The organism is Pseudomonas sp. TCU-HL1 (assembly GCF_001708505.1).
Lineage (GTDB): Bacteria > Pseudomonadota > Gammaproteobacteria > Pseudomonadales > Pseudomonadaceae > Metapseudomonas.
Window position 1 is genome coordinate 4,638,673 of sequence record NZ_CP015992.1, and the last position, 57,671, is coordinate 4,696,343.

The window sequence follows — 57,671 nt, forward strand, 5'->3', positions numbered from 1 at the left end:
ACCGGGTGCGCCTGCTGCTCAGCGAGATCGACGAGTTCTACAGCAATTACCGCGTGAGCCGCGACCTGATCGAACTGCGCAACCTGGCGCAGGTGGCCGAACTGATAATCCGCTCGGCCATGCAACGCCATGAAAGCCGCGGCCTGCATTACACCCTGGACTACCCGGACCTGCTCCCCGAGGCCAGTGACACTATTCTGGCACCGCCCACCTTCGGCGACTGAACCCCAGCCTCACCCGCAACCGGCGGTGCTGCTCCTGGTCCAGAGCGTCCGCCGGCACACACACACCCCTCACCCAGCGCCCACCCAACAAGCGGAAGCGCAGGATCACCGCCACCGGTAGCCCCAGGCTGTCCGGGCGCAACTGCACCGGGCACCAGCCATCCGCCGCGCACCACAGTTGCCAGCCGTCACCATCTAGCCGCAAGCCAGTAAACGCCTTGGGAGAAGTCAGCAGGATCTGCCTGGGCAGACACCAGGCAGCGTGGGCCGCACAGGCCAGAAGGCCGGACAACTGTGCCCAGCGAGGCAGCGCAGCGACCAGGATGGCCAGAACGGCCAGGGAAGACAGGATCAGGTAGAGGGCCAGCAGGCGCCGCGAGGGGCGCCAGTGGCATTCGAAGACGTTACTTGGGCTGGACACGATCCAAGATCATGCGAACCATGCGGCGCAGGTCCGCATCTTCAGGCTCGCCGCGCTGCATGAACCAGCCAAACATGTCCTGGTCCTCGCATTCCAGCAGCTTGCGGTAGCGGGCCTGGTCTTCAGCGTCGAGGCTCGGATAGACCTCCCTCACGAAGGGGACGAGGAGCACGTCCAGTTCGAGCATGCCGCGACGGCTGTGCCAGAAGAGTCGGTTCAGTTCAATTGAGTCGGCCATCACAGCGCCTCCAGGAATGAGGCGCGCATTATAACCACAGCCGCCACCCCGGGCACCCGCTGACAAGCCACCGGCGGGACTCTATGATGGCGCCCCAGACTTTTTTCCAGCGATGCGCAATGGCCGACTCAGCATTCTTCTGTCCGCTCTCCCACGAAGGCCTGCTCGCCGTCCGCGGCGTGGATGCCGCGAAATTCCTACAGGGCCAGCTAACCTGCAACCTCAATTACCTGGACCAGGCCACCAGCAGCCTGGGCGCCCGCTGCACGCCCAAAGGCCGGATGACGTCGAGCTTCCGGATACTCGCCGAGGGCGAAGGCTTCCTCATGTCCATGGCCAGCGACCTGGTCGAGAGCCAACTGGCCGACCTGAAGAAGTACGCGGTCTTCTCCAAATCCAGCCTGGCCGACGAAAGTGCCGATTGGGTCCGGTTCGGCCTCAGCCAGGGTGATGGCGCCCTCCTCGCCCTGGGCCTGGACCTGCCGCAAACCGCCGACAGCGTTGCCCGCGAAGGCAACCTGATCGCCCTGCGGCTTCCCGATGGCCGCGCCGAACTCTGGGCCCCCCGCGCTGAAGCCGCCACTCTGGAAGCCCGCCTGGCTGCCCAGTTGCCATTGGCTCCGCTGGACGCCTGGTTGCTTGCTCAGGTGCGTGCGGGTATCGGACAGGTCGTGGGCACCACCCGTGAGCTGTTCATTCCACAGATGATCAACCTCCAGGCCCTCGGCGGCGTCAGCTTCAAGAAGGGTTGCTACACCGGACAGGAAATCGTCGCCCGCATGCAATACCTGGGCAAGCTCAAGCGCCGCCTCTACCGCCTGGCCCTTGCCGAAGGTGAAGCCCCCCAGCCGGGCCTCGAACTCTTCTCCCCGGTTCATCAGAGCTCCGTAGGCGAAGTGGTGCTGGCAGCCCCGACGGCCAGGGGCTGCGAGTTGCTCGCCGTGCTTCAGGAAGATGCCGTGAATGATGGCCGTATCCACCTCGGCGCTGCCGATGGTCCGGCGCTGAACCTGCTCGATCTGCCCTATACCCTGGACGCCGACCGCGAAATCCAACGCTAGGTTTTGTACGAAAAGCAGCCGAGCGAAGGTCAGGCAAGGCGAAATCGGCCGAAGAAGCGCAGTTTACGTGTTGTAAATGAGCATTCTGAGACCGATTTCAACGCAGCATCACCGAGCGCAGGTACTTTTCCTACAGAACCTACCCCTGCCGGCCACTGACGAGAACTCCAATGAGCAAGCTTGCCGACAAAGTCCTACAAGACCTCCTCAAAGCCATCGAAAACGATGAGCTGGTGCTGCCGACCCTACCGGAAGTCGCGCTGAAAGTGCGTGAAACGGCCGAAAACCCGAATGCCGGCATCCAGGACCTGACCAGGGTGATCGGCAACGATGCCGCACTGACAGCACGCATCATCAAGGTGGTGAACAGCCCGCTGCTGCGCACCAACAAGGAAATCACCGACTTGCAGATGGCCATCAGCCGTCTCGGCATGAACTACACCAGCAACCTGGCCACCGGCCTGGCCATGGAACAGATGTTCCAGGCCACCACCGACGTGGTTGACCGCAAGATGCGCGAGGTCTGGAACAAAAGCACCGAAATTGCCGGTATCTGCCACGTTCTTTGCCGCCACTACACCCGCCTGATGCCCGATCAGGCCACCCTGGCAGGCCTGGTGCATCAGATCGGCGTGCTGCCCATCCTCACCTATGCGGAGGAGCACAGCGAGCTGCTGGCCGATTCCATCAGCCTCAATCATGTCATCGAGCGCATCCACCCGGTGATCGGCGACCGCATCCTGCGCGCCTGGGAGTTCCCCGAGCCGATTGCCGCCATGCCCAGCCAGTATCTGGATTTCAAGCGCAACTCGGCCCGCGTCGACTACATCGACATCGTCCAGGTCGCCACCCTGCAGAGTTACCTCGGCAGCGAGCACCCCTACACCCAGCTGGACTGGAGCCAGGTGCCCGCCTTCGCCAAGCTTGGCCTCGACCCGAACGTCGACATGCAGGCCGATGAAGACCTCTCCGCCGCCATGGATGCGGCCATGGGCATGCTCCAGTAATACCCGCGCGCACTCGCCCATCCGGCGCTAGACTCAGCCTTCCCCTGACGTCGCTGGATGGACCCGGATGCGCGTACTGCTTCTCGCCTTCTACCTGCTGTACCACAGCCTGGCCGCCGCGGAAGAAGTGCGCCTGACCAATGGCGAATGGGCGCCCTACCTGGGCGCGAAGCTGCCCCACCAGGGCGTGGCCTCACGCATCGTCGAAGAAGCCTTCGCCCTGGAAGGCATCCAGGTGCGCTGGGAGTTCTACCCCTGGGCCCGCTCGATGCACCTGGCCGAGCGCGGTGAGCGCACCGGAACGGCCGTGTGGCTACGCAGCCCGGAACGGGAGCTACGCTTCTACATCAGTGAGCCGGTGGTGGAGAGCACCTACTACTTCTTTCACCGCAAGGGCCATCCCGTCGACTGGAATCAGGTCACCGACCTCAAGGGCGTGCGCCTCGGCGGGGCCCTGGGCTACGATTACGGAGCGGACTTCCAGCAGGCCGAGCGCGACGGGACGATCCAGGTCACGCGCCTGAGTGGCGAAGAGCAGGCGCTGCGCATGGTTCTGGCGGGCCGGCTGGATGCCTTCCCCATGGACAAGGTGGTTGCCTTCGCCCTGCTCAACGACAGGTTCAGCTCCGCCGAGCGCGCCCGGATCAGCTTCCACCCACACCCCGTTCGCAGCGATAGCCTGCACCTGATGCTTTCCCGCGAAGTGCCCGGCAACGCCGAGCTCATCGCGCGTTTCAACCGGGGCCTCGCGCAGTTGCAGGACAGCGGCAAGGTCGCCCAGTACCTGCTGGACGTGCAGCAGCCACTGAGCCTGGCGCCGTAGAGTGGATCACACCTTGCCTATCCACCGGCGATGCTGAGCCGGGCTCCAATGGTGGAAATGAAGAGCCATTTCCACCCTACAACAGCCGTTGCCACAGCAATCACTAGGCCGGCGGAAAACTCACCCGCACCTTCAACCCGCGCGCTTCGCCATCGTGCAGGCTGATCTCGGCCTGGTGAGCACGACAGATCTCGCCAACGATCGCCAACCCCAGTCCCGCTCCACCGCCCTGCACGTTGCGCCGGTAGAAACGCTGGAACACCTTCTCGCGCTCTTCGGGCGGGATGCCGCTGCCATCGTCCTCGACCTCCAGCACCGCCGGGGCCGTCACCCGCAGCACGACATTGCCGCCTTTCGGCGTGTGTGCCAGGGCGTTGTCCACCAGATTGCAGAGCAGCTCGTTGAGCAGCGTCGGCTCCCCCATCACCCAAGCCTGGTCCTCTGCTTCCAGTGCCAGAGCCACACCCCGGGCGTGTGCCAGGGGTGCCAGCGCCATGCCCAGCTCGCGCGCCAGCTGGCCCAGCTCAATGCGTTCGGCACCACCCTCGGCAATGGCGCGCGCGCCGCTTTCGATGCGCGCAAGGGACAGTAATTGATTGGCCAGGTGCGTCAGTCGATCGGTGTTCTGCGCGGCCTCTTCCAGGGTCGAACGCCAGATCGCCGGGTCCTGCTCACGCAACCCCAATTCCACCCGCGCCTTGAGGGCGGCCAGGGGCGTACGCAGTTCATGGGAGGCATCGGCAATGAAGTCCGCCTGGCGCTGGAACAGTCCGCGCAGGCGCTCGGTGAACTGGTTGAGGGCATCCACCAGGGGGCGCAGTTCACGTTGCACCGCCACTTCCGGTAGCGGTCGCAAGTCATCGACCTGACGTTCTTCCACCGCCAGGCGCAGCTTGTTCAGCGGGCGCAGCGCAGCACTGACCGCCAGCCACACCAGCACCAACGCGGCCACGACCAACAGCACCAGGCGCCACAGGCTGTCCACCAGCAGGCCCCGAGCCAGGCGCTCGCGGGCACTCTCCGTCTCGGCCACGCGAATCTCGGCAATGCCATTCAGGCGCGGCTCGCTCACCGGCTGCATCAGGCTCACTACCCGCACGCCGACGCCCTGGTACTCGCCATCGTAGAAACGCGCCAGCGCCGGGTAGTCATCGGTGCGCCGCGTGCCCGGCGGCGGCGGGGGCAGATGATCGTAGCCCGACGCCAGTTTCCCGTCCGGGTCGATCACCTGATAGAAAATCCGTCCGGCGCTGTCGTAGGCGAAAATGTCCAGTGCCACATAGGGCACGTCCGCCTTCAGGCGTCCATCCGTCTCATAGAGGCCATCGGCAATGGCTCGTGCCGACGCCAGCAACGTGCGGTCGTAAGCGGTGTCCGCGGCCTCGCGCGCATTCCAGTAGGCGCTCAGGCTGGCGATCAGCAGCAACGCCCCCAGCATCAGCGCCAGTCGGCGCAGCAGCCGCCCCCGCAGGCTGCCGGCTTCACGCATCCTGGCTCTCCAGCAGGTAGCCCAGGCCGCGGAAGGTGACGATGCGTACCGCACTGCCTTCCAGTTTCTTGCGCAGGCGGTGGATATAGATCTCGATGGCATCGGGGCTGGCTTCCTCGTCCAGGCCGAACACCTGGGAAGCCAACTGCTCCTTGCTCATCACTCGGCCTGGACGGGCGATCAGCGCCTCCAGCACCGATTGCTCGCGGGACGTCAGACTGAGGATGTCCTCGTCGAGACTGAAACGCCGGGTGCCGAGGTCGTACACCAGCACCCCGCATCGCTGCTGCTGCTCGCCACCGAGCACACTGCGGCGCAGCAACGCCTTCACCCGCGCCTCCAGTTCGCTCAGCTCGAAGGGCTTGGCCAGGTAATCGTCCGCGCCCAGGTTGAGGCCATGAACCCGATCCTTCACCTCGCCACGGGCGGTCAGCATCAGCACCGGCAAGGTCTTGCCGCGCCCGCGCAGACGCGCCAGCACTTCGAAGCCATCCATGCGCGGCAACCCCACGTCCAGCACCGCCAGGGCGTAGTCCTCGCTGGCCAGGGCAAGGTCAGCGGCCACGCCGTCATGCAGCACGTCCACGGTCCAACCCGCGCCCTTGAGCACCTGGGCAACGCTTTCAGCGAGTTGGGGATGGTCTTCGACCAGCAGGATTCGCACGAGAAAGTCTCCGAAATGGCAGCGATCACTCGGAAGTTTAACGGCCGATTGAACGCTGTGAACGCCGCGCCAACTTTCTTTCACGCTGAAAGGCTGGCGAAAGTTTCGCTGCATAGCATCGCGACAGGGTGGCAAGTACCACCCCTAAAAAGCCGGCCCGTGGTTGTGCCGGCTGACAAGAACAACAATGGAGACCACTCGATGCTCACTGCCGCACGGCAGGCGCTTGCGCCTGTTTGCACCCTCAGCCTCGCCATCGCCAGCTGCACCCTGGCCAGCCACGCCCATGCCGAGTTCATCAAGGACAGTTCGGCCACCCTCGAAGCCCGCAACATCTACCTGAACCGCGACTTCCGCGAAGGCTCCGGCCAGTCCAAGCGCGAGGAATGGGCGCAGGGCTTCATCCTCAACCTCGAATCCGGCTACACCGAAGGCACCATTGGTTTCGGCCTCGACGCCCTCGGCATGCTCGGTATCAAGCTCGACTCCAGCCCCGGCCGCAGTGGCACCGACCTGCTGCCGGTACAGGACGACGGAGGTACTCCGGACGAGTACAGCAAGCTCGGCCTGACCGCGAAGATACGCGCGTCGGAGAGTGAGTTGCGCCTCGGCACCCACATTCCCGAACTCCCGGTGGTGAAGGCCAGCGACAGCCGCATCCTGCCCCAGGTGTTCGAGGGCGGCCTGCTCACCTCGAAAGAAATCAGCAACCTGACCTTCACCGGCGGGCGCTTGTCGGAGGTCAAGGACCGCGCGTCCACCAACTCCGAAGACCTGGCCATCAACAACAAGAACAAGCGCTTCGCAGCCGCCGCCAGCGGCGACCACTTCGACCTCGCCGGTGCCGACTACGCCTTCAACGAGCATTACACCGGACGCTATTACTTCGCCGAACTGGATGAGGTGTACCGCCAGCACTTCTTCGGTCTGCTGGCCAGTCACCCGCTTGGCGCCGGTACGCTGAGCGCCGACCTGCGCTACGCAGTCAGCGATGACACCGGCCGCGCCGAAGCCGGCAAGGTCGACAACCGCGCCTTGAACGGCATGTTCAGCTACGGCCAGGGCAGCCACAAGGTCGGCCTGGGCTACCAGCGCATGAGCGGCGACACCGGCTACGCCTACATCGATGGCAGCGACCCCTTCCTGATCAACTTCGTGCAGATCAACGACTTCGCCAACGCCGACCAGCGCTCCTGGCAGGCTCGCTACGACCTGGACTTCGCCGCCATGGGCGTTCCGGGCCTGAGCTTCATGACCCGCTACATCACCAGCGACAACGCCCAGGTCACCAACAGCGCGGAAGAAGGCCGTGAATGGGAACGCGACGTCGAATTCAAGTACGTGGTGCCCAGCGGCAGCCTGAAGAACCTCACCTTCCGTGCCCGCCACGCCGGATTCCGCTCCAACTTCGCCCGCGATGCGGATGAACTGCGCCTGATCGTCAGTTATGCACTGCCGATCTGGTGATGCCTGAACCACAATAAAACTCCACAGGAGAACCCCGATGAAAACTGCCCTCTCCCGCATCGCCCTGATCACCTCCGGCCTGCTGCTGTCGACCCAGTTGCTGGCCGAGCCCAAGCGCCCCGAGTGCATCGCCCCGGCCAAGCCCGGCGGTGGCTTCGACCTGACCTGCAAGCTGGCCCAGAGCGGCCTGAAGGACGGCGGCCTGCTCAAGGCGCCGATGCGCGTCACCTACATGCCCGGTGGCGTCGGCGCCGTGGCCTACAACGCCGTGGTAGCCCAGCGGCCGAAGGATGCCGGCACCATCACCGCTTTCTCTTCGGGCTCCCTGCTGAACCTCGCCCAGGGCAAGTTCGGCCGTTATGACGAAAACGCTGTGCGCTGGCTGGCCGGTATCGGTACCGACTACGGCGCCATCTCCGTGCGCGCCGACTCCCCGTACAAGACCCTGGGCGAGCTGGTCGACGCGGTGAAGAAAGACCCGGCCTCCATCGTCTTCGGTGCGGGCGCCACCATTGGCGGCCAGGATTGGATGCAGACCGCACTGATCTCCCGCGCCGCCGGCATTGACCCGCAGAAGCTGCGCTACGTGGCCTTCGAGGGTGGTGGCGAAACCCTTACCGCCATGCTCGGCGGCCATGTGCAGGTCACCAGCAGCGGCCTGGGCGAGATCACGCCGCAGCTCGCCGCCGGCAAGATCCGCATCCTCGCCGTGCTCTCCGATCAGCGCCTGCCAGGCAAGCTGGCGGAGATCCCCACCGCCAAGGAACAGGGTTTCGACATCGTCTGGCCGGTGATTCGCGGCTTCTACATGGGCCCGGAAGTCAGCGACGAGGACTTCAACTGGTGGAAGCAGCAGTTCGACACCCTGCTGGCCAGCGAAGACTTCGCCAAGCTGCGTGAACAGCGCGACCTCTTCCCCCTCAGCCTTACCGGCGATCAGTTGAAGACCTACGTCTTCGACCAGGTGAAGCAGTACAAGCAGCTGGCCGGCGAGTTCGGCCTGGCGCAGTAACAGCCTCACCTCATCCCCCTCTCTCGGTGAGAGAGGGGCGACCCTACCGATTCCTAGGTAAACCGCCATGTACGTACGAATCTTCGCTGCGGTCTGGCTGCTCGCCTGCGCCCTGCTCGCAGTGGTCGCCTGGGGCTTCCAGGCACCCTTCAGCTACGACCCGGTCGGCCCGCGCGCCTATCCCCTGCTGCTGCTGTTCCTGATGGCCACGGCAGCCCTCTGGCTGATCTACAAGCCAGGTGACGCCGACGATCTGCCGATTTCCTGGTCCCTGGCGCGCAAGGTCATCCTCTGCGTGCTTGCCCTGTTCGCCTACGCCCTGCTCTTCGAGCCCCTGGGCTTCATCGTCAGCACCTCCCTGGTGGGCTTCGGCCTCGGTCTGCTGTTCAAGGGCCGGCCGCTGCCGAGCCTGGTCAGCGGCGTGCTGATGGGCGCCCTGCTCTACGGCCTGTTCGACTACCTGCTGGACGTCCCGCTGCCCCTGGGCCTGCTGGCCTCCCTGGAGAACTGAGATGGAAACCCTGAACTTCCTGGCCCAGGGCTTCGATGTCGCCCTGCGCCCGATCAACCTCCTGGTGGCGCTGTTCGGCGCCTTCGTCGGCACCGTCGTCGGCCTGCTGCCGGGCCTGGGCCCGATCAACGGTGTGGCCATCCTGCTGCCGCTGGCCTTCGCCCTCGGCCTGCCGCCGGAAACGGCGCTGATTCTGCTGGCCGCCGTGTACCTGGGCTGCGAGTATGGCGGGCGTATCTCCGCCATCCTGCTCAATGTGCCGGGCGACGCCGCGGCCATCATGACCACCCTCGACGGCTATCCGATGGCCCGCCAGGGCAAGGCGGGCATCGCCCTGTCGCTGTCCGCAATGAGCTCCTTCATCGGCAGCACCATCGCCACCATCGGCGTCGTGCTCTTCGCGCCGACCCTGGCCAACTGGGCGGTGGCCTTCGGGCCGGCCGAGTACTTCGTACTGATGGTCTTCGCCATCGCCTGCCTGGGCGGCATGGTCGGTGACAAGCCGGTCAAGACCCTGCTCTCCGCCCTGATCGGCCTGGGCCTGGCCACGGTCGGCGTGGACGCCACCACCGGCGTCTATCGCTTCACCTTCGACAGCGTCGGCCTGTCCGACGGCATCCAGTTCGTCATTGTGGTGATCGGCCTGTTCAGCGTCAGCGAAGTGCTGCTGATGCTCGAGCACACCACCACCGGCCAGCAGGCGGTCAAGGCCAGCGGACGCATGCTGTTCAACTTCAAGGAGTTCACCTTCACCTGGTGGAGCACCGTGCGCAGCTCCCTGACCGGCTTCGTCATCGGCGTACTGCCCGGTGCCGGCGCCACCATCGCCAGCGCTATCACCTACATGAGCGAGAAGCGCATGGCAGGTAGCTCCGGCCGCTTCGGCGATGGCGACCTGCGCGGCGTGGCCGCACCGGAAGCTGCCAACAACGCCTCGGCCTGCGGCTCGTTGATCCCGATGCTGACCCTCGGCGTTCCGGGCTCCGGCACTACCGCCGTGATGATCGGCGCGCTGACCCTGTACAACATCACCCCCGGCCCGCTGCTGTTCGAGCAGCAACCCGACGTGGTCTGGGGCCTGATCGCCTCGCTGTTCATCGGCAACGTCATCCTGCTGGTGATGAACATCCCGCTGGTGGGCCTGTTCGCGCGCATGCTCAGCGTGCCGACCTGGATCCTGGTACCGGCGATCACCATCGTCAGCGTCGTCGGCGTGTATGCCGTTCACAGCACCACCTTCGACCTGGTGCTGATGGCCGCTCTCGGGGTGTTCGGCTACCTGCTGCGCAAGATGGACTTCCCGCTGTCGTCGCTGATCCTCGGCTTCGTCCTTGGCGAGCTGATGGAATCCAACCTGCGCCGCGCCCTGTCTATCACCGATGGCGATCTTGGCATCCTCTGGAGCAGCCCGATCACCATCGCACTCTGGGTGCTCACCGTCGTGATGCTGGCCCTGCCTAGCATCCGCTGGATGCGCGCGCGTCGCGCCAGGGCGAAGCTGGCCCATGCCTAAGTGGTTGCTCACGCCGCTGGTGGGCGCCGTCGGTGGCTGGCTGGCCAGCCTGGTGGGCGGGCCCCTGCCCTGGATGGTGGGCTCGCTGCTGGCGGTGATTGCCGTGCGCTGCATGGGCAACCTGCCGCTGGCAGAGGTACCGGGCGCTCGCAAATGCGGGCAGTGGGTCGTGGGTGTCGGCATCGGCCTGCACTTCACCCCGGCCGTGATCGAGCAGGTGCTGGCCAACAGCGCCATCATCCTGATCGGCGCCGTGGTCACCACCCTTTCCAGCGTCATCGGCATCAGCTTGATGCTGCGCAGCGGCGAGGACCGCGCCACGGCCTTCTTCGCCAGCATGCCCGGTGGCGCGAGCGAAATGGTCAACCTCGGCCAGCGCAACGGTGCGGTGCTCAGCCGCGTCGCCGCTGGCCAGAGTCTGCGCCTGCTGCTGGTGGTACTCAGCGTGCCGGCGCTGTTCCAGCTGTTCGTCGGCGTTCCGGCCGTGCAGCACCCGGCCGCAACAGTGGACTGGGGCTGGCTGGCCCTGCTGCTGGCCGGCGGCGCAGTGCTGGCGGTGCTGATGCAGCGTTTCCACCAGCCCAATCCCTGGCTGATCGGCCCGCTGCTGGTGAGCGCAGCCATGAGCATCTGTTTCGACCTGCACCTCGGCCTGCCTCAGGGCGCCAGCCAGCTCGGCCAGTGGCTGATCGGCAGTGCCCTGGGCTGCCACTTCGACCGCGCCTTCTTTCGCCGCGCACCGTCCTTCATTGCCCGCACCCTGCTGGCCACCAGCCTGGGCATGGCGTTCGCCGCCCTGGCGGCGGAATTGCTGGGCTGGCTGGACGGCCTCGACCACCGTTCGCTGATGCTGGGGATGATGCCGGGCGGCATCGCTGAACTCAGCCTCACCGCCGAAGCCCTGCAACTCTCAGTGCCACTGGTCACCGCGCTGCAGGTGCTGAGATTGCTCTTGGTGCTGTTCCTCGCCGAGCCGGTATTCCGCCGCTGGCAGAGGCAAAAGACCCATGCTTAGCCCACCATGTGCGGAATTTTTTATCTCGCCAGCAACATCCGGTTGCCGGTGCGAACTCATTCGCAATCCGTCGCACCTATGCTCTCCCCTATCCGATCGTCGCCAAGGCTGGCCTCCATGTCCGGACGCATCGTCCCGCGCCGCTTCCTGCTGATCGCCACTCTGCTGCTGCTCGCCGCCTGCAGCCGCCTCGACCTGGCGTATCGCAACCTCGACCTCGTCATTCCCTGGTGGATCAGCAACTACGTCAGCCTGGATGACAGCCAGAAGCGCTGGCTGGAACCTCGCCTGCAGAAACACCTCGCCTGGCATTGCAGCACCGAGCTGCCGGAATATGTCGCCTGGCTGGAACAGCTCGATCAGCTCAGCCAGCGGGCCCGGTTGACGCCCACTGACCTGCTGGGCCAGCTCACCCAGGTTCGCGATGCCGCGCAGGACATCGCCGTGGAGATCACACCCACTGCGCTCGGCGTGGCGGAAAGCCTTTCACCGCAGCAAATGGGTGAGCTCTACGTGGCCATGGACGAGCGCAATGCGGAGCTGCGCCGGGAGTACGTCGCGCCCCCACTGAAGGCGCAGGTCGCGGCGCGGGCACGACGCATGCGCGAATCAGTCGAGGATTGGATGGGGCCATTGCGACCCAGTCAACTGGCGCGCATCGAAAGCTGGGCCAAAGACCGGGGGGAATACAACCGGATCTGGGCGGAGAACCGGGAGAACTGGCAGAAAGCACTGCGCAATGCGCTCTACGGTCGCCACAACGCGGACTTCCAGCAACGTCTCACGGCGTTGCTACAGCAACCGGAAGCAATCTGGACGTCCGCCTATCGCCAGGCCTACCCGGCGACGGAAGCGGCACTGGCGCACTTGTTGGCCGACCTCTTCAACAGCGCCGACACAATCCAGCGCGGTGCACTGCGCGAGCACATCAGGGAAATGGCCGCTGACCTCATGGGCCTGCCGTGCTATCCGCGCTGAAACCTCAGAGGCTGTGAAAAAATTGAAGGCCGTCGCGAGGGTGTCGCTGGGCGAGCGAAACAAGGCGTGCTGCGTGAAAACGAGGGAGTTTGGCGAGCAAAATGACCGACGTTTTTGCGTTGCGCAACGCAGTTGCAGCCGCTCGGCGGCAGCCGCAGCAGGTCAGCGATATTTTCACAGCCACTCAAAGCTCAGGCAGGCGCCAGTCGATCGGCTGCAGCCCGTGCTGGGCGAGGAACTTGTTGCAGCGGCTGAAGTGACCGTTGCCGAGGAATCCGCGATACGCCGAGAGCGGCGACGGATGTGCTGACTTCAGGATCAGATGCTTGGTGGGGTCGATCAGGCGCTCCTTGCTCTGTGCGTGAGAACCCCAGAGCAGGAACACCAGGCCCGAACGCTGCTGGCTGACCACTTCGATCACCTTGTCGGTGAACGGCTGCCATCCGGCACCGGCATGGGAGCCCGCGCGGGACTGCTCGACGGTAAGGGACGTGTTGAGCAGCAACACACCCTGCTCCGCCCAGGATTGCAGGTAGCCGTGGGACGGAATCTCGATGTTCAGGTCGCGCTTGAGCTCCTTGTAGATGTTCTGCAGCGACGGCGGCGTCGGCACACCTGGCTGCACCGAGAAGCACAGCCCGTGCGCCTGGCCCGGCCCGTGGTAAGGGTCCTGGCCGATGACGACCACTTTCACCTGGTCCAGCGGCGTGGTGTTCAGGGCGTTGAAGATCAGCGGGCCCGGCGGGAAGATCACCTTGCCGGCCGCCTTCTCCTGGCGCAGGAAGTCGCCGAGGGCCTTCATGTAGGGCTTTTCGAACTCGTCCCGCAGGGCTTCTTTCCAGCTCGCGTCGAGCTTGATCCGGTCGTCGTCAGTCATCGCTTCAATCTGTTCCGTGGCGGTTGCCGGGGCGCTTCCCGCCCGATGGTCGGGCACCCTAAGAAATGCCCACTACCCTTGTCAATCAAGGACGCCAGGAACATGCCCACATGGACAATCGTCACGACTCGGTGAAACTCGCGCTCTACGAGCGTTTTCGCAAAGACCCCGGTGCCTTGCCGCCGATGCCGGAAATCTCCCTGCGCCTGCGCCATCTGCTGGCGGCGGGCGAACCAACAGCCGAACAGGTCAGCGCGCTACTGGAACATTCCCCCGCGCTTGCCAAATGCCTGATGCAATTTGCCGCCCTGCCCCTGCTCGGCCACATCCACCCTGGCGCGCGGCTGTTCGATGTGGTGAAGCAGCTGGACCCGAAACGCCTGGCCAACCTGGTGCTGGCCTTCGAACTGCGGCAGTTGTACGAGGGCAGCGAAGCAAACCTGGAGAAAGTCTTCAACAAGCGCTGGAGCCTCAGCCTGCAACGCGCGGCCTTCAGCGCCGGACTGGCCCAGCACGTGCCCCACCTGGAGGAGGAAGATGCGCTGCTGGCCGGACTGCTGCAGGACGTCGGCAGCCTGCCCCTGCTTCGCGAGTTGCACCAGTGGCCCCAGGTGTCCCGCCTGGAGTGCGACCTGCAACGGCTGTGCGAACAGCTTTCCGCGGAACTGGGTGTGCTCCTGCTGACCGCCTGGCGACTGCCCGCCGCCCTGCAGGACTGCGCCCGCCTGCGCCGCGACTGGTGCCGCCAGCACAAGGGCCCGGTGGACCTCGCCGACGTGGTGCAAGTTGCCAGCCAGTTGCTCGAAGAACCCCGCGACGACGACCGCCTGGCCCGGCTGCCCGCCTACCAACGCCTGGAACTGCCAACACCGCAGGTGCTGCGCACGGAACTCGCGGAAGTGGTCGCTCTGTGGTTGAAGCTGCTGGGAGGCAGGCCCCTGGAAGCGGATTGAGCCGCTTGCAGGGTGTGCACGTCGGGTGGATGGCGCTCTTTCATCCACCATCGGTGCCGACCTGAACTCCGCCTGGTGGACATGAAAAGCGATGTCCACCCTTGTATCCAGTTCTCCGTCTCGCGGTATGTCGGCGTAGCAGGTGCTCTGCTCACCCTTGATGCAAGGCTCGGTAATGGGTCGGCGCCATGCCCACCACTTTCCGGAACAGCCGCGAGAAGTAATAGGCGTCTTCATAGCCCAGTTGCTCGGCAATCTGCTTCACCCCCTGGTCGCCTTCGTCGAGCAGGCGACAGGCATGGGCCATCTTCAGCTGGATGAAGTCCTGGATCGGCGCATGGCCCGTCAGGGCGCGGTAGGTCTTGGCGAAGTGGAAGCGCGACAGTTTGAACTGTGCCGCCAGTTGGTCGAGGTTGAGGCTGTCATGCAGGTGCGCGCGCATCACGGCCTGCACCGCGTCCACGTCCAGCACCCGGCCGGACTTCAGGTAACCGCGCGCCGGCAGCACCGCCAGCGAGGTCAGCAGAGTCTGCAGCTGGTGGGCGGCATAGACGAAGTACGGCAGGTTCAGGCCCTGCTTGCGCAACCCGAGCAGGGCATCGAAGTCCGCCAGCAAGCGCGGCTGGACGCCGATGCGGCGCAGGGCGGATTGCCCCAGCGGACGCAGGTAGTCCTCCACCAGCTCGCCCTCGAAGTGCACCCAGTAGATGCTCCAGGGCCGCTGGGAATCCGCGCCATAGGCATGCAGGCGCCCCTTGGGCAACAGCAGCAAATCACCGCCACTCACCTCGAATCGTCCATCACCGTACTCTAGCCACCCCTGCCCCGAGCGGCAGTAGATCAGCAGGTTGTCCTCGGGGACGCGACGTTCCATGCGGTGTCCCAGGGCCTCTGGGTAGTAGCCCAGGGCCAGTGGATAACAGGCACAAGTCAGAGGGTGTCGAGCTAACAGGCGGCGCAGGCGAGGCGGCGTAGTGAAGCGCACGCCGTTGGCCGGCAGAGGCCAGTTGGAGGTTTCCACGCAGCGGCTCATGGGTCGTTCTTGTCGTGGCCAGCAATCCCAAGATCGTCCATCTACCAACCAAGATCGTCAATCCACAAGTGGATCGGCGCCCGCTATAAGAGCAAGAAACACCAAGATCCCATGGTGCGGGTGGAGGGCCACATGTCGCGAACAATTCCCCAGCTGATCGATGGCGAATGGCGTGAAAGCCGCGCCCGCGAAGTGATCGAAATCACCGATCCGGCCACCCAGGAAGTGCTGGCACTGGCACCCAAGGCCACCTCCGAAGAGATCGAGGCCGCCGTCGCCAGCGCCAAGACAGCCTTCCTGAGCTGGCGGGAAGTTCCGGTGTCGGAACGTGCCCGCCTGATGCTGCGTTACCAGCAGTTGCTCAAGGACCACCACGACGAACTGGCCGAACTGCTGTCCAGCGAAACCGGCAAGACCTTCGCCGATGCCAAGGGCGACGTCTGGCGTGGCATCGAGGTGGCCGAGCACGCCGCCAACGTCGCCAGCCTGATGATGGGCGAGACGGTGGAGAACATCGCACGAGAGATCGATACCGCCAGCTGGGTGCAGCCGCTGGGCGTTTGCGTTGGCATCACGCCGTTCAACTTCCCTGCAATGATCCCGCTGTGGATGTTTCCGCTGGCCATCGCCTGCGGCAATACCTTCGTCCTCAAGCCCTCCGAACAAGACCCGCTGACCCCCAACCGCCTGGCCGAACTCTTCCTCGAAGCCGGCGCCCCCAAAGGCGTGCTGCAAGTCCTGCATGGCGGTCGCGAGCAGGTTGACGCCCTGCTCACCCACCCCGATGTACGCGCCATTTCCTTCGTCGGTTCGGTGCCGGTGGGCCAGCACATCTATCGGACGGGCACCGCCCACCTGAAACGGGTGCAGGCCTTCGCCGGGGCCAAGAACCATATGGTGGTGCTGCCCGATGCCCACAAGGACCAGGTGCTGAGCAACCTGGTGGGCGCCAGTTGCGGCGCCGCTGGCCAGCGTTGCATGGCCATCAGCGTGGCGATCTTCGTCGGCGAGTCGCGCCAGTGGATTCCCGAGCTGGCCGCACAGATGGCCGAACTGCGCCCCGGTTACTGGAAGGATACCCACGCGGCATTCGGCCCGCTGATCAGCCAGCAGGCTCGCCAGCGAGTACTGCGACTGATCGCCGAAGGCAAGGCTGAAGGTGCCGAGTGCCTGCTGGACGGTTCCCAGTGCGAGGTACCGGGTTATCCGAACGGCAACTGGCTCGGGCCGACGCTGTTCCGTGGCGTCACGCCGAAGATGGGCTTGTACCGCGAGGAAATCTTCGGGCCGGTGCTGGTGTGCATGGAAGCGGACAGCCTCGATGAGGCCATCGCCCTGGTCAACGCCAACCCCTACGGCAATGGCACCAGCCTGTTCACCCGCTCCGGCGGCGCCGCGCGGCATTTCCAGCATGCGATCGAAGTGGGCCAGGTGGGTATCAACGTGCCCATTCCGGTGCCTCTGCCGTTCTTCTCCTTCACCGGCTGGAAGGGCTCCTTCTACGGCGATCTGCACGCCTACGGCAAGCAGGCGGTACGGTTCTACACCGAGACCAAGACGGTCACCACCCGCTGGTTCGACGACACACCGGTCGCAGGACCGAACATGACCATCCAGTTGAAGTAGGGGCGAATTCATTCGCCAGGCGGTGCGCAGCAGCACTACGGACACGAACCAGGGCAGACGACACATGGATTTCGACCTCAACGAAGAACAACGCCTGCTGGTAGACAGCGCCCGAGCCTTCGCCAGCCATGAGCTGACGCCCTCCGCCGCGGACTGGGACCGCGACCACCACTTCCCGCTGGAGGTGATCCGCCGCGCTGCCGAGCAGGGCTACCTGGGGCTGTACATCGCCGAGGAGGATGGCGGGCTGGGCCTGTCCCGGCTGTCTGCCTCATTGATCTTCGAGCAGTTGGCCGCCGGCTGCGTGGCCACCACCGCCTACCTGACCATCCATAACATGGCCGCCTGGATGCTCGCCTCCTTCGGCGATGCCGAGCTGAAGGCGCGCTGGCTGCCCGGCCTGATCAGCGGCGAGCTGCTGGCCTCCTACTGCCTGACCGAACCGGACGCGGGCTCCGACGCCGCCCACCTGCGCACCCGGGCCCGGCGCGACGGTGACCACTACATAGTGGATGGCAGCAAATGCTTCATTTCCGGCGCGGGCAGCACCCAGGTGCTGATCGTCATGGCGCGCACCGGGGAAGATGGCGCCAAGGGAATTTCCTGCCTGCTGATACCCGCCGATGCCGAGGGCATCCGCTACGGACGCAACGAAGACAAGATGGGCTGGCGCGCCCAGCCCACCCGCACCATCACCTTCGAAGGCGTGCGCGTTCCCGTCGGCAACCGCATCGGTCCCGAGGGCCAGGGTTTCGTCTACGCCATGAAGGGGTTGGACGGCGGCCGCCTGAACATCGCCAGCTGCTCCCTCGGCGCCGCCCAGGCGGCCCTGGAGCAAAGCCTGCGCTATGTGGAAGAACGCAAACAATTCGGCAGGCCGCTGGCCGAGTTCCAGGCGCTGCAGTTCAAGCTCGCCGACATGCTCACGGCGCTTACCGCCAGCCGCCAGATGGTGCGCCTGGCGGCCCATCGCCTCGACCAGCGCCACGCCGAAGCCAGCCTCTACTGCGCCATGGCCAAGCGCTTCGCCACCGACCAATGCTTCGAGCTGTGCAACGAAGCCCTGCAACTGCATGGCGGATACGGCTACCTGAACGACTATCCTCTGGAGCGCTGGGTGCGGGATACCCGCGTGCACCAGATCCTCGAAGGCACGAATGAAATCATGCGCGTCATCGTGGCGCGCCGTTTACTGGAACAGGGCGGAGCCCTTGACCGCCTGTTGTAAGGAGAAACCCATGTCTACTGCCGTTGAACCCTACCAGCCAGGAATATTCGACCTGACCCACAAGCTGACAGTGGAAAAGCACGGCCATACGGCGCTTATCACCATCAACCACCCGCCGGCCAACACCTGGGACCGCGAGTCGCTGATCGGCCTCAAGCAGCTGATCGAGCACCTCAACCATGACGACGACATCTATGCCCTGGTAGTGACCGGTCAGGGGCCGAAATTCTTCAGCGCCGGGGCCGACCTCAACCTCTTCGCAGACGGCGACAAGGCCCGCGCCCGTGAGATGGCCCGCCGTTTCGGTGACGCCTTCGAAGCGTTGCGGGATTTCCGTGGCGTCTCCATCGCCGCAATCAACGGCTATGCCATGGGCGGCGGCCTGGAGTGCGCACTGGCCTGCGACATCCGCATTGCCGAACGCCAAGCCCAGATGGCCTTGCCCGAAGCCGCCGTGGGCCTGCTGCCCTGCGCGGGCGGCACCCAGGCATTGCCCTGGCTGGTGGGTGAAGGCTGGGCCAAGCGGATGATCCTCTGCGGTGAACGGGTGGACGCCGAAACCGCACTGAGCATCGGCCTGGTGGAGCAGGTGGTGGACAGCGGCGAAGCCCGTGGTACTGCCCTGCTGCTGGCGGCCAAGGTGGCACGCCAGAGCCCGGTGGCGGTGCGCACCATCAAGCCGCTGATCCAGGGGGCTCGGGAGCGCGGGCCGAACGGCTGGCTGCCGGAGGAACGTGAACGCTTCGTCGACCTGTTCGACGCAGACGACACCCGCGAAGGCGTCAATGCCTTCCTGGAAAAACGCGACCCGCACTGGCGCAACAAATGACCGAGAGCCGGACGAACACGACCATGAATGTGAGCTTCGAAGAACGCAACGGCCGGCACGGCGCACGCATCGGCATTGCCAGTCTCGATGCCGAAGGCAGCTTCAACGCCCTGTCCCTGCCGATGATCGAAGCCCTGGACGCCAAGCTGCGTGCCTGGGCCAGTGACCCGGACATCGTCTGCGTCCTGCTGCGTGGCAACGGCCCCAAGGCGTTTTGCGCGGGCGGTGACGTGCGCAAGCTGGTGGACGCCTGCCGCGAGCATCCCGGTGTGGTGCCGCCCCTGGCGGGCCGCTTCTTCTCCGACGAGTACCGCCTCGACCACCGCATCCACACCTATCCCAAACCGCTGATCTGCTGGGCCCACGGGCACGTGCTGGGCGGAGGCATGGGCCTGATGCAAGGCGCGGCGATCCGCATCGTCACCCCGTCCAGTCGCCTGGGCATGCCGGAAATCAACATCGGCCTCTACCCCGATGTCGGTGGCAGTTGGTTCCTCGCCCGCCTGCCGGGCAAGCTCGGCCTGTTCCTTGGCCTGGGGGCGGGCACCATCAACGCCCACGACGCCCTGGACCTCGACCTCGCCGACCGCTTCCTGCTGGAAGACCATCAGGACGCGCTGCTCAAGGGCCTGGTTCAGCTCAACTGGCAGGACCAGCCCGACGCGCAGCTCAACAGCCTGTTCAAGGCGCTGGAGCACGAAGCCCGCGACCAACTTCCGGAAGCCCAATGGCTGCCGCGACGCAAGCGAATCGACGAGCTTCTGGACGTGGCCGACCTGCCGGCTGCCTGGAAGGCCATGACCACGCTGCAGCACGACAGCGATGTGCCCCTGGCACGCGCCGCCAAGACCCTGGCCGCCGGCTGCCCACTCACCGCCCACCTGGTCTGGGAACAGATCCGCCGGGCGAAGCACCTGTCGCTGGCGGAGGTCTTCCGCATGGAATACGCCATGAGCCTGAACTGCTGCCGCCATCCGGAGTTTCCCGAAGGCGTGCGCGCCCGCCTGATCGACAAGGACAACACGCCGCGCTGGCATTGGCCGGATGTGGCCGCCATTCCTCGCGCGGTGATCGAAGCCCACTTCGAGCCGGTGTGGGAAGGCCCGCATCCGCTGGACGATCTCTGACAACTCGCCCGCCGCCACCAGCGCCGGGCCAAGGAGAAGCACGATGAGCAAGATCGCCTTTATCGGACTCGGCCACATGGGCCTGCCCATGGCCCGCAACCTGCTCAAGGCCGGCCACGCGCTCACGGTGTATGACCTGGTGCAGGCCAGCGTTGATGAATTGGCGGCCGAGGGTGCCAAACCCGCCAGGGACGCGCGCGACGCGGTAACTGGCGCGCAGGTGGTGATCACCATGCTGCCGGCCAGTCGGCATGTTGAAGGCCTGTTGCTGGGCGACGGCGGGCTGCTGGAGTCCATCGCGGCCGGCAGCCTGGTACTGGAATGCTCCACCATCGCCCCGGAGTCCGCGCGCCGGGTGCATACAGCCGCCAAGGCGAAAAGCCTCGAACTACTGGACGCACCGGTGTCAGGTGGCACGGCAGGCGCCGCGGCCGGCACCCTGACGTTCATGGTGGGCGGCGAGGCGGCAACGCTGGAGAAAGCCCGGCCAATCTTCGAGGCCATGGGCAAGAACATCTTCCACGCCGGCCCCGACGGAGCCGGACAGGTGGCCAAGGTGTGCAACAACCAGTTGCTGGCGGTGCAGATGATCGGCACCGCCGAGTCCATGGCGCTCGGGGTGGCCAACGGCCTGGACCCGACCATACTCGCCGAGATCATGCGCCAGAGTTCGGGTGGAAACTGGGTGCTGGAGCGCTACAACCCCTGGCCCGGGGTGATGCCCAATGCTCCGGCGAGCAAGGAGTACGAAGGCGGCTTCATGGCCGAGCTGATGGCCAAGGACCTGGGACTGGCCCAGGAAACCGCTCAGGTCAGCCTGTCCAGCACCCCCATGGGCGCGCTGGCCCTGCAGCTTTATCGGCTACTGCTCAAGCAGGGCAAGGGCAAGAAGGATTTCTCGGTGGTGCAGAAGCTGTTCACGGAGTGAGCTGAGGAGCTGCGTAGCTGCCCCTCAACCCCTGCAAGGGAGGCCCGCCGGCGCCTCTGAAGCATTACGCGTGCACCGGGCTTACCGTAGGGTGCGCCGCGCGCACCGGTTGCGGGCTAAGCCTCGGCACCGCACTCAACGATTGGTGCGCACGGTGTTCAGGCACGGGATCACCGCTCCCGCAGAGCCTCGGCCTTGGCACGGATGATCGGCTTGAGCAGGTAGCTGAGGATGCTCTTCTTGCCGGTCATGATATCCACCGACGCGACCATGCCCGGAATAATCAGCAGCGGATCGTCTTCCGTCCCCAGATGGCTCTTCTGGGTGCGCAGCTTGATCAGGTAGAAGCTGTTGCCCTCTTCGTCCGTGATCGTGTCGGCGCCGATCTGCTCCAGGTCGGCGTCCAGCCCGCCGTAGATGGTGTAGTCATAGGCCGTGAACTTGACCATGGCCTTCTGCCCCGGATGCAGGAAGGCGATGTCCTGCGGACGGATGCGTGCTTCCACCAGCAGCGTGTCGTCCAGCGGCACGATCTCCACCAGGTCGCTGCCCGGCTGGATCACACCACCAATGGTGTTGACCAGCAGTTGCTTGACGACACCGCGCACGGGCGAGGTAACCAGCGTGCGCTTGACCCGATCTTCCAGGGCCTTGCCGGTGGCATTGGCCTTGTTTAGTTCGGTGCGTGCCTCGTTCAACTGCCCAAGCGCCTCACTGCGGAAGCGTGAGCGGGTCTCGGCAATCTTGCGCTCGGCTTCCTTGATCGCCGATTCGGCGCGAGGAATGGCCAGCCCAGTGGCTTCCAGCTCACCCCGATTTTCCACCTCGGCACGGCGCAAGCGCAGGACTTCCACCTTGGAAATGGCGCCCTGAGCCACCAGCGGCTCGGAGATGGCGATTTCCTGACGCAGCAGTTGCAGGCTGTTGCGGTACTGGCCCTGCTTGGAAATGAACTCCTGCAGCTCCTGGCGACGCTGGACCAGTTGCTCTTCCAGGCCCGCCACTTCTTCCTGCAGTTGCTGTTGGCGGCTGCGGTAGAGAGCGTCTTCGCTGTTGGCCTGTTCGGGCGCGAGGGTGCGCAGTTCCTGGGAAATATCCAGCGGCCGGTCATCGACTTCGGCGCTCAGGCGCTCGACCCGCAATTGCATGGCTGTACGGTCGGCTTCGGTTTCGCCGACGTTGGACTGGAACCGTGTCGGGTCCAGACGCAGCAGCGGGTCGCCGATTTCTACGACCTGCCCCTCGCGAACGAACAGTTCGGAAATGATGCCGCCCTCCAGGTTCTGGACCTTCTGCAGCTTCGACGAAGGAATCGCCTTGCCCTCGCCGCGGGTGACTTCATCCACCATGGCGAAATGGGCCCAGAGCACCATGAACAGGGTGAAGCCGACCAGCGTCCAGATGGTCAGACGCAACACCCGGGGCGCGTCTTCCACCAGGGCCTTGTTAACCTCTGGCAGAGGCTGGCCGGACAGGGACTCACCACCTTGGAAATACTGGCGCAGCGCGCCGAAACCCTTATGCGACACTGATCTGCCCCTTCTTCAGCGCTTCCATGACCGCCTCTTTCGGGCCGTCGGCAATGACCCGGCCACGGTCGATGATCAGCAGCCTGTCGACCAGCGAGAGCATGGAGGCTCGATGGGTGACCAGCAGCAGGGTCTTGTTGGCGATTACCGCAGCGAGGCGCTCTTTCAGGCGTTCTTCGCCAGGGTTGTCCATAGAACTGGTGGGCTCGTCGAGCAGCAGGATGGGCGGGTCGAGGAGGAGCGCACGGGCCAGGGCGACGTTCTGCCGCTGACCGCCGGACAGGTTCTGCCCGCGCTCGCCCACCTGGAGCTCGTAGCCCTGGGGATGCAAGCGGGCGAACTCGTGCACGCCGGAGAGCTCGGCAGCCTGGAGCACCGGCTCGTCTTCGACGTAACGCGCGCCGGCCATCAGGTTATCGCGCAGGGTGCCGCTGAACAGCTGGATATCCTGCGGCACGTAGCCAACGTTATGGCGCAGTTCGCTGACGTCCAGCTGGCGGATATCGGTACCGTCCACCAGCAGGCTGCCGGAGTCAGCCTGATAGAGCCCGACGATCAGCTTGGCCAGGGAGCTCTTGCCCGAGCCACTGCGGCCGATGATGCCGATCTTCTCGCCGGGCCGGATGATCAGGTTGACCTCGCTCAGGGCCGGATTTTGCTGGTGCGGGTAGGTGAAGTTGACCTCACGCAGCTCCAGGCTGCCCTGCAGCTTGGAACGCACCAGGGGCTGCTCGCCCTCCTGGCGCTCCTGGGGCAGGTCCATCATCTGGTCCACCGAATTCATGGTCAGGCGTGCCTGCTGGTAGCGCGTGAGCAGGCCGGACAACTGGGTCAGCGGGCCGAGTGCACGACCATTGAGCATGTAGCAGGCGATCAGGCCGCCCATGCTGAGGTCGCCGGCCATGATCAGGTAGACCCCGGCGACAATCATCACCACGCCGGCGAGCTGCTGGATCATTAGGGTGAGGTTCATCGCCAGGCTGGAGAGCATCTTCACCCGTAGCTCGAGGCGGCCCAGGGTGCCGATGGTCTGCTCCCAGAGGTACTGGCGGTCGCTCTCGGCATTGTTGACCTTCACTGCATCGAGGCCGGCCAGGGTTTCGATCAGGCTCGACTGACGCTCGGCCGCCAAGGCCATGGTGCGGTCCATGGTCGCCACCAGCGGCTTCTGCAACAGCCAACTGATGCCCATGGCCAGCGGGAAGGCCAGGATCGGCACCCACACCAGATGCCCTCCCAGCAGGCCGATCACCAGGAGGATCAACAGGGTGAAGGGCAGGTCGATGACGCTGGTCAGGGTCAGTGAGGCAAGGAAGTCCCGCAGTGTCTGGAATTCATGGATGTTCTGGGCGAAGCTGCCGACCCGCATCGGCCGGTACTTCATCGCCATGCCGACGATCCGCTCGAACAGCGTGGCGGAGATGATCAGGTCGGTCTTCTTGCCGGCCAGGTCCAGGCACAGGCCGCGCATGGTCTTGAGCAGCAGGTCGAAGACATACGCGCCGGAAATGCCGATGGCCAGCACCCAGAGGGTAGCGGCGGCCTGGTTGGGCACCACGCGGTCATAGACGTTCATGACGAACAGCGGCGCGCCGAGGCCGATCAGGTTGATCAGCAGACTGGCAGCAACCGCATCGATGTAGAGCCAGCGGGAACGTTTGAGGGTGTCGCGGAACCAGGACTGGGTACGCGGGATAAGGCTGCCCTGGTTGAGATCGTACTTGTGTTGAGGCTGGGCAAAGAACACCTGGCCGCTGTAGTCCTCCTGCAGCAACTCGCGGGTGACTTTCACTTCGCCGCCATCGCTCTCGCTGAGCAGCAGGCGCGCGCTGCCGCCGTCGGTCCAGCCCAGCAAGACCGCACAACGGCCCTCCTTGAGCAGCAACAGCGCCGGCATGGCGATCTTCGGAATCTGCTCCAGGCGCCGTTGCAGCAGGCGGCCCTGCAGGCCGGCACGCGCGGCCGCACGAGGCAAAAGCTCGGCGGTCAGGCGCTGCCTGGGTAGCGGCAGGCCGCTGGTGAGCATGGCCCGGTTGGCCGGTTTGTGGTGCAGGACGCACAAGGACAGCAACGAGTCCAGCAAAGGGTCGTCATGCTGTCCGCGGGGATCGGTATTGAGGTGAACGCGACTGACTTCTGGGTCCACGCCTGGGCACTCTGCTCTGGGTTCTTCGGGAGGCTGAGCCTGGACCGAAACTCACGGCCCCGGGGAGGCAGGTGCCTCGCCCGGGGCCAGGTGGGTGCGATCCAGGTGTTCAGTTCAAGCCGGGAAGGGTTGCCTGCGGCTTCAGTTCGGTCTGCACGACCGTCGCCATCGGCGCTACCACTCCCTGGCTCTTCAGCAGCTCGCCTATGGTCGCCTTGATGCGGTACTGAGTAAACAGTTCGGTATAACGCAAGTCCACCAGGCGACGCGACGCGGTGAAGAGTTCGTTCTCACTGTCCAGCAGGTCGAGCAAGGTGCGCTCGCCGATGCTGAATTGCTGCTGGTAGGACTCACGCACACGGGTGCTGTAGTCGACGTACTGCTGGGCGATCGGCACCTGCTCGCGGGCGTTGCCCAGGGCGTTCCAGGACAGGCCGAGCTCTTCGTTCAACACGCGCAGGGCATTGTTGCGGATGTCCAGGGCTTCATTGATCTGGTAGGCCTTGGACTCCAGGTCGGCCTTGTTGCTGCCGCCGGCGAACAGGTTGTAACGCATGCGCAACATCGCCTGCCATTCGTTGACATGGCCGTTCTCGCCGTCCAGGTCATTGTCTGCTCCACGGGACAGCTCGGCATCGAAGCGCGGATAGAAGAAGGACTTGGCAGCGTCGTACTGCTTCTCGGCAGCAGAGACGTCAGACTCCGCGGAGCGCAGCACCGGGCTGTTGGCCAGAAGGGTCTGACGGGCTCCCTCGAGGGACTCAGGCAGTTGCCCCGGCAGGCCGGCCGGCACGCTCAGGTCGACCGGATCCACGCCTACCACGCTGTAGTAGTTGGTGCGGGCATCGTTGAGGTTGGTCTGTTCGGTAATCAGGTTGTTGCGGGCCTGGGCCAGGCGCGCTTCGGCCTGGTCCTGGTCGGCCAGACGCCCGACCCCGCGCTCACTGCGCAGGCTGATCTGGTCGAAAATGCGTTCGTGGCTGCGCAGGTTCGCCTGGGCCAGGCTCACCATCTCCTGGCGGCGCAACACATCTATATAGACCTGGGCCACATCCAGCGCGGTGCGCTCGGACGTACCGAGCAAGGCGTAGGCACGGGAGTTGACGGTAGCCTGCTGGCGCCCCACTTCGTTCTTGGTGGCGAAGCCGTCGAACACCATCTGTTGCAGACGCAGACTGGACTCACCACGGGTCATGGTCTTCCAGTGATCATTACCGGTCGCCCGGGTGGTTGTGTTGTCGGTACCCTCACGGCCATAACCCCCCAGTAGATCCACGGACGGCAGGTAGCCCCCCTTCGCTGCCTGAAGCTGTTTGTCGGCCGACAGACGGCTGTTCACACCCGCCTGGATTTCCGGGTGGGCATCCATGGCCTGCTGCATGGCCTCGGAGAGACTCTGCGCATGGACGGGAAGACTTGCGACAAGGGCAAACGGGAGAACGGTGGAGAGGCGCAAACGCATTTTCTTGGCATCCTTTTCGTTGAGTTGAAGGCCCGGGAACCTAGCCGGAGGCCAGCCAGAAGCCCTTCTCGTCCACGTTCCGAGTTCGTGATCCAGATCACACTGAAAGACCTGGGACGAGGGAGCAAATATCAAAGTGACAGCATTGAATCGATTGTTTAGGATGAGAATCAATTGGTCAATACTTTGGCATATTCTCAATAGCCAATTGTAATAAGCCAATAATTTGGCGCCACATTGCCGCCATATGTATTAAATATAGAAGGGAATGTCAGTCCTGCGCTTGGTCGTCGATGGAAGCGACCCCAGCGACGACAAGCCAGCTGAGAGTCAACCCAGGAGAGTCATGTCATGAGCAGTGTTATTGCGATCGTCAAAAGCATTGTTGGCCAGGTCTACGCCATGTCGCCGGAAGGCTTCCAGCGACTGCTCGTCGAGGGCGATCGACTCTTCAAGGGCGACCAGCTGCAGACCAGCCTTGAAGGCATGGCGACGCTCGAACTGACCGACGGCCGCACCGTCGACCTGGGTCGTGACACTCAATGGAGTGAGTCGAACGTGGTTGCCGCTGCTGCAACCCAGCCCGCGACGCAAACACCCGCCGATGATGTGGCGCAACTGCAGAAGGCAATCGAAGCCGGCGTCGACCCGACCCAGGAGCTCGAAGCCACTGCGGCCGGCCCGAGTGCGGGCGGTGCAGGTGGCGGTGGCTCCGCAGGCGGCGGCCATAGCAGCGTGATGCTGGAAGCGACCGCAGAGCGCATCGACCCGACCATTGGCTTCCCGACCAGCACCGCGCCCCTGGCCACCGAGGCCCTGGGCGAGGAAGACACGACGCCGCTGAATGGTGCAGCGCAGGCCGATACGACCGAGCCGAATGGGAACCTGCCGGAACCGGACGCCACGAACAGCGCCCCGCAGGGCCAGAACGCCAGCCTCTCCACCGACGAAGACACGCCGATCAGCGGCCAGCTCAATGCCACCGATCCCGATGGCGACGCCCTGACCTTCACCGCCGGCGACGCCCCGCGCAACGGCACCGTGGTGATAAACCCGGATGGTTCCTACACCTACACCCCGAACACCAACTTCAATGGCAACGACAGCTTCACGGCCATCGTCAGCGACGGCAAGGGCGGTACCAGCACCATTACCGTCACCATTGGCGTGAATCCGGTCAACGATGCGCCGGTTGCTGCCAATGACGGCCCTGCTGCCGTCACCGAGGACACTCCGGCCACCGGCAATGTCCTGGACAATGACTCCGACGTGGACGGCGATACCCTCTCCGTCACCCAATTCACCATAGGCGGCAGCACCTATAACGCCGGCCAGACCGCCACCCTCACCGGTGTCGGCTCCCTGGTGATCAATGCCAACGGCAGCTTCACCTTCACCCCTGCGCAGAACTACACAGGTCCGGTACCCACCGCCACCTACACCGTGACCGATGGCACCACCACCGATACCGCCGAGCTGAGCTTTGCCAATGTCACGCCGGTAGACGACGCCTCCGTCCTGGCCCCCGATACCGGAACTGCGAAAGAAGACGCCGAGGCCACTGGTAACGTGCTGGCCAACGACAATGACGTGGACAGCAGCCTCACCGTCGCCAGCTTCACTATCGCGGGCGTCGCAAGCAGCTTCGCCGCTGGCTCCAGTGCCGTGATCGCCGACATGGGTACCCTGACCATCGCCACCGATGGCCACTACAGCTTTACCCCGGCCGCCAACTGGAACGGTGCGGTGCCACAGGTGACCTACACCACCAACACCGGCAGCAGCAGTACGCTCGACATCACGATCACACCGATCAACGACGCACCCGTCGCCGAGCCGGACGAAACCAACGTGGATGAAGGTGGCACTGTCACCATCAACCTGGCCGGCAACGACACCGATGTAGATGATGGCCTGGACCTCGGCAGCCTTCTCATCACCGATGGACCGTCCAATGGCACTATCACCGTCAATGCCGACGGCACCGTCAGCTATCAGCACAACGGCAGTGAAACCAGCGGAGACAGCTTCACCTACACCATCAAGGACAAGTCCGGCGTAACCTCCGAGCCGGTCACCGTCTACATATCCGTCAATCCGGTCAACGATGCCCCGCAGACCCTGGCCACCAGCGCCACCGGCGACGAGGATGCCACCGGCATTCCGGTCAGCCTCAGCGGTTCGGACCTCGACGGCAACGTCGCCAGCTTCGTCATCAAGTCCCTGCCGGCCAACGGCACCCTGTGGCTCAACGGCACGCAACTGACCGTCGGCGACAGCGTCCCGGCCACCGGCAATGCCGCCAGCGTCACCTTCGTGCCGAGCGCCAACTGGAACGGCGAGACCGCCTTCGACTACGCCGCGGTGGACAACCTGGGCCTGGACGACGGCAGCGCGGCCACCGCCACCCTCACCGTCAATCCGGTCAACGATGCCCCGCAGACCCTGGCCACCAGCGCCACCGGCGACGAGGATGCCACCGGCATTCCGGTCAGCCTCAGCGGTTCGGACCTCGACGGCAACGTCGCCAGCTTCGTCATCAAGTCCCTGCCGGCCAACGGCACCCTGTGGCTCAACGGCACGCAACTGACCGTCGGCGACAGCGTCCCGGCCACCGGCAATGCCGCCAGCGTCACCTTCGTGCCGAGCGCCAACTGGAACGGCGAGACCGCCTTCGACTACGCCGCGGTGGACAACCTGGGCCTGGACGACGGCAGCGCGGCCACCGCCACCCTCACCGTCAATCCGGTCAACGATGCCCCGCAGACCCTGGCCACCAGCGCCACCGGCGATGAAGATGCCGCCGGCATTCCGGTCAGCCTCAGCGGTTCGGACCTCGACGGCAGCGTCGCCCACTTCGTCATCAAGTCCCTGCCGGCCAACGGCACCCTGTGGCTCAACGGCGTGCAGCTGGCCATCGGCGACAGCGTCCCGGCCACCGGCAATGCCGCCAGCGTCACCTTCGTGCCGAGCGCCAACTGGAACGGCGAGACCGCCTTCGACTACGCCGCGGTGGACAACCTGGGCCTGGACGACGGCAGCGCGGCCACCGCCACCCTCACCGTCAATCCGGTCAACGATGCCCCGCAGACCCTGGCCACCAGCGCCACCGGCGATGAAGATGCCGCCGGCATTCCGGTCAGCCTCAGCGGTTCGGACCTCGACGGCAGCGTCGCCCACTTCGTCATCAAGTCCCTGCCGGCCAACGGCACCCTGTGGCTCAACGGCGTGCAGCTGGCCATCGGCGACAGCGTCCCGGCCACCGGCAATGCCGCCAGCGTCACCTTCGTGCCGAGCGCCAACTGGAACGGCGAGACCGCCTTCGACTACGCCGCGGTGGACAACCTGGGCCTGGACGACGGCAGCGCGGCCACCGCCACCCTCACCGTCAATCCGGTCAACGATGCCCCGCAGACCCTGGCCACCAGCGCCACCGGCGATGAAGATGCCGCCGGCATTCCGGTCAGCCTCAGCGGTTCGGACCTCGACGGCAGCGTCGCCCACTTCGTCATCAAGTCCCTGCCGGCCAACGGCACCCTGTGGCTCAACGGCGTGCAGCTGGCCATCGGCGACAGCGTCCCGGCCACCGGCAATGCCGCCAGCGTCACCTTCGTGCCGAGCGCCAACTGGAACGGCGAGACCGCCTTCGACTACGCCGCGGTGGACAACCTGGGCCTGGAAGACGGCAGCGCGGCCACCGCCACCCTCACCGTCAACCCGGTCAACGATGCCCCGCAGACCCTGGCCACCAGCGCCACCGGCGATGAAGATGCCGCCGGCATTCCGGTCAGCCTCAGCGGTTCGGACCTCGACGGCAGCGTCGCCAGCTTCGTCATCAAGTCCCTGCCGGCCAACGGCACCCTGTGGCTCAACGGCACGCAACTGACCGTCGGCGACAGCGTCCCGGCCACCGGCAATGCCGCCAGCGTCACCTTCGTGCCGAGCGCCAACTGGAACGGCGAGACCGCCTTCGACTACGCCGCGGTGGACAACCTGGGCCTGGACGACGGCAGCGCGGCCACCGCCACCCTCACCGTCAATCCGGTCAACGATGCCCCGCAGACCCTGGCCACCAGCGCCACCGGCGATGAAGATGCCGCCGGCATTCCGGTCAGCCTCAGCGGTTCGGACCTCGACGGCAGCGTCGCCCACTTCGTCATCAAGTCCCTGCCGGCCAACGGCACCCTGTGGCTCAACGGCGTGCAACTGACCGTCGGCGACAGCGTCCCGGCCACCGGCAATGCCGCCAGCGTCACCTTCGTGCCGAGCGCCAACTGGAACGGCGAGACCGCCTTCGACTACGCCGCGGTGGACAACCTGGGCCTGGACGACGGCAGCGCGGCCACCGCCACCCTCACCGTCAATCCGGTCAACGATGCCCCGCAGACCCTGGCCACCAGCGCCACCGGCGACGAGGATGCCGCCGGCATTCCGGTCAACCTCAGTGGTTCGGACCTCGACGGCAGCGTCGCCCACTTCGTCATCAAGTCCCTGCCGGCCAACGGCACCCTGTGGCTCAACGGCACGCAACTGACCGTCGGCGACAGCGTCCCGGCCACCGGCAATGCCGCCAGCGTCACCTTCGTGCCGAGCGCCAACTGGAACGGCGAGACCGCCTTCGACTACGCCGCGGTGGACAACCTGGGCCTGGACGACGGCAGCGCGGCCACCGCCACCCTCACCGTCAATCCGGTCAACGATGCCCCGCAGACCCTGGCCACCAGCGCCACCGGCGACGAGGATGCCGCCGGCATTCCGGTCAGCCTCAGCGGTTCGGACCTCGACGGCAGCGTCGCCCACTTCGTCATCAAGTCCCTGCCGGCCAACGGCACCCTGTGGCTCAACGGCACGCAACTGACCGTCGGCGACAGCGTCCCGGCCACCGGCAATGCCGCCAGCGTCACCTTCGTGCCGAGCGCCAACTGGAACGGCGAGACCGCCTTCGACTACGCCGCGGTGGACAACCTGGGCCTGGACGACGGCAGCGCGGCCACCGCCACCCTCACCGTCAATCCGGTCAACGATGCCCCGCAGACCCTGGCCACCAGCGCCACCGGCGACGAGGATGCCACCGGCATTCCGGTCAGCCTCAGCGGTTCGGACCTCGACGGCAACGTCGCCAGCTTCGTCATCAAGTCCCTGCCGGCCAACGGCACCCTGTGGCTCAACGGCACGCAACTGACCGTCGGCGACAGCGTCCCGGCCACCGGCAATGCCGCCAGCGTCACCTTCGTGCCGAGCGCCAACTGGAACGGCGAGACCGCCTTCGACTACGCCGCGGTGGACAACCTGGGCCTGGACGACGGCAGCGCGGCCACCGCCACCCTCACCGTCAATCCGGTCAACGATGCCCCGCAGACCCTGGCCACCAGCGCCACCGGCGATGAAGATGCCGCCGGCATTCCGGTCAGCCTCAGCGGTTCGGACCTCGACGGCAGCGTCGCCCACTTCGTCATCAAGTCCCTGCCGGCCAACGGCACCCTGTGGCTCAACGGCGTGCAGCTGGCCATCGGCGACAGCGTCCCGGCCACCGGCAATGCCGCCAGCGTCACCTTCGTGCCGAGCGCCAACTGGAACGGCGAGACCGCCTTCGACTACGCCGCGGTGGACAACCTGGGCCTGGACGACGGCAGCGCGGCCACCGCCACCCTCACCGTCAATCCGGTCAACGATGCCCCGCAGACCCTGGCCACCAGCGCCACCGGCGATGAAGATGCCGCCGGCATTCCGGTCAGCCTCAGCGGTTCGGACCTCGACGGCAGCGTCGCCCACTTCGTCATCAAGTCCCTGCCGGCCAACGGCACCCTGTGGCTCAACGGCGTGCAGCTGGCCATCGGCGACAGCGTCCCGGCCACCGGCAATGCCGCCAGCGTCACCTTCGTGCCGAGCGCCAACTGGAACGGCGAGACCGCCTTCGACTACGCCGCGGTGGACAACCTGGGCCTGGACGACGGCAGCGCGGCCACCGCCACCCTCACCGTCAATCCGGTCAACGATGCCCCGCAGACCCTGGCCACCAGCGCCACCGGCGATGAAGATGCCGCCGGCATTCCGGTCAGCCTCAGCGGTTCGGACCTCGACGGCAGCGTCGCCCACTTCGTCATCAAGTCCCTGCCGGCCAACGGCACCCTGTGGCTCAACGGCGTGCAGCTGGCCATCGGCGACAGCGTCCCGGCCACCGGCAATGCCGCCAGCGTCACCTTCGTGCCGAGCGCCAACTGGAACGGCGAGACCGCCTTCGACTACGCCGCGGTGGACAACCTGGGCCTGGAAGACGGCAGCGCGGCCACCGCCACCCTCACCGTCAACCCGGTCAACGATGCCCCGCAGACCCTGGCCACCAGCGCCACCGGCGATGAAGATGCCGCCGGCATTCCGGTCAGCCTCAGCGGTTCGGACCTCGACGGCAGCGTCGCCAGCTTCGTCATCAAGTCCCTGCCGGCCAACGGCACCCTGTGGCTCAACGGCACGCAACTGACCGTCGGCGACAGCGTCCCGGCCACCGGCAATGCCGCCAGCGTCACCTTCGTGCCGAGCGCCAACTGGAACGGCGAGACCGCCTTCGACTACGCCGCGGTGGACAACCTGGGCCTGGACGACGGCAGCGCGGCCACCGCCACCCTCACCGTCAATCCGGTCAACGATGCCCCGCAGACCCTGGCCACCAGCGCCACCGGCGATGAAGATGCCGCCGGCATTCCGGTCAGCCTCAGCGGTTCGGACCTCGACGGCAGCGTCGCCCACTTCGTCATCAAGTCCCTGCCGGCCAACGGCACCCTGTGGCTCAACGGCGTGCAACTGACCGTCGGCGACAGCGTCCCGGCCACCGGCAATGCCGCCAGCGTCACCTTCGTGCCGAGCGCCAACTGGAACGGCGAGACCGCCTTCGACTACGCCGCGGTGGACAACCTGGGCCTGGACGACGGCAGCGCGGCCACCGCCACCCTCACCGTCAATCCGGTCAACGATGCCCCGCAGACCCTGGCCACCAGCGCCACCGGCGACGAGGATGCCGCCGGCATTCCGGTCAACCTCAGTGGTTCGGACCTCGACGGCAGCGTCGCCCACTTCGTCATCAAGTCCCTGCCGGCCAACGGCACCCTGTGGCTCAACGGCACGCAACTGACCGTCGGCGACAGCGTCCCGGCCACCGGCAATGCCGCCAGCGTCACCTTCGTGCCGAGCGCCAACTGGAACGGCGAGACCGCCTTCGACTACGCCGCGGTGGACAACCTGGGCCTGGACGACGGCAGCGCGGCCACCGCCACCCTCACCGTCAATCCGGTCAACGATGCCCCGCAGACCCTGGCCACCAGCGCCACCGGCGACGAGGATGCCGCCGGCATTCCGGTCAGCCTCAGCGGTTCGGACCTCGACGGCAGCGTCGCCCACTTCGTCATCAAGTCCCTGCCGGCCAACGGCACCCTGTGGCTCAACGGCACGCAACTGACCGTCGGCGACAGCGTCCCGGCCACCGGCAATGCCGCCAGCGTCACCTTCGTGCCGAGCGCCAACTGGAACGGCGAGACCGCCTTCGACTACGCCGCGGTGGACAACCTGGGCCTGGACGACGGCAGCGCGGCCACCGCCACCCTCACCGTCAATCCGGTCAACGATGCCCCGCAGACCCTGGCCACCAGCGCCACCGGCGATGAAGACAGCCTGATCGCCATCAGCCTGAGCGGCTCGGATATGGACGGTACGATCGCCAGCTTCAAGATCACCTCGATGCCGCAGCACGGGACTTTCTACAGCGATGCGGCCGGCACCATCGCCATCACTGCTGCGAGCGTCATCGCAGCAGCTAGCAATGGCGCGACCATCTACTTCCGCCCCGACAGCAACTGGAACGGCACCACCACCTTCCAGTACGCCGCCACGGACAACAGCGGCCTGGCGGATGCCACCCCGGCTACCGGCACCCTCACCGTCGCCCCGGTCAACGACGCCCCGAACATCGTCGATGCCAGCGTCTCGATGAACGAGAACGTGCCCGCCAACACGCAGGTGTTCGACGTCAACGACAGCTTCTCCGGCAATGATCGGGATGTGGACGGCCAGGCCATCACCTACAGCATCACCGGCGGAAATGGCAGCAGTATCTTCGTCATCAACCCGACCACCGGTGTGATCAGCATTGCCCCCGGCAAGACCCTCGACTACGAGACCGCCAGGCAGCACGTACTGACCGTCACCGCCAGTGACGGCACCCTGATCGATACTGCTCAGATCACCGTCAACGTCAACAACCTGCCGGACACTCCGCCGTCGGTAACCGGCGGCAGCAAACTGGTATCGGAGACCGGCCTGAGGAGCACCACTGATACCGACACCAGCAACCTGGCAACTGGCAAGGTCACCATCACCCATGATTCGGTGACCACCGTTACCCTGGTTACGCCCAGTGGAACGACATTGAAATCGGGTGGCACCACTGTCACCTGGGGCCTCAGCACCGACGGCAGGACCCTGACCGGCAGTGCGGGCACCGATAAAGTCATCACCGTCTCCATCGACGACCTGGGCAACTACTCGGTCAACCTGCTGAAGCCGATCGACCACCCGGATGCCACCTCCCCGGACGTGCTCAACCTGAACGTCGGAGTCAAAGTCAAGGATGCCTACAACAACGAAGGCACCGGTACCCTGACCGTGCAGATCCAAGACGATGTCCCCACTGCGGCACCGGGGGGCATTACCATCGATATCCCGGTCAGCAGTATCAACATCTCCGGGCTGGAGGCGGGCTTCGTCAACCCGATATCCACCGCCGGTGACACGTCCGGCCTGACCCAATCCAATACGGATACCGACAGCTATATCGATAAGCTCAACTGGGGTGGCAGCAGCGGGTCTGGCTATACCTTCGTAGACAACGAAGCCTATCGCACCTCCGGGCCGAGCCTGCCCGACAGCGACTTCAAGGTCGGGACCTTCACACATAACAACTTCCCGATCAGCGGCACCTCCCTGCGCAGTGTTGACCTTGTCGTGAAACTGACCGTAATGATCGACGGTGTGCCGACCGTCATCGAACACACTGTCCACCTGAACCATACGGAAACTCCGAACAACGCGTCCAACACCCAGGATCCGGCGAATGACGACATCATCCGTCTGGACAACACCACCCTGGTCAAGCAGTTCACCGTGGGCGACCGCACCTTTGAATTCGAAATCAAGGGCTTCCTCGATCCGAGGACAGGAGGCGTTGTTACCGAAATTCGTACGACCGAAAATGCGGCCTCGTCCTTCGACCTGTACGCCGTGGTGAAATCCACCGATGGTCTCCCGCTGAACAGCGGCGATGTTTCCACCGTCACCACCACTGGTGCGGACGGAGATGTCCTGGTAAGTGGCAGCGACGCCAGCGTCAGCTGGATAGGGGCTACCCAGCAGGCCGATGGCAGCTTCACCATCACCAACGCGTTCGGCACCTTCACCGGCTGGGCGGACGGGCGTTACCGCTTCGAAGTCAGCCGCGAAGCCCGCGACAACTTCAACGCGGATCAGATCGAGAAGCTCAAGTTCAACTACGTAGTAACCGATGGCGACGGCGACAAGACGAGCTCCGACGTCACCGTGACCCTGAATGGCGAGAAGGTGCTGCCCTACGCCCCAGTGGTGGAGCAAGCCGCACAGACTGCGGTGCTCAGCAAGGAAGTGGGCACCCAGGCGACCGCCAGCCTCGGCATCGAGGTGGGCCGTGACACCAGCGGTGCTTCGGTGAAGATCACCGCCACCGACGACAGCTCGCTGAATGGCCTGCCGGTCAAGGGCAATGTGCTGTTCGGCGGTGTATCGGAGAGCGTCACCCTGACCTCTGGCGGCGTGACCCTTGTGTACCGCTCCAATGCCGATGGCAGCCTCGACGCAGTCAAGCAGGGCACCAATGAGGTGGTGTTCAAGGTCAGCGGCAACGCTGCCAATGGCAGCTTCTCCGTGCAGATGGTCGGCACGCTGGACCAGGCCACCACCACGCAGAACAGCAGCAGCAGCCTGACATTCTCCCAGTCCAATGGAGCAGCCCAGGCGACCTCCAACACCACGAACTTCACTGTTTCCCTGAGTGGGACCAACGGAACGCCGTACTGGAACGGCAGCCGCCTGGGAATCGACAGTTCAAGCACAAGCAACAATGAAGAGCGCGAGATCAACTACCGCAGCAACAACGAGGTCGTGATACTGACATTCGCGGCGATTGCTGGCGTATTAATCTCCTCCGTGGCACTCGGAACGCAGAGTTTCAGCGACAGCGAACAGCTCCAGTACCGTATCAACGGAGGCCAGTGGCAGAGCTACACCAGCACCAGTTCGTCCCCGAACGTGAACATCTCCAGTACCAGCTCCATCAACACGGTCGAGATTCGCGCAGGGAACAGTGACACGGACTTCTCCATCAACTCAGTCAACGTGGGCTACACCAAGTCGGTAACCGCCGACGCGGGCTCCACCACCACCCTCAACCTCGGCGCCACCGTCACCGACGGCTCCGGTGACAAGGCGTCCACCGACTTCAACGTGGTCATCGATCCGGACACCACGCTGCAGGGCACCACCGGCAACGACTCCCTGATGGGCAGTTCGCAGGCTGACACTCTGCAGGGTGGTACAGGCGATGACCTGCTGAACGGTGGCCAGGGCAATGACACGCTCTACGGTGGAGACGGCAAGGACCTCCTGATCGGCGGCAAGGGCAACGACATCCTCTGGGGCCAGGGCGGCGCCGACAGCTTCGCTTGGAAATCCGGCGACGCCGGCGTGGCCGGCAGCCCGGCCCAGGACGTGGTGAAGGACTTCAAGCTGAGCGAAGGCGACAAGATCGACCTGAGCGATCTGCTGCAAGGGGAAAATACCAGCACCATCGACAACTTCCTCAAGCTGATCGTCGACACTGGCACCGGTCACGCCACCCTGCTGGTGAGCAAGGACGGCCACCTGAACGACGCCGGCGGTACCCCCGCCAGCCACGCCGACCTGTCGATCACGCTGGAAAATGCTGCGACCCAGCTCAGCGGCTCCAGCATCAGTTCGCTGATCGCCGGTGCCGATCCCACCATCAAGGTCGATCACAGCTGATGCCGTACCACCCGCAAACACTCCGGTGGTTGCGGGTGGTGGGCGTCTGCCTCATGCTCGCGACAGTTCTGAAGGGAGACTCGCCATGCTCTACATCCAGCGCGACGAAGTAGGGAATCTGGTTCGCGTCGAAGCGGCCGGGTTCGACGAAATGACGGGGACGCTGCCCGCCGACGACCAGGAGATCCAGGCCTGGTACGCCAACCTGGCGATGCAAAGCAGCCTGCTGCAACTGAAGCAGAGTGACCTGGACATGATCCGGGTGCTTGACGACCTGATCACGGCGCTGATGGCCAAAGGCGTCATCCGCATCACCGACCTGCCACCGGCCGCGCAATCCAAGCTGCTCAGCCGGAACCAGGCACGGGAAGCGCTGGGTGGTATCTCGCGGCTGATCGTCGAAGAAGAGGAAGAAGCGGGATCGGGGCTGATCTGAGCCCATTAATCCCCTGCCCCGGATTTCATCCGGCTACGCACCCCGCAGGGTGGGCTTCAGTCCACCAGCAACGGCCGCTTGAGCAAAGCTCGCTCCTACAATGTACGCTCTAGCGCCAGGGCGCCGGCGCACCAAACAGTTGGCCCTGTACGCCCTGAATGCCCATTCCCCGCAGCACGTCCAGCTCCCCTTCCGTCTCCACACGCTCGGCGATCAGTGGCAGGTCGATGCTGTGGGCTGCGCGCTGCATGGCCTCGATGAACAGGCGCTTGTCGGCCTCCAAATCGATGGCACGGATGTAGCTGCCGTCGACCTTGAGGTAAGCCAGGCCCAGGCGAGCCAGGTTGCCGATCATGCTGAAGCGGCCGCCGAAGTGTTGCAGGCTGAGGCCGAACCCCAGCTCCCGCAGACGCCGGGTGAGCTGTTCCAGTACGGCCTGTTCCGGCAACTGATCCTCTTCCAGCTCCAGCACCAGACGTGAAGCAAACTGCGAATGTTTGCGCAGCAGCTCGAAGGCCTTTTCCAGTTGCTGCGGTTCCCGCAGCAGGGCGCCGGACAGATTGAGTGCCAGGGTCTCGCCGTGGCCGGCCATCTGTTCCAGCACCCGCTCGAGCATGAGCAGGTCGAGGCGCGCCATCCAACCGAACCGCTGCAGCCACGGCAGGAAACGCCCCGCCGGAATGTGCTCGCCACGCTCGTCACACAGGCGCGACAGCACCTTGTAATGCAGGACCCGGTGCCGATCCCGGCACTCCACCACCGGCTGGAAATAGAGCTGGACTTGCCGCTGCGCCAGGGCCTTGCCGAGCAGTTGGTGCCAGGCATGGCGCTCATCGCCCACGCTCGGCGCCTCGCCCTGGGTCAAGGTGGCCCAGCTCCGTTCGGTCTGGCTTTCCGCCTTGGCCAGTGCCTCGTCGGCCAGGCGCAGCAGACAGGCAAGTTCGTCCCTTGGGCTGAACGGCACGAGACCCATGTGCGCCACCGGCAAGGCATCGGCCGCACCGGTACTTACCAGGTTGGCCAGGCCGCTATCGAGGCGCTGCGCCAGCTGTTCAGCCTCTTCGGCTACCAGCCCCGGCACCAGCAAGGCGAAATCGCCACCCCGGCTGCGCGCTACCAGTTGGCCAGCGCCCTGCCCCGCTGCCACCTGCGACAACAGCTCGGCCACCGCCAGCAGCAACTGGTCGGTACGCTGGCCGCCCAGACGCTGGTTGAGGCTGGCCAGATCATGCACCCGTAGCAGCAGCAGGTAGCCCGCGCTGGCCTGGTCTTCGGCGCCCAAGCGCGCCTGCAACTGCATCTCGAAATACCGACGGTTGGCCAGGCCCGTCAGGCTGTCCCGATAAGCCTCGTCTCGCAGGCGCTCGCTGCGCTCGGCCTGTTCCTGGAACAGCGCCTTGAGCTTCTCCACCATCTGGTTCATCGCCTGGACCACGCGACGCAGTTCCGGCGTACGTGGCAATTCCGGCAGGCTGAGAAATTCGCGACGGGCTATGGCGTGGGACTGCTCGACCATGTAGTCCAGCGGCTTCAGCTGACGACGCAACAGGACGGCGCCGAGTCCGGCGCTGGCCAGGCCGCAGGCCAGCAGCCAGCCAAGGCTGCCCAGCGCGCTTTGCCAGAGCCGGGCAAGAGCGAACAGCGGATGGCTCTGTACCTCCACCCGAGCGGCCTGCTGCCAGCCACGGCTGACGATGGCGTCGCCACCGGCCGAGCGCAGGTCAATCAAATCAACGAACCACTGCGGAACCTGGGCGCCCACTGCATCGGGCACGCCGGTGCGCTCCACCAGCACCTTGCCGCTCTCCAGCTCGACGACACGGATGTGCTCGAAATACCCGCTGTCGAAGATGGAGCTGACCATCAACTCGACCATCGCCGGGTCATCGATGTGCGGGGTCAGCGATAACCCCAGCGCGGTCGCCGCATCCTGGGCGTGGGAGCGCAGCTGGTTGACGTACTGCTCCCGCGAGCTCTCCAGGCCAACCACGAAGCTACCGCTGAAGGCGACCACCAGGAACAGGCAGATGGCGATCAATAACTGTTTGAACAGAGACATCTCGACTCCTATCGGGCCGGTTCCACCGGGAACCCTTCGGCCTTCATCTTCTTGAGCAATTCCTGCCAGCGCGACAGGCGCTTGGCGTCCCCAACCTGCTTGCCCCGACCGCTGCCGGCCAGCCACAGCCCCTCGGCGTTGAAGGCGTAGACCGGCAGCAAGTCGATACGCTGGTTGGCGGGGAGGATGGCGCCGACCAGGTTGTCCAGCACCAGCGGCATCGCGTCGGGCGAGGCGTAGTAGGTCAGCACCATATGCGCCTGGTTCAGGCGCAGCGCCTTGACGTAGGTAATGCGCAGCTTCTCGCTGGGCACGCCGAGCTGCCGCAGGCTGAAGTACTTGGCGATGGCGAAGTCTTCACAGTCGCCGGCACCGATACGCAGGGCCTGTACCGGGGTGGCCCAGTAGTCCGTCTGGTCCCAGAGGCTGATGTCGTCGGTGAAACGCAGCTTGGCGTTGAAGAAGCGGTTCACCTCTTCCAGCTGCTTCTGCTCATTGACACCGGCAAGGCGCCCGAGCATGGCCTGCCAGTCGTCGATGCGTTGCTTGCCGGGTCCGAGGGGGCCGTAGAGGTTCTCAGCGCGCCGGCTGATCAGAGTGAAGTCCCAGTCAGCCTGCAACACTCCCGTGAGCAGTGCCGGCAACAACGCCGCCACCAGGGCCGGCATCCGCCTTCCCCTGGGCGTATACCAGGTCTGCACGCTACGTCGGAGCATCCACCATCCCGTCTCGGAGGCCGCCGGGCCCCGTGGAACAAGCCGCGAATGGTGCGGGCTGGACCCGAAAAAAACAATGGCATTCTGCCGCTACGCAGCAGACGACAGCGCGTAGGGTGCACCGTGTGCACCAATGATTGCCCAGGGCCGCGCGGCGTCACATCGGAGCGCCGGTGCGCGCAGCGCACCCTACCTGTAGAACGTCGGTGCACGTCCCTCAGCGCAAGCCGCGCAAGTGGAGGAAGCCGAACAGCAGCACCTGCAGGCGCTCGACCCAGGGGAACGGCCGCGCCTTGAGCCTGCGATTGAACAGAACGGTCTCGCCCACATGGGCCAGCAGGATCGCGCCGGCCGCCAGCAGCAAGGGCTGGTGCAGCGGCTCACCGAACGGATAGATGAGGTTGAACAGCGCCACCAGCCAGAACATGGCCAGGGCGCCCTTGAGGAAGGATGGCAAGTGCATGATGTCTCCCGAGTTCGCGGATCAGGTGGCCAGTGTGCCGCCGGTTTGCCTTGCGGCTCTCCGCACTTTCGGTTGGAGCCTCAACGCACGGTCAGGGCAATGGCCGCCTCCTCGAAATCGAAGCAACCGAGGAAGGTCTTGATGTCCAGCAGGTTGCCGTCCGTCTTCACATCGCCCAGAACCGCCCCCTTGAGCAGGCTGTTCTGGCCACTGATGACGGTATCGAGATAGGTCTTGTCGAAAGTCAGCTTGAGCGTGGTGCCTTCAGGAATGCCCTTGTGCAACTCAGCTACGCCGCGGCGCACTTCCAGTGCCCACTCTTCATTGATGTCGGGAAACACGAAGCCCAGGGTCAGGTTCACGTCGGCGCTCTTTTCCGGGTCGATGCGGGTCACCCAGTTCTGCAGGAAGATGCGCGCCGGCAGGTTCTTCAGCATGTCGTCGGAGAGGAAGGCGTTGCGCATGCCCTGGGACAGATGCAGCGCGGCGTCGCCATCCAGCTTGCCTTCCAGCTCCATGGCGCTCATCAGGTACCAGTTGCGCCAGTTGATGTTCATGCTGGCGTAACCCAGGCGACGGAAGCTGCGCGCCTTGATCTCGCGGGCCAACTGGTCGTCGTGGTCGATGCGGATGGCGTAGCTCGACAGTTCGGCGGCCCATTGATAGTCACCCTTGAGGTAGGCCTCGCCAGCCGCCAGCAGCACCTTCTCGCGGCCACCCATCATGTCCACCAGGCGCTTGGCCTTCTCCATCGGCGGGGTCGGGTCGAGGTCCACCGGGTCGCCCTGGAACCAGCCCAGGTAGCCCTGGTAGATCTGCCGCACACTGTGCTTCACAGTGCCGTAATACTCACGCAGGTAGGGGGTGTAGCCGGCGAGGTAGGACGGGAGCTTGACCTTCTCCACGAGTTCGTCCGGCGTCAGTCCCTTGTTCATCCAGCGCACGGTCTGGTCATGGACATAGGCGATGGCATCGCGAGTCATCCGCAGCACTTCCTCCACCTTGTCCTTGCCGGACACCGGCTGGCCGTGCAGCGGCACCATGTAATCGGCCTGGAAGGCGCGCAGCTTGTCGAGGCTGTTCACCCACACCACCGGGTCGCGGAACTTGGTGCCACGCAGGGTGTGGATGTTCGGCAGGGTCGGCCCCTGGGTCACTTCGGCGCTGATCAGCACCCGGTTCTGCGGCAGGAACAGCACGATTTCGTCCGGCGCTTCGCTGGGTACGTGGAGGAACTGCACCGGCAGGCCGGCGATGGTGGTGTCGAGCTTGTCCTTGAAGGTGATGGTGGGCGTGATGAAGGTGGACTTGCCCTCATGGGCCAGCGGGCCGAGGCCGGCGTTCATGTCCTTCTTGTCGGTATCCGGCAGCGCCGCACCGAAGCTGTAACCCGAGCGCATGCCGAGAATGGGGCCGACCAGCGCACCCTGGGTGATCACGTTCTCCAGCAGGGTTTCCTGGGCATAGATCTGCACCTCGCCGCTCTTCACCTGCTCTTCGCTGACGAAGCCTTTCACGCCGTTGATGTGGTCCGGGTGGAAGTGGGTGTAGACAATGGCCCTTATCGGCTTGTCGCTGATCTTGCGGAACTCCGCCAACACCTTGCGCGACTGCTCGGCCGACTCACCGGTGTCGACGATGATCAGCCCTTCGGGTGCCTCGATCATCACGCTGTTGGCGAGGTTCCAGCCCACCGCCGAATAGACGTTGTCGGCAATCCTGTAGACCTTTTCGCTGAAGTGCTTGGTGTGCTCGGCCAGCTCAGCGTTGATGCTGGGCTGGATGGTCTCTTTCGGCAATGCGGCGTCGGCGCCCAGTGGCAGTGCAGCGACCAGCAGCAGGCCGCTGAAACGGGTGGTGATGCGCATGGTTTGCTCGTGGATTGTTGTTGTAGGTCGCGACAGGCTGGCAGGCACCTGCTAATAATTCCAATGCATTCTTTTTGCAATTTCGATGCAGCCAACGCATGAATGACCTTCGCCAGCTCCGCCATTTCGTCGCCCTCGCTGAATACGGCCACTTCGCCCGCGCAGCGGAAGCGGTCAACCTCAGCCAGCCGGCACTAAGCCGCAGCATCCAGGCCCTGGAGGCCAGCCTCGGCTGCAGCTTGCTGGACCGTGCGCCGCGCCAGATCAGCCTCACCGCCCACGGCCGGCTAGTGCTGGAACACGCCAGGCGCCTGCTGGACGGCAGTCGTGCGCTGCACAGCGCAGTGACCCAACTGGACAACCTCGACAGCGGCGAGCTGCGCCTGGGGGCCGGCCCCTACCCCGCAGCCCGCCTGGTACCCCATGCCCTCGGACGCTTCGCCAGCCAGCACCCGGGTGTACGTGTGCAGCTCTGCCTGGAGAACTGGCACACGCTGCGCCAGCGGCTGCTGGACGACGCAATCGAGCTGTTCGTTGCCGACGTTCGCGAATTCGATGGCGATCCCATGCTGGACATCGTTCCCTTGCGTCGGCACACCGGCACCCTGTTCTGCCGTCCCGGGCATCCGCTACTGGAACAGGATCAGGTTCGCTTGGGTGACCTGGCTCGTTTTGCGCTGGCGGGAACCCAACTGCCAGTGGAGGTGGCAAGAGCCATCGGTGAGCTCGCCGGCAACGAAAAGCCGCTGGGCATCGAATGCGACAACTTCATGGTGTTGAAGGCAGTGGTCGCCGAGAGCGACGTGGTCAGCATGGCGCCTTGGGATGTGGTGGCCGAGGATGTGCTCACCGGGAGGCTGGCTGTGCTGGAGCCATTGTCGAACGTGCAGACCTCATCGGCCTATGGTGTGGTCAGCCATGCCGCGCGCAGCCTGTCTCCGGCTGCGCGGGCGATGCGGGAGCTGTTGCTGGAAGAGGACAGTCGATTTCCTGCTGACTAGCGCCGGTTCTCCATCGACCAGTTGCTGCGGTTGTTGTTGTACCGATTATTGTCGTGCGGCCGGGCCTCGTACCCCGGCTGCACCCGGTACTGCTGGCGGTACTCGGACTGGCGATAGCCCGGCTGGCGGTGATCGCGAGGACGCTGGACGGGGTGTGCATCATTCCGGCCCCAGGTCTGCAGGCGCGGCGTGTAGTCGTGGCGGCGTTCCTGGAAGTTGTCCTGGCGCGGCGGGTAATAGCGCCGGTCCTGGCGGTAGTTACGGTCGTTATCGTAGTAGCGCTTGTCGTAGTAGCGCTTGTCGTAGTGGTGCTTGTCGTAGTGGTGCTTGTTGGACCTGTAGTAGTCCTTGCGTCCGTCATAGTCACGACGGTCGTAATAGCGGCGATCGTAGTAACGGTCGTCGTAGCGATGTTCGACTATGCGATAGGTCGTCCTTGGCGGGTCGTCGTAATAGCGGTGCACACGGTAGTCGTCGCCGTCGTAATAGCGGCGGCCATAGTAATCGTTGTCGTAGTCATAGACGGCGCAGCCGCCCAGGGTCAGGCTCAATACGGCAAGGAAGAATGCTCGGTAGGACATGGCGGCCTCCTTCGACCGCGAGGGGCGACGCAGACAGATGTCGGCGCCTGGGATTGCTCCCACTGCGTTGGACAACGGGGCCTACAGAACAGCGCTCGCTGCCTGTCGGAAAAATCCATTTCCAGGTGTTGCGACGCACCAAGTTGATGCTGAACGCCCCATGAACGGGCGCCGCATCCTCTCCAGACGCAACCGTCTTATCGCCAGAAGCCCGAGCCAGAGGCCTTGTGCAATCTTGGCACGCCCTTCGCTTTGGCTTCGGTGTGCAGGAGCTACCCGGACGACCGGGTTCGCGGCACCACAATTTGCAAATGGCTGGCTAGGGTTCCGGTCCGCGAAAGCGGATGACTGGTCCGAGAGCTGGCGACCTCCAGCGAGGTTACACGGCGGGACAAAAGCCCGGGAGAACGCGCCCCTTGATTGGGAAGTGCCGCGCCGCTCCGCCCGCCCTGAAACGAACTGGAGGTCATCCATGCACAAGCCCCGTCTGTTCGCCCTCGCCGTTGCCGGCCTCGCCGCCGCACTCAGCTTCAACACCTCCGCCGCCCAGAAGGACAGTTTCAACGTCTGCTGGACTATCTATGCCGGCTGGATGCCCTGGGAGTACGGCGCCACCAAGGGCATCGTCGACAAGTGGGCGAAGAAGTACGGGATCGAGATCAAGGTCACCCAGCTCAACGACTACGTCGAGTCCATCAACCAGTACACCGCTGGTGGATTCGACGGCTGCACCATGACCAACATGGACGCCCTGACCATTCCCGCTGCCGGCGGCGTCGACAGCACCGCACTGATCGTTGGCGACTTCTCCAATGGCAACGACGGCGTGGTGGTCAAGGGCGAAGGCAAGACCCTGGCCGACCTCAAGGACATGCCTGTCAACCTGGTGGAGCTGTCCGTCTCCCACTACCTGCTGGCCCGCGCCCTGGAACGTGCCGACCTTTCCGAGAAAGACGTGCAGGTAGTGAACACCTCCGACGCCGACATCGCAGCGGCCTTCAACACCGCAGATGTCCAGGCCGTGACCACCTGGAACCCCATGCTCGCCGAGATCAAGGGCCAGCCCGGCACCAGCCTGGTGTTCGATTCCAGCAAGGTGCCCGGCGAGATCATGGACATGATGGTGGTCAACACCGAGACCCTGAAGGACAACCCCGCCCTGGGCAAGGCGCTGACCGGCGCCTGGTTCGAGATCGTCGCGCTGATGAACGCCGGCAACGCCGAAAGCACAGCAGCCCTGGAACACATGGCCAAGGCCTCCGGCACCGACCTGGCCGGCTACCAGGCGCAACTGGCCGCCACCCGCCTGTTCCACACCCCGGCCGATGCCCTGTCCTTCGTCACCAGCCCGAAACTGCCGGCGACCATGGACAAGGTGGCCAGCTTCAGCTTCCACCATGGCCTGCTGGGCGAAGGTGCCAAGGACGCCAACGCCGTGGGCATGAGCTTCGCCAAGGGCGTGGTCACCGGTGACAAGGGCAACGTCAAGCTGCGCTTCGACCCGACCTACGTGCAGCTGGCCGCAGACGGAAAGCTCTGAACCGATCCGTAGGTTGGCGCCGAGGAACGAGGCGCAACACCACCGCACTTCCAGGCCATTCGTTGGGCCTCGCTGCGCTCGGACCAACCTACATGCCCTCACAACCGAGAACCTGCCATGCGCCTGATCAACCGCCAACCGGACCGCGCCGGACGCCTGATCCTGGTCCTGCTGCCGTTCGCCCTGCTGCTGTTCGCCTACTTCACCGGCTCGGCGGCCCGGCTCACGGAGAACCCCAACGACAAGCTGCTGCCCAGCGCGGCGCAGATGAGTGAGGCCGTCGAGCGCCTGGCCTTCACCGAGGACAAGCGCAGCGGCGAGTACCTGTTCTGGCAGGACACCGCATCGAGTCTGAAACGCCTGGCGCTGGGCCTGTCCATCGCCGCGCTGCTGGGCCTGACACTGGGCATCGCCGCCGGCACCCTGCCGCTGTTCGGCGCGCCGCTGTCGCCCCTGCTGACGGTGCTGTCGATGATTCCACCATTGGCGATCCTGCCGATCCTGTTCATCGTCTTCGGCCTGGGCGAGCTGTCCAAGGTGATGCTGATCGTCATCGGCGTCGCCCCCTGCATCGCCCGCGACCTGGAGCAGCGCGCACGGGAAATCCCCCGTGAACTGCTGATCAAGGCGCAGACGCTCGGCGCCAATACCTGGACGCTGATCCTGCGGGTGGTGCTGCCGCAACTGCTGCCGCGCCTGCTGATTTCCCTGCGCCTGGTGCTGGGCTCGGCCTGGTTGTTCCTGATCGCCGCCGAAGCCATCGCCTCCACCGATGGCCTGGGCTACCGCATCTTCCTGGTCCGCCGCTACCTGGCCATGGACGTGATCCTCCCCTACGTGGCGTGGATCACCCTGCTCGCCTGGCTGATGGACCTGGGCCTGCGCCAGCTCACCCGGCTGGCCTTCCCCTGGTACGAAGGAGCCAAGGCATGAGCCTCATCAGCGTCCGCAATGTCTGGCAGGAATATGGCGACCAGGTGGTGCTGGAGAACCTCGACCTGTCGGTGAATGAAGGCGAGTTCTGCACCCTGGTCGGCGCTTCCGGCTGCGGCAAATCCACCTTCCTGCGCATGCTGCTGGGCCAGGAATCGCCCAGCCGCGGCAGCATCCTGCTGGACGGCAAACCGCTGGCGGCCGAGCCCGACGCCAGCCGCGGCGTGGTGTTCCAGCGCTATTCGGTGTTCCCGCACCTGAGCGTGCTGGATAACGTCGCCCTTGGCCTGGAACTGCCCCGCTCGCCCCTCTTCGGCCGATTGTTCGGTGGCGCGAAACGCGCCGCCCGTGAGGAAGCTGCGGCCATTCTCGCCAAGGTCGGCCTGGGCCATGCACTGGACAAGTACCCCAGCCAGCTTTCCGGCGGCATGCAACAACGCCTGGCCATCACCCAGGCGCTGATCATGAAACCCCGCATGTTGCTGCTGGACGAGCCCTTCGGCGCCCTCGATCCGGGCATCCGCAAGGACATGCACGAACTGCTGCTCGGCCTCTGGCGCGAAACCCGGCTCACCGTGTTCATGGTCACCCACGACCTCTCCGAAGGCTTCAGCCTGGGCACCCGCCTGCTGGTCTTTGACAAGGTGCGCCAGGACCCGCATGCACCCAACGCCTTCGGTGCGCGCATCACCTACGACATTCCCCTGAACAGCGACCGCCGTGCTGCCCGCGCGGCCGTCGAGGCCCTGCCGGAGCGAGTCACCTCCGCCCTGCATCCTGCCATCGCCCACTGACAAGGAGCCGGCCCATGACCGCATCCCTGACCCTGAGCCCGACCCTCTACGAAGAAACCGTCCCCGGCGGCGGCCACACCTCCTTCGTGCTCAAGCGCGGCCAACAGCTGCGCATCACCGACCTCGAAGGTGGCGCCAACGTCAGCCTGCTGCTGCTCAACGCTCAAGAGAAGAGCGAGCGCCTCAATCTGCCGGACAGCCTGAAGTGCCAGCACACCGCCAAGCTCACCGCCGGCCACTGCCTCTACTCCGACATGGGCCGGGTACTGGCCGCCATCACCGCCGACACCTGCGGCTGGCACGACAGCTTCGGCGGCGTGCTCAACGCGGAGGAAGTGAGGGAAAAGTACGGTGCCGGGCGCTACCAGGAACTGCGCAACGGTTTCTTCCGCAACGGTGTGGACAACCTGCTGGTGGAGATGGGCAAGTGGGACCTGGGGCTTTCCGACCTGCTGATGTGCCTGAACCTCTTCAGCAAGGTCACCGTGGACAGTGACGGCTGCTTCCACTTCCAGCCGGGCAACTCCAAGGCCAGCGACTACATCGAGCTCTACGCGCCCATGGACACGCTGGTGGTGCTCACCGCCCTGCAGCACCCCATGGACCCCAACCCCGCCTATGCGCCCAAGCCCGTGACCCTGGCCTGGCAGCAGGTACAGAGCGACGGCATCACCCTGCTCTGCCGCACCTCGCGCCCGGAGAACGGTCGCGGCTTCCACAACACCGAACGCCTGTATATCTGAGGGCCACCCGGATGAACCTGACCCACAGCGAAAAACACTCCGAAGCCGCGGTGTACCGCGCCGTGATTGCCGCCGGCGAACCTTTCATGACTGAAGTGAAGGCCGGCCAGACCGTTCGCCTGCTGGACCTGGAAGGCAACCAGGCGGTGGACACCCTGTTCTACAGCGCCCGCAACCCACGCGAGCGCTACGACGTGCAGCGCACCCTGCGCCGGCAGAACCGCGTCTACCTCAGCGCCGGCAGTGTGCTCTATTCCAACCTCGGCAACCCGATGCTGACCCTCACCGCCGACACCTGCGGCCGCCACGACACCCTCGGCGGCGCCTGCGCCCAGGAGAGCAACACCGTGCGCTACGCGCTGGACAAGCGCTACATGCACAGCTGCCGCGACAACTTCCTGCGCGCCTGCCTGCACGATGGGCGCCTCACCAAGCGCGACATCAGCGCCAACATCAACTTCTTCATGAACGTGCCGGTCACCCCGGAAGGCGGCCTGACCTTCGAAGACGGCATCTCCGCCGCCGGCAAGTACGTCGAGCTCAAGGCGCACATGGACATCATCGTGCTGATCTCCAACTGCCCGCAGCTGAACAACCCCTGCAACGCCTACAACCCAACGCCCGCTGAGGTGCTGGTATGGGACTGAAGCAGCTGCGCGCCTGGCTTTTCCTGTTGTGCCAGAGCCGCTCGGGGCAGTGCCTGCATAAGCACTCCGTAGGATGGGTAGAGCCTGCGAAACCCATCGCTCCGGACTGATGGGTTTCGCTCCGCTCTACCCATCCTACGCACACCGGATTCCAGCCACGGACGACCGTGGTGCAGACGAATAAGGCGGGACGACCCGCCATCCCTTTCGAGGGTTCTGCAATGTTCGACAAACTCCTGATCGCCAACCGCGGCGCCATCGCCTGCCGCATCCTGCGTACCCTGCGCCAGCTCGACGTGCGCGGCGTGGCCGTTTACTCCGAAGCCGACGCTGCCAGCCTGCACATCCAGCAGGCGGACCAGGCGATCAGCCTGGGCGACGGCCCGGCCGCCAGCACCTATCTGGTGGTGGACAAGATCCTCGCAGCCGCTCGTGACAGCGGCGCCCAGGCCATTCACCCCGGCTATGGCTTCCTCTCCGAAAACGCCGCCTTCGCCGAAGCCTGCGAAGCCGCCGGCATCGCCTTCGTCGGTCCGACGCCGGAGCAGCTGCGGGTGTTCGGCCTGAAGCACACCGCGCGCGCCCTGGCCAAGGCCAACGGCGTGCCCATGCTGGAAGGCACCGAACTGCTGGAGAGCCTGGAGTCTGCCCTGGCTGCCGGCGAGCAGGTCGGTTACCCGGTGATGCTGAAGAGCACCGCTGGCGGTGGCGGCATCGGCATGCGTGTCTGCCGTTCGGCCACGGAGCTGAGCGAAGCCTTCGAGGCCGTGAAGCGCCTCGGGCAGAACAACTTCAGCGACTCCGGCGTGTTCATCGAGAAATACATCCAGCGCGCCCGCCACCTGGAGGTGCAGGTGTTCGGCGATGGCCGTAGCGAGGTGATCGCCCTCGGCGTGCGTGACTGCTCGGTGCAGCGGCGCAATCAGAAAGTGCTGGAAGAAACCCCGGCACCCAACCTGCCCGCCGGCATGGCCGATGAGCTATGCGCCGCCGCCATCAAGCTGGCCAGCGCGGTCAGTTACCGCAGTGCCGGTACGGTGGAGTTCGTCTACGACAGCGAGGCCGAGCGCTTCTATTTCCTCGAAGTGAACACCCGCCTGCAGGTGGAGCACGGCGTCACCGAACAGGTCTGGGGCGTGGACCTGGTGCGCTGGATGATCGAACTGGCCGCCGGCACCCTGCCACCCCTGGCGGAACTGGCTGAAGGCCTCTCCCCCAACGGCCATGCCATCCAGGCACGGCTCTATGCAGAAGACCCGGGCCGCGACTTCCAGCCCTGCCCCGGCCTGCTCACTGCGGTCGCCTTTCCCGAGACCGATGGCAAGCACCTACGCATCGACACCTGGGTGGAGGCTGGTTGCGAAGTACCGCCCTACTTCGACCCGATGATCGCCAAGCTGATCACCTGGGCGACTAGCCGCGAGGGGGCCAGCGCGGCGCTGGACCAGGCCCTGGCCGACACCACGCTCTACGGCGTGGAATCCAACCGCAGCTACCTGCGGCAGATCCTGGCTGATGAACCGTTTGCCAGCGGCTCGCCCTGGACCCGCTGCCTGGAAGGCCTCGCCTACCGCACGAACACCTTCGAAGTGCTCGGCGCCGGCACCCAGACCACGGTGCAGGATTACCCCGGCCGGCTCGGCTACTGGGCGGTGGGCGTACCGCCGTCCGGCCCCATGGACAGCCGCGCGCTGCGCCTGGGCAATCGCCTGCTGGGCAATGCCGAAGGTGAAGCCGGACTGGAAATCACCATGAGCGGCCCGACCCTGCGCTTCAACACCGATGCCGTGGTGGCAGTCACCGGCGCGCCGATTCCGCTGACCCTCGACGGCCAGTCGCAACCGATGGACACCGCCCTGCTGGTGTCGGCGGGCGCCACCCTTGCCCTCGGGACAATCGCCGGGGCCGGTGCGCGCAGCTACCTCTGCGTGCGCGGCGGCTTGCAAGTGCCGGACTATCTCGGCAGCAAGAGCACCTTCACCCTCGGCCAGTTCGGCGGCCACGGCGGCCGCGCCCTGCGCGCCGGCGACGTGCTGCACCTTGCTCCACTGACCGACCGCAGCGCCGGCCAGGTGCTGGAGCCTGCGCAGCGCACCGTCCTGCCGGACGTGCGTACCCTGCGGGTGATCTACGGCCCCCACGGTGCCCCGGAATACTTCACCCCCGCTTACATCGACACCTTCTTCGCCACCGACTGGGAAGTGCATTTCAACTCCAGCCGCACCGGCGTCCGCCTGATCGGACCAAAGCCCGAATGGGTACGCGAAAGTGGCGGCGAAGCCGGCCTGCACCCCTCCAACATCCACGACAACCCCTACGCCATCGGCGCCGTGGATTTCACCGGCGACATGCCGGTGATCCTCGGCCCGGACGGCCCCAGCCTCGGCGGTTTCGTCTGTCCGGTGACCCTCATCGAAGCGGACCTCTGGCAACTGGGGCAGTTGAAGGCGGGGGACAAGGTGCGCTTTGTAGCGGTGAGCATTGGGGAGGCTCGCCATCTTGCGCGCGCGCTCGACGCATGCACGTACAGCTCCCTCTCCCGCTTGCGGGAGAGGGCGGGGGGAGAGGGACAGCCCGAGCACGGAGTCCTGCCCTCTCCCCTAGCCCCTCTCCCTGAAGGGAGAGGGGAACCGGCCGTGCTCGACCTGGGCGAAGCCGACAAACGCCTGGTCGCCCGCCTTTCCGGCGATACCCACCTGCTGCTGGAGATCGGCGCACCGGAACTGGACCTGGTGCTGCGCTTCCGCGCCCATGCGCTGATGCAGGCACTGGAGGCCAAAGCCGTGGATGGCGTGATCGACCTGACGCCTGGAATCCGTTCCCTGCAGGTCCACTACCAGCCGGAAACCCTGCCGCTGGCGACGCTGCTGGACACCGTCGCCGGACTCTGGGATGACGTCTGCGCCGCCGGCGACCTGAAGGTGCCTTCGCGCATCGTGCATCTGCCCCTGTCCTGGGACGACCCGGCCTGCCAACTGGCCATCGAGAAATACATGACCACGGTGCGCAAGGACGCGCCCTGGTGCCCGAGCAACCTGGAGTTCATCCGCCGCATCAACGACCTGCCGGACCTGGACGACGTGCAGCGCACGGTATTCGACGCCAGCTACCTGGTGATGGGGCTGGGCGATGTCTACCTCGGCGCCCCTGTGGCCACACCGCTGGACCCGCGCCATCGCCTGGTGACCACCAAGTACAACCCGGCGCGCACCTGGACCGCCGAAAACTCGGTGGGCATCGGCGGTGCGTACATGTGCGTCTACGGCATGGAGGGCCCCGGCGGCTACCAGTTCGTCGGCCGCACCCTGCAGATGTGGAACCGCTACCGCGAGGTGGAGGCCTTCGGCGGAAAGCCCTGGCTGCTGCGCTTCTTCGACCAGATCCGCTTCTACCCGGTGACGGCCTCCGAGCTCACGCGCATTCGCCGCGACTTCCCGCTTGGCCACTACCCACTGCACATTGAAGAGAGCGAGCTGTGCCTGGCCGACTACCAGGCCTTCCTCGCCCGCGAGGCCGAGGGTATCGCCGCCTTCCGCAGCCAGCAGCAGTCTGCCTTCAATGCTGAAAGGGAACGCTGGATCGCTTCCGGGCAGGCCCATTTCGACAGCGAGGAGGTCGCCGCCGACCTGGGTGAAGACGCCCCGCTGGGCGCTGGCCAGCACGCGGTGGAAAGCCATATCGCTGGCAACCTCTGGCAGGTGCAGGTGGAGGAAGGCGCCAGCGTGAAGGCCGGGGACACGTTAGTGATCCTTGAATCCATGAAGATGGAAATCCCCCTCACCGCGCCTCGCGATGGTGTGGTGCGCGAGGTGCGGGTGCAGCCGGGCTCTCCGGTGCGCGCCGGGCAGCGGGTGGTGGTGATGGAGGAGGCCTGATCTCGAATGGATGATTGAAGGACAACCTTGTAGGAGCGAATTAAGCAGCGCTCATTGCCGGTCCCCATCCGCAGCCCTACAGTTCAAGCGGCACCGCACGCAAAAGGACCCGCAATGCCGCCGCTCAGCCACGACCAGGCGCAACACCGCGCCGACGATATCCAGGCCTTCTACCGGGAAGTGGAGCGCCTGCACGAAGAGCAGGCCCTGCTGCTCTCCCCCGAACAGATCGACCAGCTGGGCAAACATCACCGCCAATTGCTGGCGGATTATCGCAACGCCTTCGACATCGATCCGGATGCCCAGGCCCGACGCCTGTCCCTCGGCATGCGCATCGCATCCCTGCTGGGCGCCCTGGCACTGGCCGCCAGCCTGCTGTTCTTCTTCTATCAGTTCTGGGGGCTGTTTCCGGATACTGCCCAGGTCGGCATCCTGGCCGGTTTTTCCCTGGGCAGCCTGCTGCTGACCCTACTGCTGCGCCAACGCGCCCCCGCCGGTTACTTCACCAAGCTGGCGGCGGTACTGGCCTTTGCCTGCTTCGTGCTGAACGTGGTCATGCTCGGGCAGATCTTCAATATCGCGCCTAGTAACAAGGCCCTGCTGCCCTGGGCCGCCTATGCCCTGCTGCTGGCCTATGCCTGCGACGTGCGCGTGCTGCTGGGCGCTGGCCTGGCCTGCATCATGGCGCTGGTGGCAACTCAGCTGACCCGCTGGAGCGGCCTCTATTGGCTGGATTGCACCGAGCGGCCAGAACACCTGCTACCCGCCGGGTTGATGATTTTCCTGGTACCGCAGTTCCTCTCCCAGACAAGCTTCAGCGGCTTTGCCGCGATCTACCGGGTGATGGGCCTGCTCGGGATGTTCGTGCCGATCCTGGTGCTGGCCAACTGGGCGAACGGCAGCTATCTGCCCTGGTCGCGCGATCTGGTCGAGGGCCTCTACCAGCTCCTGGGATTCACCGGCGCGGCTCTGGCCATCTGGCTGGGCAACCGCTGTGACTGGCCGGAGGTGGTGCACACCAGCCTGCTGTTCTTCGTGCTCTTCCTTTACATCAAGCTGTTCGACTGGTGGTGGGAGGTGATGCCGAAGTACCTGTTCTTCCTCGTCCTCGGCCTGGTCGCCGTACTCATCCTGCTGGTACTCGGTCGCCTGCGCCGAACCCAGGCCAAAATGGGAGGCCAGCGCTCATGAAAACCCGTACCGCACTGCTCGCCGGCCTGGCGCTGATCACCCTGACCAACGCCATTGCCCTCGGCGGCGCCTGGTTCAACCGCAATGGCGAACCGGACAGCCAACTGCTGCTTTCCGAGCGAGAACTGCGCCGCAGCTACGACTGGGCGGAGCACGAGAACAGCGGCCTGGCCCTGCGCCTGGACTGGCGACGCCCCAGCGATCCGACCGGCACTGATCGTTACCAGAGCCTGATGCTGGACGAAGCCAGCTTGCTGCGCCTGGGCTTCACTGCGGAGGACCGCGAGGCGTCGCGTGTGAACGACCGCAACCGCGAAGTGCTGGTGGTGCTGGAGTTGGATGGTCCGGCACGCAAGGCCGAACTGGCACGCGCACGGCAGCAGTTGGAGGAAGCCCGCAGCGAGTTGCGCACCGCGCCGAAAGACAAGCGCCGGCAGGACGCCGAACGCGCCGCCCGCGACTATGTTGAACAGGAGGAGAAACGCGACAGCCGCCTGTTCGCCGTGGATGTGGGACTGGACCGTGAGGCCCTGCGCAGCCGCTATCCCGATCGCACCCAGTACGCCATCGCGCCGGGCACCGTCAGTGCCTGGGTTCGCGACGGGCGCCTGACCGGCCAGATCGGCCAGCTGCGCATTGCCCAGATCAACGTCCCCTATGCCCTGCGCGAAACACTGGGTGCGGAGCTGGCGCGCGACCACCGCAGCGATGGGCCACCGAGCTTTCGAGTGAAGCTGAGTTTTGGCCAGCGCCTGGAACCCTGGATCGATTCAGCCCCGGAGTTTCCGCATGGCGGCCGTCAGGGTAAGGCTGGAAACGCCGATAGCCTGACGTCAAGTACCCGTCCGTGACGCCCGCACCACCCGCACGCTAGCATTGCGCCACTACCCCGAGGCCAGGTTGTCAGATGCCGCTAAAAGAACACGCCAAGCAAAGCCACCGCCTGCTGGTCATCGCCCTGGTACTGCTGCTTGGCTGCGGTTTCCTGGCCACGTCCCTGGTCAGCTACCAGGCGTCGCTCAAGTCCATTCGCAGCAGCATCATCAACACCGAATTGCCGCTGACTTCGGACAACGTCTACTCGGAAATCCAGAAGGACCTGGTCCGGCCCATCCTGATTTCCTCGATGATGAGCCGCGACACCTTCGTGCGTGACTGGGTGATGCACGGCGAAAAGGACATCGAGCCGATGACCCGCTACCTGCGCGAGATCCAGGAGCACTACGGCGCCTTCACCAGCTTCTTCATCTCCGATCGCACACTCACCTACTACCAGACCAAGGGCGTGCTCAAGAAGGTGGACCCGAAGGAGCCGCGGGACATCTGGTACTTCCGCGTGCGCGACATGAAGGAGCCCTACGAGATCAATGTCGACGTCGACATGGCCAACCAGGACCAGTTGACCATCTTCATCAACTACAAGGTGTTCGACTACGACGGCAAGTTCCTCGGCGCCACCGGCGTCGGCCTGACGGTGGATGCGGTGATCAAGCTGATAGACGAATACCAGCGCCGCTACAACCGCAGCGTGTATTTCGTCGACACCACCGGGCGCATCGTCCTGACCGGGGCCGACGGCGGCCCGCTGGGCGCGCGGGTCGGCCAATCCCTGGGCGATGTGCCGGGCCTGGAGGATCTGAAGGCCAAGCTGGTCCGTCCGCAGACCGGCAAGTTCGAATACCAGGAAAAGGGCCGCGACCACTACCTGAACGTACGCTACATCCCGGAGCTGGACTGGTACCTGTTCGTCGACAAGCACGAGGGCGGCCTGCTCGCCGGCCTGCGTAACACGCTCTACCTCAACCTGCTGATCTGCCTGCTCGTCACGGGCGTCGTGCTGGTGCTGGTGATTCGCCTGATGCGCCGCTATCAGCGCAGCATCGCAGCCCTGGCCACGACCGACAGCCTGACCGGCCTGCCCAATCGACGCGGCTTCGAACTGCTCGCCGGCCAGGCGCTGCAAGAGGCCAGGCGCGACCGCAAGCCACTGGCGGCGCTGATGCTGGACCTCGACCACTTCAAGCTGCTCAACGACACTTACGGCCACCAGGCTGGCGACCAGGTGCTGCAGGGCTTTTCCCAGAACCTGCGGGACGGGCTGCGCCAGTCGGACATCGTCTGCCGCTGGGGCGGAGAGGAGTTCATCATCCTGCTCAAGGACACTGGCAACGCCACCGCCCAGCAGTTGGCGGAGAAAATCCGTAGCGACGTGGCGTCCCGGCGCTATCCCTTCAGGGGTGTGAACCTGCAGGTGACCGCCAGCGTCGGCCTGGCCGAGATGCACCCTGACGACTCGCTCGACAGCCTGATCGGCCGCGCCGACCGGGGCCTGTACCGCGCCAAGCAGTCCGGCCGCAATTGCGTGTGTGTGGAACCTTCGGGGAACCACGACGCATTGTGATCCTGTGGGAGCGAATTCATTCGCGAATGAGTTCGCTCCCACAATCCCCCATCCCCACCCGCCTCAGGCCAGCAACGCCACCGACTTGATCTGCACCCAGATCGCCTGACCGGAGTACAGCCCCAGCTGGTCACGGGAGAACCGGGTGATACGCGCCAGCATGGGCGAGCCATCCACGTCCAGGCGCACCAGCACATGAGCGGGATTCGCCGCCGCAGACTCTTCCACCACGCGTGCCGGCAACAGGTTGAGGATGCTGCTGTCGCGCTGTTTCTCGAGGCTCAGGCTGACGTCGCGCGCCAGTACCCGGAAACGCAGGGAGCAGTTTTCTGCCACCGGCGAATGAGCCACCCGCACGCTGAGTGAGCTACCGGGCAACGCCAGGGTCAGCAACTGGTATTGGGCATCGAACGCCTGCACCCGGCCTTCGATGACGACACCGGCCTCATCTTCATGGGCGGTGGGCAGGTCCAGGCGCGCCAGCGTCTGTTCCAGCGGGCCGCTGGCCAGCACCTGGCCGTCGTCCAGCAGCACCAGGTGGTCCGCCAGCCGTGCCACTTCATCCGGCGAGTGACTGACGTACAGCACCGGGATGTCCAGCTCGTCGTGCAGCCGCTCCAGGTAGGGCAGGATTTCGCCCTTGCGCTTGAGGTCCAGGGCAGCCAGTGGCTCATCCATCAGCAGCAGGCGCGGACTGGTGAGCAGGGCACGGGCAATGCCCACGCGCTGCCGCTCACCACCGGAAAGGCCGTCCGGCATGCGTTCCAGCAGATGGCCGATGCCCAGCAGTTCGACCGCCTGCCCCAGCTGCACGTGACGCTCCCGTGCCGGAATGCGGCGCAGGCCGAACTCCAGGTTGCGCCGCACCGACAGATGCTCGAACAGGCTCGCCTCCTGAAACACATACCCCAGCGGTCGCTTGTGGGTCGGCAGGAAATGCCCGCGGGTGCTGTCCTGCCAGACCTCGCCATTGACCTCCAGGAAGCCCTCGGCGGCGCGCTCCAGGCCGGCTATGCAGCGCAACAGGCTGGTCTTGCCCGAGCCTGAATGGCCGAACAGCGCGGTGACGCCTCGGCCGGGCAGCTCGAGATCGGCCTCGAGGGCGAAGCCCGGATGGCGCAGGCGGAAACGTGCATGAATCTGTTGCATGGCTCAGGTCCAGCCGGGCTTCAGGCGCCGGCTG

The 57,671-nt window shown here is 65.2% G+C and carries 44 protein-coding genes and 1 riboswitch (2 of these 45 only partly in view); of the genes, 28 read left to right on the forward strand and 16 right to left on the reverse strand.

The window, feature by feature from the left end; translation table 11 throughout:
• Positions 1 to 224: the 3' end of an L-aspartate oxidase gene (nadB, locus tag THL1_RS21335; RefSeq protein WP_069085098.1), read on the forward strand. The gene continues 1,393 nt to the left of window position 1, outside the view; 224 of the gene's 1,617 nt are visible here — the last part of the coding sequence; its start codon lies off the left edge, out of view; it ends in the stop codon at positions 222 to 224.
• Here nadB and THL1_RS21340 read toward each other — a convergent pair.
• On the reverse strand, positions 193 to 645 hold the full coding sequence (locus tag THL1_RS21340; RefSeq protein ID WP_069085099.1) for a protein YgfX: 453 nt from the start codon (positions 643 to 645) through the stop codon (positions 193 to 195). The two genes, nadB and THL1_RS21340, sit on opposite strands and share 32 nt — an antisense overlap.
• Complete coding sequence (locus THL1_RS21345) at positions 629 to 883, reverse strand: succinate dehydrogenase assembly factor 2 (protein ID WP_069085100.1); 255 nt, start codon at positions 881 to 883, stop codon at positions 629 to 631. The genes THL1_RS21340 and THL1_RS21345 overlap by 17 nt, the downstream gene beginning before the upstream one ends.
• Positions 884 to 1,002: 119 nt before the next feature.
• Here THL1_RS21345 and THL1_RS21350 point away from each other — a divergent pair, with 119 nt between their 5' ends.
• From THL1_RS21350 to THL1_RS21360, 3 genes are all read left to right on the forward strand, one after another.
• Entirely contained in the window at positions 1,003 to 1,944 is a 942-nt protein-coding gene (locus THL1_RS21350; RefSeq protein ID WP_069085101.1) for a YgfZ/GcvT domain-containing protein, read from the forward strand.
• A 170-nt stretch (positions 1,945 to 2,114) separates the two neighbouring features.
• Complete coding sequence (locus THL1_RS21355) at positions 2,115 to 2,951, forward strand: HDOD domain-containing protein (RefSeq protein ID WP_069085102.1); 837 nt, start codon at positions 2,115 to 2,117, stop codon at positions 2,949 to 2,951.
• A gap of 67 nt (positions 2,952 to 3,018) precedes the next feature.
• Positions 3,019 to 3,774 (forward strand): substrate-binding periplasmic protein, encoded by a 756-nt coding sequence (locus THL1_RS21360; RefSeq protein WP_069085103.1) that lies wholly within the window; start codon positions 3,019 to 3,021, stop codon positions 3,772 to 3,774.
• Positions 3,775 to 3,877: 103 nt separating this feature from the next.
• On the opposite strand, the gene THL1_RS21365 is transcribed toward THL1_RS21360, so the two are convergent.
• Both THL1_RS21365 and THL1_RS21370 read right to left on the reverse strand, forming a co-directional pair.
• Positions 3,878 to 5,263, reverse strand: coding sequence for a sensor histidine kinase (locus THL1_RS21365; RefSeq protein WP_069085104.1), 1,386 nt, complete (start codon positions 5,261 to 5,263; stop codon positions 3,878 to 3,880).
• The gene (locus tag THL1_RS21370; RefSeq protein ID WP_069085105.1) at positions 5,256 to 5,927 is read right to left on the reverse strand and encodes a response regulator; all 672 of its coding nucleotides are present in this window, start codon (positions 5,925 to 5,927) and stop codon (positions 5,256 to 5,258) included. Before THL1_RS21370 ends, THL1_RS21365 begins: the two co-directional genes overlap by 8 nt.
• A 201-nt stretch (positions 5,928 to 6,128) precedes the next feature.
• On the opposite strand from THL1_RS21370, the gene THL1_RS21375 reads away from it, so the two are divergent.
• From THL1_RS21375 to THL1_RS21400, 6 genes are all read left to right on the forward strand, one after another.
• Positions 6,129 to 7,394 carry an OprD family porin gene (locus THL1_RS21375; protein ID WP_069085106.1) on the forward strand — a complete coding sequence of 422 codons (1,266 nt, stop codon included), beginning with the start codon at positions 6,129 to 6,131 and terminating at the stop codon, positions 7,392 to 7,394.
• Positions 7,395 to 7,431: 37 nt separating this feature from the next.
• The gene (locus tag THL1_RS21380) at positions 7,432 to 8,406 is read left to right on the forward strand and encodes a Bug family tripartite tricarboxylate transporter substrate binding protein (RefSeq protein ID WP_069085107.1); all 975 of its coding nucleotides are present in this window, start codon (positions 7,432 to 7,434) and stop codon (positions 8,404 to 8,406) included.
• A 67-nt stretch (positions 8,407 to 8,473) separates the two neighbouring features.
• On the forward strand, positions 8,474 to 8,917 hold the full coding sequence (locus THL1_RS21385) for a tripartite tricarboxylate transporter TctB family protein (RefSeq protein ID WP_069085108.1): 444 nt from the start codon (positions 8,474 to 8,476) through the stop codon (positions 8,915 to 8,917).
• Position 8,918: 1 nt separating this feature from the next.
• The gene (locus THL1_RS21390; protein ID WP_069085109.1) at positions 8,919 to 10,430 is read left to right on the forward strand and encodes a tripartite tricarboxylate transporter permease; all 1,512 of its coding nucleotides are present in this window, start codon (positions 8,919 to 8,921) and stop codon (positions 10,428 to 10,430) included.
• Complete coding sequence (locus THL1_RS21395) at positions 10,423 to 11,445, forward strand: AbrB family transcriptional regulator (RefSeq protein ID WP_069085110.1); 1,023 nt, start codon at positions 10,423 to 10,425, stop codon at positions 11,443 to 11,445. The genes THL1_RS21390 and THL1_RS21395 overlap by 8 nt, the downstream gene beginning before the upstream one ends.
• A 117-nt stretch (positions 11,446 to 11,562) precedes the next feature.
• On the forward strand, positions 11,563 to 12,423 hold the full coding sequence (locus tag THL1_RS21400; protein WP_069085111.1) for a DUF6279 family lipoprotein: 861 nt from the start codon (positions 11,563 to 11,565) through the stop codon (positions 12,421 to 12,423).
• A 184-nt stretch (positions 12,424 to 12,607) separates the two neighbouring features.
• On the opposite strand, the gene ung is transcribed toward THL1_RS21400, so the two are convergent.
• Entirely contained in the window at positions 12,608 to 13,300 is a 693-nt protein-coding gene (ung, locus tag THL1_RS21405) for a uracil-DNA glycosylase (protein ID WP_069085112.1), read from the reverse strand.
• Between the two features lie 110 nt (positions 13,301 to 13,410).
• Between ung and THL1_RS21410 the strand changes: the two genes are divergently transcribed.
• Positions 13,411 to 14,253, forward strand: a complete 843-nt coding sequence (locus THL1_RS21410) for an HDOD domain-containing protein (protein WP_069085113.1) — start codon at positions 13,411 to 13,413, stop codon at positions 14,251 to 14,253.
• Between the two features lie 151 nt (positions 14,254 to 14,404).
• Here THL1_RS21410 and THL1_RS21415 read toward each other — a convergent pair whose 3' ends face one another.
• Entirely contained in the window at positions 14,405 to 15,286 is an 882-nt protein-coding gene (locus THL1_RS21415) for an AraC family transcriptional regulator (RefSeq protein WP_069085114.1), read from the reverse strand.
• A gap of 132 nt (positions 15,287 to 15,418) precedes the next feature.
• Here THL1_RS21415 and THL1_RS21420 point away from each other — a divergent pair, with 132 nt between their 5' ends.
• The 5 genes from THL1_RS21420 (at position 15,419) to mmsB (ending at position 21,024) form a co-directional block, all read left to right on the forward strand.
• A complete protein-coding gene (locus tag THL1_RS21420; RefSeq protein ID WP_069086595.1) occupies positions 15,419 to 16,912 on the forward strand; it encodes a CoA-acylating methylmalonate-semialdehyde dehydrogenase in 1,494 nt (497 codons plus the stop codon).
• A 64-nt stretch (positions 16,913 to 16,976) separates the two neighbouring features.
• Positions 16,977 to 18,140 (forward strand): isobutyryl-CoA dehydrogenase, encoded by a 1,164-nt coding sequence (locus THL1_RS21425; protein ID WP_069085115.1) that lies wholly within the window; start codon positions 16,977 to 16,979, stop codon positions 18,138 to 18,140.
• A gap of 10 nt (positions 18,141 to 18,150) precedes the next feature.
• A complete protein-coding gene (locus THL1_RS21430) occupies positions 18,151 to 18,969 on the forward strand; it encodes an enoyl-CoA hydratase (RefSeq protein ID WP_069085116.1) in 819 nt (272 codons plus the stop codon).
• A gap of 23 nt (positions 18,970 to 18,992) precedes the next feature.
• Positions 18,993 to 20,096, forward strand: a complete 1,104-nt coding sequence (locus tag THL1_RS21435) for an enoyl-CoA hydratase/isomerase family protein (protein ID WP_069086596.1) — start codon at positions 18,993 to 18,995, stop codon at positions 20,094 to 20,096.
• A gap of 43 nt (positions 20,097 to 20,139) precedes the next feature.
• Positions 20,140 to 21,024: a 3-hydroxyisobutyrate dehydrogenase gene (gene mmsB / locus THL1_RS21440; RefSeq protein WP_069085117.1), complete on the forward strand. Its 885-nt coding sequence runs from the start codon at positions 20,140 to 20,142 to the stop codon at positions 21,022 to 21,024.
• Between the two features lie 170 nt (positions 21,025 to 21,194).
• Here the strand turns inward: mmsB and THL1_RS21445 are convergent, their stop codons facing one another.
• From THL1_RS21445 to THL1_RS21455, 3 genes are all read right to left on the reverse strand, one after another.
• Entirely contained in the window at positions 21,195 to 22,553 is a 1,359-nt protein-coding gene (locus THL1_RS21445; RefSeq protein ID WP_069085118.1) for an HlyD family type I secretion periplasmic adaptor subunit, read from the reverse strand.
• Positions 22,543 to 24,699 (reverse strand): type I secretion system permease/ATPase, encoded by a 2,157-nt coding sequence (locus THL1_RS21450; RefSeq protein WP_069085119.1) that lies wholly within the window; start codon positions 24,697 to 24,699, stop codon positions 22,543 to 22,545. The genes THL1_RS21445 and THL1_RS21450 overlap by 11 nt, the downstream gene beginning before the upstream one ends.
• 109 nt (positions 24,700 to 24,808) lie before the next feature.
• Positions 24,809 to 26,161: a TolC family outer membrane protein gene (locus THL1_RS21455; RefSeq protein ID WP_069085120.1), complete on the reverse strand. Its 1,353-nt coding sequence runs from the start codon at positions 26,159 to 26,161 to the stop codon at positions 24,809 to 24,811.
• A gap of 351 nt (positions 26,162 to 26,512) precedes the next feature.
• Here THL1_RS21455 and THL1_RS21460 point away from each other — a divergent pair, with 351 nt between their 5' ends.
• Together THL1_RS21460 and THL1_RS21465 are read left to right on the forward strand one after the other, a co-directional pair.
• On the forward strand, positions 26,513 to 37,240 hold the full coding sequence (locus THL1_RS21460) for a retention module-containing protein (RefSeq protein WP_069085121.1): 10,728 nt from the start codon (positions 26,513 to 26,515) through the stop codon (positions 37,238 to 37,240).
• Positions 37,241 to 37,325: 85 nt separating this feature from the next.
• Positions 37,326 to 37,676, forward strand: a complete 351-nt coding sequence (locus tag THL1_RS21465) for a tryptophan synthase subunit beta (protein WP_069085122.1) — start codon at positions 37,326 to 37,328, stop codon at positions 37,674 to 37,676.
• Between the two features lie 109 nt (positions 37,677 to 37,785).
• Here the strand turns inward: THL1_RS21465 and lapD are convergent, their stop codons facing one another.
• The 4 genes from lapD to THL1_RS21485 form a co-directional block, all read right to left on the reverse strand.
• Entirely contained in the window at positions 37,786 to 39,735 is a 1,950-nt protein-coding gene (lapD, locus tag THL1_RS21470) for a cyclic di-GMP receptor LapD (RefSeq protein ID WP_069085123.1), read from the reverse strand.
• An 8-nt stretch (positions 39,736 to 39,743) separates the two neighbouring features.
• A complete protein-coding gene (gene lapG, locus THL1_RS21475) occupies positions 39,744 to 40,403 on the reverse strand; it encodes a cysteine protease LapG (protein WP_069085124.1) in 660 nt (219 codons plus the stop codon).
• Positions 40,404 to 40,668: 265 nt separating this feature from the next.
• A complete protein-coding gene (locus THL1_RS21480) occupies positions 40,669 to 40,917 on the reverse strand; it encodes a DUF1145 domain-containing protein (RefSeq protein WP_145928363.1) in 249 nt (82 codons plus the stop codon).
• Positions 40,918 to 40,994: 77 nt separating this feature from the next.
• Positions 40,995 to 42,782 carry an alkyl/aryl-sulfatase gene (locus THL1_RS21485; protein ID WP_069085126.1) on the reverse strand — a complete coding sequence of 596 codons (1,788 nt, stop codon included), beginning with the start codon at positions 42,780 to 42,782 and terminating at the stop codon, positions 40,995 to 40,997.
• Positions 42,783 to 42,880: 98 nt separating this feature from the next.
• On the opposite strand from THL1_RS21485, the gene THL1_RS21490 reads away from it, so the two are divergent.
• Positions 42,881 to 43,783 carry a LysR family transcriptional regulator gene (locus THL1_RS21490; RefSeq protein ID WP_069085127.1) on the forward strand — a complete coding sequence of 301 codons (903 nt, stop codon included), beginning with the start codon at positions 42,881 to 42,883 and terminating at the stop codon, positions 43,781 to 43,783.
• Here the strand turns inward: THL1_RS21490 and THL1_RS21495 are convergent.
• Positions 43,780 to 44,364, reverse strand: a complete 585-nt coding sequence (locus THL1_RS21495) for a hypothetical protein (protein ID WP_069085128.1) — start codon at positions 44,362 to 44,364, stop codon at positions 43,780 to 43,782. The genes THL1_RS21490 and THL1_RS21495 overlap by 4 nt on opposite strands.
• Positions 44,365 to 44,672: 308 nt before the next feature.
• Positions 44,673 to 44,772, forward strand: a riboswitch (guanidine-I (ykkC/yxkD leader).
• A 64-nt stretch (positions 44,773 to 44,836) separates the two neighbouring features.
• On the opposite strand from THL1_RS21495, the gene THL1_RS21500 reads away from it, so the two are divergent.
• The 9 genes from THL1_RS21500 (at position 44,837) to THL1_RS21540 (ending at position 56,488) form a co-directional block, all read left to right on the forward strand.
• Positions 44,837 to 45,904: a putative urea ABC transporter substrate-binding protein gene (locus THL1_RS21500; protein WP_069085129.1), complete on the forward strand. Its 1,068-nt coding sequence runs from the start codon at positions 44,837 to 44,839 to the stop codon at positions 45,902 to 45,904.
• Positions 45,905 to 46,021: 117 nt separating this feature from the next.
• Positions 46,022 to 46,837: an ABC transporter permease gene (locus THL1_RS21505; RefSeq protein WP_069085130.1), complete on the forward strand. Its 816-nt coding sequence runs from the start codon at positions 46,022 to 46,024 to the stop codon at positions 46,835 to 46,837.
• Positions 46,834 to 47,631 (forward strand): ABC transporter ATP-binding protein, encoded by a 798-nt coding sequence (locus tag THL1_RS21510; RefSeq protein WP_069085131.1) that lies wholly within the window; start codon positions 46,834 to 46,836, stop codon positions 47,629 to 47,631. The genes THL1_RS21505 and THL1_RS21510 overlap by 4 nt, the downstream gene beginning before the upstream one ends.
• Positions 47,632 to 47,645: 14 nt before the next feature.
• Positions 47,646 to 48,374, forward strand: coding sequence for an urea amidolyase associated protein UAAP1 (locus THL1_RS21515; protein ID WP_069085132.1), 729 nt, complete (start codon positions 47,646 to 47,648; stop codon positions 48,372 to 48,374).
• A gap of 11 nt (positions 48,375 to 48,385) precedes the next feature.
• On the forward strand, positions 48,386 to 49,021 hold the full coding sequence (locus THL1_RS21520) for an urea amidolyase associated protein UAAP2 (RefSeq protein WP_069085133.1): 636 nt from the start codon (positions 48,386 to 48,388) through the stop codon (positions 49,019 to 49,021).
• A 221-nt stretch (positions 49,022 to 49,242) separates the two neighbouring features.
• Positions 49,243 to 52,896 (forward strand): urea carboxylase, encoded by a 3,654-nt coding sequence (uca, locus tag THL1_RS21525; RefSeq protein ID WP_069085134.1) that lies wholly within the window; start codon positions 49,243 to 49,245, stop codon positions 52,894 to 52,896.
• A 114-nt stretch (positions 52,897 to 53,010) separates the two neighbouring features.
• A complete protein-coding gene (locus THL1_RS21530; RefSeq protein ID WP_069085135.1) occupies positions 53,011 to 54,087 on the forward strand; it encodes a DUF2157 domain-containing protein in 1,077 nt (358 codons plus the stop codon).
• Positions 54,084 to 54,938, forward strand: coding sequence for a DUF4824 family protein (locus THL1_RS21535; protein WP_069085136.1), 855 nt, complete (start codon positions 54,084 to 54,086; stop codon positions 54,936 to 54,938). The genes THL1_RS21530 and THL1_RS21535 overlap by 4 nt, the downstream gene beginning before the upstream one ends.
• Positions 54,939 to 54,994: 56 nt before the next feature.
• Positions 54,995 to 56,488: a sensor domain-containing diguanylate cyclase gene (locus THL1_RS21540; RefSeq protein ID WP_069085137.1), complete on the forward strand. Its 1,494-nt coding sequence runs from the start codon at positions 54,995 to 54,997 to the stop codon at positions 56,486 to 56,488.
• 63 nt (positions 56,489 to 56,551) lie between these two features.
• Here THL1_RS21540 and modC read toward each other — a convergent pair whose 3' ends face one another.
• Complete coding sequence (gene modC / locus THL1_RS21545) at positions 56,552 to 57,637, reverse strand: molybdenum ABC transporter ATP-binding protein (RefSeq protein WP_069085138.1); 1,086 nt, start codon at positions 57,635 to 57,637, stop codon at positions 56,552 to 56,554.
• Between the two features lie 3 nt (positions 57,638 to 57,640).
• Positions 57,641 to 57,671, reverse strand: partial view of a molybdate ABC transporter permease subunit gene (modB, locus tag THL1_RS21550; protein ID WP_069085139.1) — the 3' portion only. It continues 656 nt past the right edge of the window; 31 of the gene's 687 nt are visible here — the last part of the coding sequence; the start codon falls outside the window, past its right edge; its stop codon occupies positions 57,641 to 57,643.

Coding starts and splice junctions, on each gene's coding strand:
- THL1_RS21490 (WP_069085127.1), top strand. CDS start 42,881: ATGAATGACCTTCGCCAGCTCCGCCATTTCGTCGCCCTCGCTGAATAC.
- THL1_RS21495 (WP_069085128.1), bottom strand. CDS start 44,364: ATGTCCTACCGAGCATTCTTCCTTGCCGTATTGAGCCTGACCCTGGGC.
- THL1_RS21535 (WP_069085136.1), top strand. CDS start 54,084: ATGAAAACCCGTACCGCACTGCTCGCCGGCCTGGCGCTGATCACCCTG.
- THL1_RS21515 (WP_069085132.1), top strand. CDS start 47,646: ATGACCGCATCCCTGACCCTGAGCCCGACCCTCTACGAAGAAACCGTC.
- uca (WP_069085134.1), top strand. CDS start 49,243: ATGTTCGACAAACTCCTGATCGCCAACCGCGGCGCCATCGCCTGCCGC.
- THL1_RS21505 (WP_069085130.1), top strand. CDS start 46,022: ATGCGCCTGATCAACCGCCAACCGGACCGCGCCGGACGCCTGATCCTG.
- THL1_RS21500 (WP_069085129.1), top strand. CDS start 44,837: ATGCACAAGCCCCGTCTGTTCGCCCTCGCCGTTGCCGGCCTCGCCGCC.
- THL1_RS21540 (WP_069085137.1), top strand. CDS start 54,995: ATGCCGCTAAAAGAACACGCCAAGCAAAGCCACCGCCTGCTGGTCATC.
- THL1_RS21430 (WP_069085116.1), top strand. CDS start 18,151: ATGTCTACTGCCGTTGAACCCTACCAGCCAGGAATATTCGACCTGACC.
- THL1_RS21420 (WP_069086595.1), top strand. CDS start 15,419: ATGTCGCGAACAATTCCCCAGCTGATCGATGGCGAATGGCGTGAAAGC.
- ung (WP_069085112.1), bottom strand. CDS start 13,300: ATGACTGACGACGACCGGATCAAGCTCGACGCGAGCTGGAAAGAAGCC.
- THL1_RS21360 (WP_069085103.1), top strand. CDS start 3,019: ATGCGCGTACTGCTTCTCGCCTTCTACCTGCTGTACCACAGCCTGGCC.
- THL1_RS21510 (WP_069085131.1), top strand. CDS start 46,834: ATGAGCCTCATCAGCGTCCGCAATGTCTGGCAGGAATATGGCGACCAG.
- modC (WP_069085138.1), bottom strand. CDS start 57,637: ATGCAACAGATTCATGCACGTTTCCGCCTGCGCCATCCGGGCTTCGCC.
- THL1_RS21380 (WP_069085107.1), top strand. CDS start 7,432: ATGAAAACTGCCCTCTCCCGCATCGCCCTGATCACCTCCGGCCTGCTG.
- THL1_RS21350 (WP_069085101.1), top strand. CDS start 1,003: ATGGCCGACTCAGCATTCTTCTGTCCGCTCTCCCACGAAGGCCTGCTC.
- THL1_RS21355 (WP_069085102.1), top strand. CDS start 2,115: ATGAGCAAGCTTGCCGACAAAGTCCTACAAGACCTCCTCAAAGCCATC.
- THL1_RS21415 (WP_069085114.1), bottom strand. CDS start 15,286: ATGAGCCGCTGCGTGGAAACCTCCAACTGGCCTCTGCCGGCCAACGGC.
- lapD (WP_069085123.1), bottom strand. CDS start 39,735: ATGTCTCTGTTCAAACAGTTATTGATCGCCATCTGCCTGTTCCTGGTG.
- THL1_RS21400 (WP_069085111.1), top strand. CDS start 11,563: ATGTCCGGACGCATCGTCCCGCGCCGCTTCCTGCTGATCGCCACTCTG.
- THL1_RS21460 (WP_069085121.1), top strand. CDS start 26,513: ATGAGCAGTGTTATTGCGATCGTCAAAAGCATTGTTGGCCAGGTCTAC.
- THL1_RS21485 (WP_069085126.1), bottom strand. CDS start 42,782: ATGCGCATCACCACCCGTTTCAGCGGCCTGCTGCTGGTCGCTGCACTG.
- THL1_RS21520 (WP_069085133.1), top strand. CDS start 48,386: ATGAACCTGACCCACAGCGAAAAACACTCCGAAGCCGCGGTGTACCGC.
- THL1_RS21410 (WP_069085113.1), top strand. CDS start 13,411: ATGGACAATCGTCACGACTCGGTGAAACTCGCGCTCTACGAGCGTTTT.
- THL1_RS21435 (WP_069086596.1), top strand. CDS start 18,993: ATGAATGTGAGCTTCGAAGAACGCAACGGCCGGCACGGCGCACGCATC.
- THL1_RS21395 (WP_069085110.1), top strand. CDS start 10,423: ATGCCTAAGTGGTTGCTCACGCCGCTGGTGGGCGCCGTCGGTGGCTGG.
- THL1_RS21345 (WP_069085100.1), bottom strand. CDS start 883: ATGGCCGACTCAATTGAACTGAACCGACTCTTCTGGCACAGCCGTCGC.
- mmsB (WP_069085117.1), top strand. CDS start 20,140: ATGAGCAAGATCGCCTTTATCGGACTCGGCCACATGGGCCTGCCCATG.
- THL1_RS21365 (WP_069085104.1), bottom strand. CDS start 5,263: ATGCGTGAAGCCGGCAGCCTGCGGGGGCGGCTGCTGCGCCGACTGGCG.
- THL1_RS21455 (WP_069085120.1), bottom strand. CDS start 26,161: ATGCGTTTGCGCCTCTCCACCGTTCTCCCGTTTGCCCTTGTCGCAAGT.
- lapG (WP_069085124.1), bottom strand. CDS start 40,403: ATGCCGGCCCTGGTGGCGGCGTTGTTGCCGGCACTGCTCACGGGAGTG.
- THL1_RS21385 (WP_069085108.1), top strand. CDS start 8,474: ATGTACGTACGAATCTTCGCTGCGGTCTGGCTGCTCGCCTGCGCCCTG.
- THL1_RS21465 (WP_069085122.1), top strand. CDS start 37,326: ATGCTCTACATCCAGCGCGACGAAGTAGGGAATCTGGTTCGCGTCGAA.
- THL1_RS21375 (WP_069085106.1), top strand. CDS start 6,129: ATGCTCACTGCCGCACGGCAGGCGCTTGCGCCTGTTTGCACCCTCAGC.
- THL1_RS21530 (WP_069085135.1), top strand. CDS start 53,011: ATGCCGCCGCTCAGCCACGACCAGGCGCAACACCGCGCCGACGATATC.
- THL1_RS21390 (WP_069085109.1), top strand. CDS start 8,919: ATGGAAACCCTGAACTTCCTGGCCCAGGGCTTCGATGTCGCCCTGCGC.
- THL1_RS21425 (WP_069085115.1), top strand. CDS start 16,977: ATGGATTTCGACCTCAACGAAGAACAACGCCTGCTGGTAGACAGCGCC.